Origin of the sequence: Stenotrophomonas sp. YIM B13575 (genome assembly GCF_042787595.1) — a bacterium.
GTDB classification, from domain to species: Bacteria; Pseudomonadota; Gammaproteobacteria; order Xanthomonadales; family Xanthomonadaceae; genus Stenotrophomonas; species Stenotrophomonas lactitubi_B.
In genome coordinates this window covers 1-48,745 of sequence record NZ_JBHZOP010000056.1, presented here as the reverse complement: position 1 = coordinate 48,745, position 48,745 = coordinate 1, and the positions used below count along the sequence as shown (strand labels likewise).

General features: G+C 66.6%; 46 protein-coding genes, 1 other RNA gene and 1 riboswitch. Of the genes, 27 read left to right on the top strand and 20 right to left on the bottom strand.

Features of this window, described 5'->3' with window-relative positions; genetic code table 11:
• Window positions 1–94: 94 nt before the first annotated feature.
• Complete coding sequence (locus ACFX4F_RS10745) at window positions 95–1,672, bottom strand: BCCT family transporter (protein WP_380655012.1); 1,578 nt, start codon at window positions 1,670–1,672, stop codon at window positions 95–97.
• Between the two features lie 266 nt (window positions 1,673–1,938).
• Window positions 1,939–2,040, top strand: a riboswitch (TPP riboswitch).
• Between the two features lie 93 nt (window positions 2,041–2,133).
• Between ACFX4F_RS10745 and thiC the strand changes: the two genes are divergently transcribed.
• The 5 genes from thiC (at window position 2,134) to ACFX4F_RS10720 (ending at window position 11,287) form a co-directional block, all read left to right on the top strand.
• Window positions 2,134–3,978 carry a phosphomethylpyrimidine synthase ThiC gene (gene thiC / locus ACFX4F_RS10740; RefSeq protein ID WP_380655009.1) on the top strand — a complete coding sequence of 615 codons (1,845 nt, stop codon included), beginning with the start codon at window positions 2,134–2,136 and terminating at the stop codon, window positions 3,976–3,978.
• A gap of 100 nt (window positions 3,979–4,078) precedes the next feature.
• Window positions 4,079–4,750, top strand: coding sequence for an ion channel (locus ACFX4F_RS10735; protein WP_099821631.1), 672 nt, complete (start codon window positions 4,079–4,081; stop codon window positions 4,748–4,750).
• 259 nt (window positions 4,751–5,009) lie between these two features.
• Window positions 5,010–7,334 carry a winged helix-turn-helix domain-containing protein gene (locus ACFX4F_RS10730; RefSeq protein WP_380655005.1) on the top strand — a complete coding sequence of 775 codons (2,325 nt, stop codon included), beginning with the start codon at window positions 5,010–5,012 and terminating at the stop codon, window positions 7,332–7,334.
• Window positions 7,335–7,449: 115 nt separating this feature from the next.
• On the top strand, window positions 7,450–8,349 hold the full coding sequence (locus ACFX4F_RS10725) for a helix-turn-helix transcriptional regulator (protein ID WP_380655002.1): 900 nt from the start codon (window positions 7,450–7,452) through the stop codon (window positions 8,347–8,349).
• 49 nt (window positions 8,350–8,398) lie between these two features.
• Window positions 8,399–11,287 carry a TonB-dependent receptor gene (locus tag ACFX4F_RS10720; RefSeq protein ID WP_380654999.1) on the top strand — a complete coding sequence of 963 codons (2,889 nt, stop codon included), beginning with the start codon at window positions 8,399–8,401 and terminating at the stop codon, window positions 11,285–11,287.
• Window positions 11,288–11,586: 299 nt separating this feature from the next.
• On the opposite strand, the gene ACFX4F_RS10715 is transcribed toward ACFX4F_RS10720, so the two are convergent.
• Together ACFX4F_RS10715 and ppa are read right to left on the bottom strand one after the other, a co-directional pair.
• Window positions 11,587–12,708: an HDOD domain-containing protein gene (locus tag ACFX4F_RS10715; RefSeq protein WP_099821627.1), complete on the bottom strand. Its 1,122-nt coding sequence runs from the start codon at window positions 12,706–12,708 to the stop codon at window positions 11,587–11,589.
• A 151-nt stretch (window positions 12,709–12,859) separates the two neighbouring features.
• Window positions 12,860–13,396: an inorganic diphosphatase gene (ppa, locus tag ACFX4F_RS10710; protein ID WP_025874161.1), complete on the bottom strand. Its 537-nt coding sequence runs from the start codon at window positions 13,394–13,396 to the stop codon at window positions 12,860–12,862.
• Between the two features lie 183 nt (window positions 13,397–13,579).
• On the opposite strand from ppa, the gene ACFX4F_RS10705 reads away from it, so the two are divergent.
• From ACFX4F_RS10705 to ACFX4F_RS10690, 4 genes are all read left to right on the top strand, one after another.
• Window positions 13,580–14,053, top strand: coding sequence for a hypothetical protein (locus tag ACFX4F_RS10705; protein WP_380654995.1), 474 nt, complete (start codon window positions 13,580–13,582; stop codon window positions 14,051–14,053).
• Between the two features lie 72 nt (window positions 14,054–14,125).
• The gene (locus ACFX4F_RS10700; protein ID WP_099821625.1) at window positions 14,126–14,626 is read left to right on the top strand and encodes an RNA polymerase sigma factor; all 501 of its coding nucleotides are present in this window, start codon (window positions 14,126–14,128) and stop codon (window positions 14,624–14,626) included.
• Between the two features lie 104 nt (window positions 14,627–14,730).
• Window positions 14,731–15,663, top strand: a complete 933-nt coding sequence (locus tag ACFX4F_RS10695) for a FecR family protein (RefSeq protein ID WP_380654992.1) — start codon at window positions 14,731–14,733, stop codon at window positions 15,661–15,663.
• 280 nt (window positions 15,664–15,943) lie between these two features.
• A complete protein-coding gene (locus ACFX4F_RS10690; protein WP_380654989.1) occupies window positions 15,944–18,862 on the top strand; it encodes a TonB-dependent receptor domain-containing protein in 2,919 nt (972 codons plus the stop codon).
• A gap of 240 nt (window positions 18,863–19,102) precedes the next feature.
• Here the strand turns inward: ACFX4F_RS10690 and ACFX4F_RS10685 are convergent, their stop codons facing one another.
• Window positions 19,103–19,360 carry a DUF2789 domain-containing protein gene (locus ACFX4F_RS10685; protein WP_380654986.1) on the bottom strand — a complete coding sequence of 86 codons (258 nt, stop codon included), beginning with the start codon at window positions 19,358–19,360 and terminating at the stop codon, window positions 19,103–19,105.
• Window positions 19,361–19,468: 108 nt separating this feature from the next.
• Here ACFX4F_RS10685 and ACFX4F_RS10680 point away from each other — a divergent pair, with 108 nt between their 5' ends.
• The 5 genes from ACFX4F_RS10680 to ACFX4F_RS10660 are packed head-to-tail and all read left to right on the top strand — an operon-like array spanning window position 19,469 to window position 22,421.
• Window positions 19,469–20,056, top strand: coding sequence for a biliverdin-producing heme oxygenase (locus ACFX4F_RS10680; RefSeq protein ID WP_380654983.1), 588 nt, complete (start codon window positions 19,469–19,471; stop codon window positions 20,054–20,056).
• 31 nt (window positions 20,057–20,087) lie between these two features.
• Window positions 20,088–20,555, top strand: a complete 468-nt coding sequence (locus ACFX4F_RS10675) for a YbaN family protein (RefSeq protein WP_099821621.1) — start codon at window positions 20,088–20,090, stop codon at window positions 20,553–20,555.
• Window positions 20,542–21,270: a tonB-system energizer ExbB gene (exbB, locus tag ACFX4F_RS10670; protein ID WP_380654979.1), complete on the top strand. Its 729-nt coding sequence runs from the start codon at window positions 20,542–20,544 to the stop codon at window positions 21,268–21,270. Before ACFX4F_RS10675 ends, exbB begins: the two co-directional genes overlap by 14 nt.
• A gap of 9 nt (window positions 21,271–21,279) precedes the next feature.
• A complete protein-coding gene (gene exbD / locus ACFX4F_RS10665) occupies window positions 21,280–21,705 on the top strand; it encodes a TonB system transport protein ExbD (protein WP_099821619.1) in 426 nt (141 codons plus the stop codon).
• A complete protein-coding gene (locus tag ACFX4F_RS10660; protein WP_380654976.1) occupies window positions 21,702–22,421 on the top strand; it encodes an energy transducer TonB in 720 nt (239 codons plus the stop codon). The genes exbD and ACFX4F_RS10660 overlap by 4 nt, the downstream gene beginning before the upstream one ends.
• 133 nt (window positions 22,422–22,554) lie before the next feature.
• Here ACFX4F_RS10660 and ACFX4F_RS10655 read toward each other — a convergent pair whose 3' ends face one another.
• The gene (locus tag ACFX4F_RS10655) at window positions 22,555–24,582 is read right to left on the bottom strand and encodes a sodium-translocating pyrophosphatase (protein ID WP_099821617.1); all 2,028 of its coding nucleotides are present in this window, start codon (window positions 24,580–24,582) and stop codon (window positions 22,555–22,557) included.
• Window positions 24,583–24,888: 306 nt separating this feature from the next.
• Between ACFX4F_RS10655 and ACFX4F_RS10650 the strand changes: the two genes are divergently transcribed.
• The gene (locus tag ACFX4F_RS10650; protein WP_099821616.1) at window positions 24,889–25,392 is read left to right on the top strand and encodes a hypothetical protein; all 504 of its coding nucleotides are present in this window, start codon (window positions 24,889–24,891) and stop codon (window positions 25,390–25,392) included.
• Window positions 25,393–25,487: 95 nt separating this feature from the next.
• Here ACFX4F_RS10650 and ACFX4F_RS10645 read toward each other — a convergent pair whose 3' ends face one another.
• Window positions 25,488–26,744: a 6-phosphofructokinase gene (locus ACFX4F_RS10645; protein WP_099821615.1), complete on the bottom strand. Its 1,257-nt coding sequence runs from the start codon at window positions 26,742–26,744 to the stop codon at window positions 25,488–25,490.
• A 136-nt stretch (window positions 26,745–26,880) separates the two neighbouring features.
• Here ACFX4F_RS10645 and ACFX4F_RS10640 point away from each other — a divergent pair, with 136 nt between their 5' ends.
• The 3 genes from ACFX4F_RS10640 to ACFX4F_RS10630 all read left to right on the top strand — a co-directional run bounded on the left by ACFX4F_RS10640 (window position 26,881) and on the right by ACFX4F_RS10630 (window position 29,711).
• Entirely contained in the window at window positions 26,881–27,444 is a 564-nt protein-coding gene (locus ACFX4F_RS10640; RefSeq protein ID WP_025874177.1) for an adenylate kinase, read from the top strand.
• A 327-nt stretch (window positions 27,445–27,771) separates the two neighbouring features.
• Window positions 27,772–29,136 carry a UDP-N-acetylmuramate:L-alanyl-gamma-D-glutamyl-meso-diaminopimelate ligase gene (gene mpl, locus ACFX4F_RS10635; RefSeq protein WP_380654971.1) on the top strand — a complete coding sequence of 455 codons (1,365 nt, stop codon included), beginning with the start codon at window positions 27,772–27,774 and terminating at the stop codon, window positions 29,134–29,136.
• On the top strand, window positions 29,133–29,711 hold the full coding sequence (locus tag ACFX4F_RS10630; RefSeq protein WP_099821613.1) for an LON peptidase substrate-binding domain-containing protein: 579 nt from the start codon (window positions 29,133–29,135) through the stop codon (window positions 29,709–29,711). Before mpl ends, ACFX4F_RS10630 begins: the two co-directional genes overlap by 4 nt.
• Window positions 29,712–29,933: 222 nt before the next feature.
• Here the strand turns inward: ACFX4F_RS10630 and ACFX4F_RS10625 are convergent, their stop codons facing one another.
• Entirely contained in the window at window positions 29,934–31,931 is a 1,998-nt protein-coding gene (locus tag ACFX4F_RS10625) for a VTT domain-containing protein (protein WP_380654967.1), read from the bottom strand.
• A gap of 85 nt (window positions 31,932–32,016) precedes the next feature.
• Here ACFX4F_RS10625 and ACFX4F_RS10620 point away from each other — a divergent pair, with 85 nt between their 5' ends.
• Together ACFX4F_RS10620 and ACFX4F_RS10615 are read left to right on the top strand one after the other, a co-directional pair.
• Window positions 32,017–32,679, top strand: a complete 663-nt coding sequence (locus ACFX4F_RS10620; RefSeq protein ID WP_380654964.1) for a serine/threonine-protein kinase — start codon at window positions 32,017–32,019, stop codon at window positions 32,677–32,679.
• On the top strand, window positions 32,676–33,164 hold the full coding sequence (locus ACFX4F_RS10615) for a DUF2867 domain-containing protein (protein WP_380654961.1): 489 nt from the start codon (window positions 32,676–32,678) through the stop codon (window positions 33,162–33,164). Before ACFX4F_RS10620 ends, ACFX4F_RS10615 begins: the two co-directional genes overlap by 4 nt.
• A gap of 47 nt (window positions 33,165–33,211) precedes the next feature.
• Here ACFX4F_RS10615 and ACFX4F_RS10610 read toward each other — a convergent pair whose 3' ends face one another.
• Window positions 33,212–33,895 carry a hypothetical protein gene (locus tag ACFX4F_RS10610; protein ID WP_380654958.1) on the bottom strand — a complete coding sequence of 228 codons (684 nt, stop codon included), beginning with the start codon at window positions 33,893–33,895 and terminating at the stop codon, window positions 33,212–33,214.
• A gap of 107 nt (window positions 33,896–34,002) precedes the next feature.
• Here ACFX4F_RS10610 and ACFX4F_RS10605 point away from each other — a divergent pair, with 107 nt between their 5' ends.
• Window positions 34,003–34,821: an SDR family oxidoreductase gene (locus tag ACFX4F_RS10605; RefSeq protein ID WP_380654955.1), complete on the top strand. Its 819-nt coding sequence runs from the start codon at window positions 34,003–34,005 to the stop codon at window positions 34,819–34,821.
• A 93-nt stretch (window positions 34,822–34,914) separates the two neighbouring features.
• Window positions 34,915–35,907, top strand: coding sequence for a YiiG family protein (locus ACFX4F_RS10600; protein WP_380654952.1), 993 nt, complete (start codon window positions 34,915–34,917; stop codon window positions 35,905–35,907).
• Between the two features lie 256 nt (window positions 35,908–36,163).
• Here the strand turns inward: ACFX4F_RS10600 and ACFX4F_RS10595 are convergent, their stop codons facing one another.
• Window positions 36,164–37,036, bottom strand: a complete 873-nt coding sequence (locus ACFX4F_RS10595; RefSeq protein WP_380654949.1) for an ion transporter — start codon at window positions 37,034–37,036, stop codon at window positions 36,164–36,166.
• Window positions 37,037–37,099: 63 nt separating this feature from the next.
• Here ACFX4F_RS10595 and ACFX4F_RS10590 point away from each other — a divergent pair, with 63 nt between their 5' ends.
• Complete coding sequence (locus ACFX4F_RS10590; protein WP_380654946.1) at window positions 37,100–38,326, top strand: acetylornithine transaminase; 1,227 nt, start codon at window positions 37,100–37,102, stop codon at window positions 38,324–38,326.
• Between the two features lie 108 nt (window positions 38,327–38,434).
• Here ACFX4F_RS10590 and ACFX4F_RS10585 read toward each other — a convergent pair whose 3' ends face one another.
• Window positions 38,435–39,037, bottom strand: a complete 603-nt coding sequence (locus ACFX4F_RS10585; RefSeq protein WP_380654943.1) for an HAD-IA family hydrolase — start codon at window positions 39,035–39,037, stop codon at window positions 38,435–38,437.
• A 122-nt stretch (window positions 39,038–39,159) separates the two neighbouring features.
• Between ACFX4F_RS10585 and azu the strand changes: the two genes are divergently transcribed.
• Entirely contained in the window at window positions 39,160–39,609 is a 450-nt protein-coding gene (azu, locus tag ACFX4F_RS10580) for an azurin (RefSeq protein ID WP_380654940.1), read from the top strand.
• Between the two features lie 172 nt (window positions 39,610–39,781).
• Here the strand turns inward: azu and hemL are convergent, their stop codons facing one another.
• Together hemL and thiE are read right to left on the bottom strand one after the other, a co-directional pair.
• Entirely contained in the window at window positions 39,782–41,071 is a 1,290-nt protein-coding gene (hemL, locus tag ACFX4F_RS10575; RefSeq protein WP_380654937.1) for a glutamate-1-semialdehyde 2,1-aminomutase, read from the bottom strand.
• 15 nt (window positions 41,072–41,086) lie between these two features.
• Window positions 41,087–41,722 carry a thiamine phosphate synthase gene (gene thiE / locus ACFX4F_RS10570; protein ID WP_099820802.1) on the bottom strand — a complete coding sequence of 212 codons (636 nt, stop codon included), beginning with the start codon at window positions 41,720–41,722 and terminating at the stop codon, window positions 41,087–41,089.
• 34 nt (window positions 41,723–41,756) lie between these two features.
• Here thiE and ACFX4F_RS10565 point away from each other — a divergent pair, with 34 nt between their 5' ends.
• On the top strand, window positions 41,757–41,981 hold the full coding sequence (locus ACFX4F_RS10565) for a rubredoxin (protein WP_025874193.1): 225 nt from the start codon (window positions 41,757–41,759) through the stop codon (window positions 41,979–41,981).
• Window positions 41,982–42,044: 63 nt separating this feature from the next.
• Here the strand turns inward: ACFX4F_RS10565 and ACFX4F_RS10560 are convergent, their stop codons facing one another.
• The 8 genes from ACFX4F_RS10560 to ACFX4F_RS10525 form a co-directional block, all read right to left on the bottom strand.
• Window positions 42,045–42,890, bottom strand: a complete 846-nt coding sequence (locus ACFX4F_RS10560) for a SirB1 family protein (RefSeq protein WP_380654932.1) — start codon at window positions 42,888–42,890, stop codon at window positions 42,045–42,047.
• Window positions 42,891–43,207: 317 nt separating this feature from the next.
• A complete protein-coding gene (locus ACFX4F_RS10555; RefSeq protein ID WP_099820805.1) occupies window positions 43,208–43,654 on the bottom strand; it encodes a DUF192 domain-containing protein in 447 nt (148 codons plus the stop codon).
• A 20-nt stretch (window positions 43,655–43,674) separates the two neighbouring features.
• Window positions 43,675–44,322 carry a ribose-5-phosphate isomerase RpiA gene (gene rpiA / locus ACFX4F_RS10550; protein ID WP_380654927.1) on the bottom strand — a complete coding sequence of 216 codons (648 nt, stop codon included), beginning with the start codon at window positions 44,320–44,322 and terminating at the stop codon, window positions 43,675–43,677.
• Window positions 44,323–44,346: 24 nt separating this feature from the next.
• Window positions 44,347–44,826, bottom strand: coding sequence for an EVE domain-containing protein (locus ACFX4F_RS10545; protein ID WP_089236678.1), 480 nt, complete (start codon window positions 44,824–44,826; stop codon window positions 44,347–44,349).
• Window positions 44,823–45,416, bottom strand: coding sequence for a 5-formyltetrahydrofolate cyclo-ligase (locus ACFX4F_RS10540; protein ID WP_380654923.1), 594 nt, complete (start codon window positions 45,414–45,416; stop codon window positions 44,823–44,825). Before ACFX4F_RS10540 ends, ACFX4F_RS10545 begins: the two co-directional genes overlap by 4 nt.
• An 83-nt stretch (window positions 45,417–45,499) precedes the next feature.
• Window positions 45,500–45,685: non-coding RNA, 6S RNA (gene ssrS, locus ACFX4F_RS10535), on the bottom strand.
• 97 nt (window positions 45,686–45,782) lie between these two features.
• The gene (locus ACFX4F_RS10530; protein WP_025874199.1) at window positions 45,783–46,079 is read right to left on the bottom strand and encodes a cell division protein ZapA; all 297 of its coding nucleotides are present in this window, start codon (window positions 46,077–46,079) and stop codon (window positions 45,783–45,785) included.
• A complete protein-coding gene (locus ACFX4F_RS10525; RefSeq protein ID WP_025874200.1) occupies window positions 46,076–46,297 on the bottom strand; it encodes a TIGR02449 family protein in 222 nt (73 codons plus the stop codon). The genes ACFX4F_RS10530 and ACFX4F_RS10525 overlap by 4 nt, the downstream gene beginning before the upstream one ends.
• Window positions 46,298–46,450: 153 nt before the next feature.
• Here ACFX4F_RS10525 and ACFX4F_RS10520 point away from each other — a divergent pair, with 153 nt between their 5' ends.
• Window positions 46,451–46,999, top strand: a complete 549-nt coding sequence (locus tag ACFX4F_RS10520; RefSeq protein ID WP_089236676.1) for a YecA family protein — start codon at window positions 46,451–46,453, stop codon at window positions 46,997–46,999.
• Window positions 46,999–48,327, top strand: coding sequence for an aminopeptidase P N-terminal domain-containing protein (locus tag ACFX4F_RS10515; protein WP_380654918.1), 1,329 nt, complete (start codon window positions 46,999–47,001; stop codon window positions 48,325–48,327). The genes ACFX4F_RS10520 and ACFX4F_RS10515 overlap by 1 nt, the downstream gene beginning before the upstream one ends.
• Window positions 48,328–48,745 lie beyond the last annotated feature (418 nt).

Sequence of the window (48,745 nt, the reverse complement as noted above, 5' to 3'; positions counted from 1 at the left end):
CCTCGCCCAGCCAGCAGTAACCCAGAGCCGCTTTTGAATTTGAACTTGGCTCTTGCTTGAAAAAAGCAGTGCAGCCGCAGGCTGCAAAACACCCTCAATCCGAATCCTGCGCGCACACCGCCTCCGCCTGGGTCTCTTCCTGCGCCGCCATCTCACGCGCGATCCACGCATCGATCATGCGTCGCTGGCGTTGCGCCTGCCGCCGCTCGCGCGTGTACTCTTGGTCCAGCACCCGGTACAGCGACACCATCACCAGCACCATCAACAGCGCGAACGGCAACGCGGCGATCGTGATCATGCCCTGCAGCGCCTCCAGACCACCGGCCAGCAGCAACGCGCCCGCGATCAGTGCGATGCCCACGCCCCACGCAATCTTGTGCCTGCGCGATGGCTCGCCCGCATCGTCGGTGGACATCGTGGCCAGTACCAGCACCGCCGAATCGGCCGAGGTCACGAAGAAGATCATCAACAGCACCAAGGCGATGCTCGACAGCAGCAACGGCAGTGGCAGGCTGTCGAACAGGGTGAACAGCACTGTTTCATAGCCGTTGCCCAGCGCCTGCACCAGGTCGGCGTGGCCGAAGATCTGCGACCAGATCGCGGTGCCACCGAAGACCGAGAACCAGAAGAAACCGAGCAGGGTGGGCGCAAGCACCACGCCCACCACGAACTCGCGGACACTGCGGCCGCGCGAGATGCGCGCGATGAAGGAACCGACGAACGGCGCCCACGAAATCCACCATGCCCAATAGAAGATCGTCCAGTCCGCCACCCAGGTGCTGGACGAGAACGGCGACATGCGCAGGCTCATGGTCACCAACTGGTTGAGGTAGGAACCCAGCGTGGTGGTGAATGTGTTGAAGATGGCGCCAGTCGGGCCGAGCACCAGCACCAAGGCCAGCAGCAATGCCGCCAGCGCCAGATTGACGTTGGACAGCCACTTCATGCCACGCCCCACGCCGCTCAGCGAGGAGGCCATGTACAGCACGAACGCGACCGCAATGATGGTCAGCTGCAGCGGTATGCCTGCGTGCAGCCCGAACACCCGTTCCACGCCGGCGGCGATCTGCACCGTGCCGAAACCCAGTGCCGTGGCCACGCCCACTGCGGTGGCGACCACGGCGGAGATGTTGACCACCTTGCCTATCCAGCCGCGATGGTGTCGGCCGATGATCGGCTGCAGCATGTCGCTGATCTGGCCACCACCGTTGCGGTTGAACTGGAACCAGGCCATCGCCAGGCCGATCAGCGCATAGATGGCCCACGGGTGCAGGCCCCAGTGGAAGAACACGTAGCGCATGGCGGCGCGTGCGGCGTCCATGCTCTGCGGTTCAATGCCTTCCGGTGGCTTGGTGAAGTGCGAAATCGGCTCGGCCGCTCCCCAGAACACCAGGCCGATGCCCATGCCGGCAGCGAACAGCATCGACATCCAGCTGGCGCGCGAGAACTCGGGCTCGGCGTCTTCGCCACCGATGCGCAGGTTGCCGAAGCGGCCGAACGCCAGGTACATCAGGAACACCAGTGCCAGGAATACCACCAGCAGGTACAGCCAGCCGACGCTGCGGATGACATCGCCCAGCGCCGCCTGCACGACGGTATTGAAGGGGCCGGGCGCGAGGCCGGCCAGCAGCACCAGGGCAAACACCAGTGCGATGGAAATGCGAAACACCATGAAGGAGCTTCTCCGATCAAGGGATTGAGGGGAGCGAGCGAAAGCTTGCAGGGAGTGGTCCAGCGACAGCGTGCGCACACCGGACAGGCGCCGCGATGGCGGCAGGGAATGCACCGCTTGCGACGGTGCGGTGCGCGTGCACGTTACTGAATGCGACGTCACGGTTCTGTTAACGAATGGCGATTGGGGTCAGATCCGTTTTCCGCAGGAAACGGATCTGACCCCGGAGGCAACCCCGGAGGCAGGCGGTCTATGCTCTAATGCGCACCAAGAAGCGGGGGTACCGCGGCCTTGTGGCCACGGTTGAGATAGTCCCTTGGAACCTGATCCGGCTCATACCGGCGTAGGGAAGCTTTGCAATGCAGCCGTGCCCCGACCCCGCCCAAGGACCGCCTTGGTGCTGTCCGGGCGCGGGCGCAGTGCGCCGCCGCTTCGTCCCTGACCTTCCTGGACGATGCCCGATGAACGCACAGCTCTCTGCCCTGCAGCAACAGGCCCAGCAACTCTCCGAATCCGTGACCCGGCCCATACCCGGCTCGCGCAAGATCCACGTGCCCGGCTCGCGCCCGGACCTGCAGGTGCCGATGCGCGAGATCGCGCTGACCCGCACGCCCACCGTGTTCGGTGGCGAAGAGAACGCACCGGTCACCGTCTACGACACCTCCGGCCCGTACACCGATCCGCAGGTCCCTATCGATCTTTCCGCAGGCCTGCCCGCATTGCGTCGTGCGTGGGTGGAGGAGCGCAACGACACCGAACAGCTTGATGGCCTCAGCTCCTCGTTCGGCCGCGCGCGTGAGCACGATCCCAGGCTGGATCCGGTGCGTTTCCCCGCGCGCAGCCTGCCGCGCCGCGCGCAGGCCGGTGCGAACGTCACCCAGATGCACTACGCGCGCCGCGGCATCATCACCCCGGAAATGGAATTCGTCGCCATCCGCGAGAACCAGCGGCTGGAGGCGATCCGTGATGCCGCGCTGCTGCAGCAGCATCCCGGTGAATCCTTCGGTGCATCGATCCAGCACATCATCACCCCGGAATTCGTGCGCGATGAAATCGCCCGCGGCCGTGCGGTGCTGCCCAACAACATCAATCACCCTGAAAGCGAGCCGATGATCATCGGCCGCAACTTCCTCACCAAGATCAACGCCAACATCGGCAACAGCGCGGTGTCCTCGGGTATTGCCGAGGAAGTGGAAAAGCTGGTGTGGGCGATCCGCTGGGGCGGTGACACGGTGATGGACCTGTCCACCGGCAAGCACATCCACGAAACGCGCGAGTGGATCATCCGCAACTCGCCGGTGGCGATCGGTACGGTGCCGATCTACCAGGCGCTGGAGAAGGTCGACGGCCGCGCCGAAGCGCTGACCTGGGAGATCTTCCGCGACACCCTTATCGAGCAGGCAGAGCAGGGCGTGGACTACTTCACCATCCATGCGGGCGTGCTGCTGCGCTACGTGCCACTCACCGCCAAGCGCGTTACCGGCATCGTCAGCCGCGGCGGTTCGATCATGGCCAAGTGGTGCCTGGCCCACCACAAGGAAAACTTCCTTTACACGCATTTCGAAGACATCTGCGAAATCATGAAGGCCTACGACGTGACCTTCTCGCTGGGCGATGGCCTGCGCCCGGGCTGCATTGCCGATGCCAACGATGCGGCGCAGTTCGGCGAGCTGGAAACGCTGGGTGAGTTGACGAAGATCGCCTGGAAGCACGACGTGCAGACCATGATCGAAGGCCCCGGCCATGTGCCGATGCAGCTGATCAAGGAGAACATGGGCAAGCAGCTGCGCGAGTGCGGCGAGGCACCGTTCTACACGCTCGGCCCGCTGACCACCGACATCGCGCCGGGCTATGACCACATCACCAGTGCCATCGGCGCGGCCATGATCGGTTGGTTCGGTACCGCCATGCTCTGCTATGTCACGCCGAAGGAGCATCTGGGCCTGCCCAACCGCCAGGACGTCCGCGACGGCATCATGGCCTATCGCATCGCCGCGCACGCGGCCGATCTCGCCAAGGGCCACCCCGGTGCGCAGGTGCGCGACAACGCATTGAGCAAGGCGCGATTCGAGTTCCGCTGGGACGACCAGTTCCACCTCGGCCTGGATCCGGAGAAGGCCAAGGAATTCCACGACGAGACGCTGCCCAAGGACGCGCACAAGCTGGCCCATTTCTGTTCGATGTGCGGCCCGCACTTCTGCTCGATGAAGATCACCCAGGACGTGCGCGAATACGCCGAGAAGGGCATGCAGGAGAAGTCCGAGCAGTTCCGTGCAGCCGGCGCCGAGGTGTACCAGCAGGGCTGATCGCAGAGGGCGGCGCCGGGCCACGCCCGGCGTCATTCCATCACCCATCTCACCGACATGCCGCTATCCTCGGCCCATCGTTCCCTGGGGATAAGGAACCATGCCCATTGCCGTGACCACCCGCTGGCTGGCCATCGCCCGCCGTCATCCCTCTGCCTGGCTGCTCGGGGCTCAGCTGCTGTCGGTACTGCTGTACCCGGCGCTGGACGAAACCGCTGCCGGGCGCGCGGCAGTAGGCGTGTTCGGCATGGCCGTGCTCGGCCTGGCCCTGTGGGTGGTGCAGCGCAGCCCGCTGGGCACCTGGCTGGCGTTGGTGCTGGCCATTCCGGCGGTGGTGTTTTCCCTCTCTGCGGCACTGCTCGACCGGCCGGCACTGGGCATCACCGCACAGCTGCTGGAAAGCCTGCTGTATTTCTACACCGCGGGTGCGCTGATTGCCTACATGCTGCAGGACCACAAGGTGACCCGCGACGAACTGTTCGCCGCCGGCGCCACGTTCACGTTGTTGGCATGGGCATTCGCTTTTACCTTTGCGGTATGTCAGCAGTGGTATCCGGGCAGTTTCCAGGGCGCCAGTGGTGGGCCGCAGCGCACGTGGATGGAGCTGCTTTATCTGAGCTTCAGCTTATTGTCAGGCGTTGGGCTGAGTGATGTCGTGCCACTGCATCCGCAGGCCCGCGCGCTGGTCATGCTGGAGCAGTTTTCCGGCGTCATGTATGTCGCGCTGGTGGTTTCGCGGCTGGTCGGCCTGACCATGCTGAAACGCTTCTGAAAATGAACGCCAGATAAAAATATCGCGCCCGAAAGGGCGCGAATGATGATGCTTATTATGTGAATGCGTCGGCGAGAGAGAGCCTGATGTCGACCACGCGATAGGCGAGGTAACTCGCATAGGCTAATATCCGGAGGCTTCGTTTTTTTTGCGGTATGCGCCGATGCTTTGTGCGGAATCTGGCTTCTTGCTGTGCCAAGGATGGGAAGGGATCGATGGTGAACAGTGTTTGCGGCCTGTTTCAACCCCATAGCAACGAATGATCAACAGCGAAATCCAGTCGCCTGAATCCGACCGCGTCCGCGTCGGCGAGTGCATCGTTACTTTGTCCTCGCGTGAGGTCGAAGTCGCCGGTGCCCGCCGTACACGACGTTTGACGCCCAAGTCGCTGGGCGTGCTGCGCATGTTGATGCGGCAGCCCGGGCGGGTGGTGACCCGTGACGAACTGTTCGCCGAAGTGTGGCCGGACACGCTGCCGACCAACGACGTGCTGACCCAGGCGGTTACCCAACTGCGCAAGGCGTTCAGCGTCGACGACGACAATGGCCAGGCGTACATCGAGACCATCGCCAAGACCGGCTACCGCTTGCTGGTACCGGTGCAGCCGCTGGCGGACCACGAGACCGATGCGATCGCTGCGGCAGAGGAGTCGGCGGCATCGCAGCCGACTGCACCGGATGCCGTCGCCCCCGCCGGCGCGGCCGTGGTTGAACGTGGCAGCCGTCGCTGGCGACGCCTGCGCCGTCGCCTGCTGCTGGCGCTGGGCGTGGTGATGCTGCTTGCGCTGGTGGTGTTGAGCGTACTGCTGCTGCGCCGCCCGGCGCCGGTGAATTCTCCGGTGGACGCCGCCGTGGAGAACGGCACGCGGGTGATCGGAAGCCCTGAACGGCCATATCGGTTGATCACCGCGACAGCCGGTTTTGAGACCTATCCCACACTTTCGCCTGACGGATCGCAGGTTGCCTACGAAGGCGCCAACGACGACGGCAAGGGTGGCAACGCCATCAAGGTGCAGACCTCCGGCAATGCGCCCGCACGTCAGCTGCTTTCGCCGCCGGCAGGTGCCAGCGACCGCTTCCCGAACTGGTCGCCGGATGGCCGCGAAATCGCCTTCGCCCGCTTTGGCGCCGATGACAGCTGCCAGGTGCTGATCGCCAGCGCCACCGGCGGCGCCGTGCGCCAGGCCACACGCTGCGACGGCACCGAACTGCTCAGTTTCGACTGGACGCCCGATGGCCGCGGCCTGGTCTTCGGCAGCATGGTCGGTCGCTATGCCCATCGCGGTATCCGCGTGCTCGATCTGGCCAGTGGCCAATGGCGGGCGCTGGACTACGCGGTCGACGAGGATGATTTCGACTACGCCCCGCGCTATTCGCCGGATGGCAAATGGCTGGTGTTTGTCCGCAACCCTCAGCTGGGCGACCTGTGGCGGATGCCTGCCAGCGGCGGCACACCGGAGGAGTTGACGACCGAATCGGCCGAGCTGCGCGGTTGGGCATGGCTGGGCGACGGTCGACATATCGTGTTCGGTCGTCGCGTGGACAGCGAGGCACGCCTGTACTACCTCGACGTCGAGCGCCGCACGCTGCGCGACGCCGGGCTCGACGATGCGCAGTGGCCGGCCGTCTCGCGGCGCGGCGACATGCTGGCATTCGTGCATCGGCGCGCGCAGTTCGGTGTGTTCAGGATGCCCGCGCAGGGCGGTGCCGGCGAGCGTCTGTTCGCCTCCAGCGGCCGCGACGGGCAACCGATGGTGGCGCCGGATGGACGGCAACTGGTGTTCAGTTCCGATCGTTCCGGCAGCTTTGCGCTGTGGTGGGCCGACATGCAGCGGCCGGAGTCGTTGCGGCCGATCGAAGGGCTGAAGCCGGAAGCGCGGCAGGCACCGGACTGGTCGGCCGACAGCCGGCATCTGCTGGTGGTGGGCCGCGATGAGCATGGCGAAGCGGTTGTCTACGAGATCGCCCCGCGCGACGAACAGCTGCATCGCCTTCCGGTGCCCGCCGAGCAACCGTTGCAGGCGTTGTACGGCGCAGACGCGGAGCAGCTGCTGGTGGTTGAACGGGATGCCGACCAGCACACCCGGTTGAGCCTGTTCGACCGCAGTGCGCAGCCATGGCGGCGGTTGGCCAGTCTGGAAGGCGTGTCGCAGGCGCGTTTCGACCGCAGTACCGGGCGGGTGCTGTTCACCCGGCTGGCAGCCGGCGGGCTGTGGTCGGTGGACGCGGCGTTGACCCCGGCCAGCGTGCAGCAGGTCAGCGAGGACCGGCCGAGCCGCTGGCGCTACCGGACCTGGACCGTGGCCGGCAACGGCAGCATCGACTACCTCGGCAGCAGTGCCGACTGCGGCACCACGCTGGTCCGTATCCAGTCCGGCCGCGAAGAAGCGGAGCGCTGCCTGGACGCGCAGCGCCTGAGCGCGGGCAATGGACTCAGCGCCAGCGCCGACGGAAGCAGCCTGTACCTGGCCCTGGCGATCAGCGATGGAGCCGACATCGGTGTGATGCGCCTGCCCGAGCAACCACCCGCGCTGTTCCCGGCGTTCTCCAAGCTGTTGATCTTGAACGAGAAAGGGCCTTCGTAATTTCTTCGTGACGATCTCGCCGCGATTTCGTGGCGATCTCGGCCGTCTTTCCTGACGCGCTGCCACCTGATTTGGCAAAACGGAGGCCTGTACTTGGCAAATCCGTGGTGCCCTCATGCGTCAACTCTCGCTGGCTGATCGTGGCCAAACCGTATCCCTGGACAAGGCGATCGACGATATCGCGCCGACCTGCATGGGCGTTGCCCGCCTCGGCAGCCTGCAGGCCGCCGGCACCAGTTTCAGCGTGTGGATGCAGGTGCGCGGCACCTCATGGGTGGAAGCCAAGGAAGGACGGTTCCGGCTCCGGCAGGGCGAGTGGATCGCGTTCGAGAAGGAGTCCAGGCCGCTGGTCCAGGCCGGACGCAACGGCTTGTGCGTCGGTATGAACCTGAATGTCGAAGCGCTGCGCGTGCTGACCGAGATGGCCGACTGCGGCCTGTATGCCGGCCGCGGTCTGATGAACCGTGCCGATGCACGCGTGGCATTGCGCCTGTGGCGTGACGCCCTCGCCAGCGGGCAGCCGGCGCAGGCGCTGCGTCCGTTGCTGTTGCATCTGGCCGGTCTGCAGCGCAGCCTGGCCGACAACGTACAGCGTTGCCCGGGCCGCTCGCGCAGCCGCAAGCGCCAGGTGTTCGGTCGCATGCAGCGCGCGCGCCTGTACCTGGAAGGCAACAGCCACCGTGTGGTGCGCATCGGCGAACTGGCCGAGCTGACCAACTTCTCCAGCTGGTATCTCTCCAAGACGTTCCAGAGCCTGTACGAGGAAAGCCCGCAGTCGCTTTCGGCACGGTTGCGCCTTGAGCGCGCGGCTGATCTGCTGCGCGACACCGACATGATGGTCGGCGAAGTCGCTGCCGCCAGCGGTTTCGACAACTGCTGCAGCTTCGCGCGCGCCTTCCGCGCCCGCTATGGGCAGTCCGCTTCGCGCTTCCGCGAGAACGACGGGCAGCTTCCGCCACACTCCGCAAAGTCTCCGGTTGTGTCGCGCAAATACAGCGCTGCAACGCAATCGTAACGTGCTACGGCGTTTTAACACGCTACTAACACGTACCTTGGAGAGATTGATGAACGTTCGTATTCCCGCAGTGCGGCTCGGCTTGCTGCCGGCCGGCATTGCGCTTGCCTTGGCACCGTCCTTCGCTTCGGCGCAGGACGCAGCTGCCGGCGGCACGACCGACCTGGACCGCATTTCGGTCACCGGTTCGCGCATCCGCCAGGCGAGCATGGAAACCGCGCAGCCGGTGATCGCGCTGCAGCGCGCCGACATTGAAAAGCAGGGCTTCACCAGCGTTGCCGACATCGTGCAGAACCTGTCGGCGACCGGTTCGCCGGCGATCAGCCGCGCCGATGCCCTGAGCTCGGGCGAAGAAGTCGGCGGCCAGTACGTCGACCTGCGCAACCTCGGCCCGGAGCGCACCCTGGTGCTGCTGGACGGCAAGCGCATGGGCACCAGCACCGGCGGCTACACCGATCTGGCCTCGATCCCGACCTCGGTCGTGGAACGCATCGAAGTGCTGACCGACGGTGCATCGGCCATCTATGGTTCCGACGCCATCGCCGGCGTGGTCAACATCATCACCCGCAAGAACTTCGACGGCCTGGAAGCCAGCGTCTACGGTGGCCAGTACGGCCAGGGCGACGGCCAGAAGCAGGTCTACAACTTCGTTTACGGCCAGACCGGTGAGCGCGGTTCGATCACCTTCGGCGCCGAGTACAGCAAGGAAGACGAGGTCCAGGCCAAGGATCGCTCCTTCAGCCGCTACCCGAACGGTCGCTTCCATCCGAACCCGACCGCCGACGATGCCAATGGCTGGTCGCCGGCATCCAACCAGGGCGTGCTGATCGATGACATGGGCACCCCGAAGGATGCCGACGATGACATCTGGTACACCCGCGCCAATACCGGTGCCGGCAACGGCATCGGCGACTTCCGCGAGTTCGGCACCGGTGATTACACCAATGCCAGCCGTGAAATGTGGCTGCAGAACAAGCTGACCCGTCGCTCGGTGTTCGCCAACGGCAACTACGACCTGACCGACAACATCCGCGCCACCGCGAACGTGCTGTACACCAAGCGCACCGCGACCTCGCAGATTGCCGGCTACCCGTACCAGTCCGAGGTCTACGGCACCCCGCTGTCGGCCGACAGCATCTACAACCCGCTGGGCAAGGACGCGAACTTCATCCGTCGCACCTCCGAGTTCCCGCGCCAGACCGAATCCGAGCAGGAAACCTTCCGCTTCTCGGCCGGCCTGGAAGGTTCGTTCGAGTTCGCTGACAAGTTCTGGGATTGGGACGTGGGTTACGTCTACAACCAGAACAAGGGCGTCAAGACCGGTACCGGCAACCTGTTCATCCCGAATGTGCAGAACGCCGTCGGCCCGTCCTTCATGGACGGCGACGTCGCCCGTTGCGGCACCCCGGGCAAGGTGATCGCCGGTTGCACCCCGTGGAACCCGTTGGCACCGTACGGCTCCACCGGCAATGGTTCGCTGGCTGACCCGGCACTGCAGGCCTACCTGTTCCTGCCGAGCCACGACACCTACACCAACACCACCAAGGCCTACAGTGCCAACATCTCCGGTTCGCTGTTCACGCTGCCGGCCGGTGACCTGGCCATCGCTGCTGGTTACGAGCACCGTCAGGAAAGCGGCGAGTACAACCCGGATGCACTGCTGCAGTCGGGCCTGAGCACCGACCTGGCCGGCGCGCCGACCAAGGGCAGCTACAAGCTCGACGAGTTCTACGTCGAACTGAACGTGCCGGTGCTGGCTGACATGCCGTTCGCCAAGGAACTGTCGCTCGACATGGCCGGTCGCTATTCGGACTACAACACCTTCGGCGACACCATCAACAGCAAGTTCGGCCTGAAGTGGAAGCCGATCGACGACCTGCTGGTGCGTGCGACCTATTCGACGGGCTTCCGCGCGCCGAACATCGCCAACATGTACGGCGGCACCTCGCAGACCTTCGACGCCTACACCGATCCGTGCGACAGCAGCTTCGGTTCGGCCTCGCGCAACCCGTCGGTTGCCGCGGCCTGCGGTGCACGTGGCGTTCCGGCGAACTTCCGCCAGATCACCTCCGGTGGCGCACAGTCGACCGGCCCGGGCACCCAGTCCTACAGCGCCTTCGAGTCCGGTTCCAACCCGGAACTGCAGCCGGAAACCTCCAAGACCTGGACGGCTGGCCTGGTCTACAGCCCGAACTTCGTGCAGGGCCTGGACGTCAGCCTGGACTGGTGGAAGATCCGCATCAACAACGTGATCGCCGCCGAGTCGGTGACCTCGATCCTCAACCAGTGCTACGTGCTGGGCGTTGCGTCGGCGTGTGACCGCTTCAGCCGCGGTACCGAAGGCCGCACCGTCAACCAGGTGGTCGACGTTACCCGTACCCTGATCAACGGTGGTTACCAGGAAACCGCAGGTTACGACCTGGGCATCAAGTACCGCCTGCCGGAGTTCTCCTTCGGCAAGATCGTGGTTGACTGGAAGACCACCTACGTCGATTACCTCGAGTACAAGCGCGACAACGAAGCCGAGACTCCGGTCGAGCAGCACACCAGCTGGGCAACCGGCGACTGGGGTGCGAACTTCCGCGTCCGTTCGAACCTGAATGTCGATTGGAGCCTGGGCAACCTGGGCGTCAACTGGGCCGTGCGTTACTACTCGAGCATGAAGGAGCCGTGCTCCTACGACACCGAGTGCAACCTGCCTGACTTCAACTCGGCCTACACCCTGGGTCAGCCGACCCGCAAGGTCGGTTCGAACACCTTCCACGATGTGCAGGTGCGTTACACCCTGCCGTGGCAGGCCACGGTCTCGGTCGGTGCCAACAACGTGTTCAACCACGAAGGCCCGGTCATGTACAGCCAGCCGAACTCGAGCTTCTCGTACTACGGTGGCTTCGACATCGGTCGCTACTACTACATGAAGTACACCCAGCGCTTCTGATCCATCGAAGCGTGACAGCAGAAAGAGGAGGGCGGGCCGCAAGGTCCGCCCTTCTTGTTTGCGCGATCGGGCAACGCGGATACCCACGCCGCGCGCCGAACTGTCGGTCACCCGCGACTGCCCGACACCGCGCGCGGACGAACCTCCGCTCATCAACGGCTGATCCACGCCACGCGGACGAACTTCCGGATACTTCCAGTAGATCCACGCCATGCGTGGATGGATCTTCCGGCACAACTAAAAAAGGCAGGCCTCCTGGCCTGCCTTTCGTCCCATTCCCACTTGCCTGCCGCTACGCCTCAGGCGTCGCTCGGCACCAGCCCCATCAGGCTGTTGGCGTGCTCGCGCCACTGCGGCAGCTTGTTCAGCACACCGGCGCGCTGCAGATACTCTTCATCCACCGGATCACCGTTGACCAGCGCCAGTGCCACGTGCACCGCACCGGTCACCCAGAAGCTGCGGGTATTGGCGCGCTGCGGCTGCAGATGGAACGCCACTGCCTCGATGATCGGCATCGGCAGGCCCCACAGGCCCAGCAGATAGGCGCCGGCTTCGGCATGGCCGGGGCGATCGTCGTCCGCCGGCTCGGCTTCGCTGCGCTCGTTGCGCACGCCCGGCAGCAGCAGGCCGATGTCGGCCAGCAGTGCGGCGGTGGCACCGAGTTCGGCGCTGGAGTCGGGCAGCAGGCGTGCGGCCAATCGCGAGGCCATCAAGGCGCGCTGCTGCAGCGAGTTGCGTTCGGCACCGGACAAGGTCGGCGCGGAAAACACTTCGCTGGCCAGCACCAGGTCACGCAGCGTCGCCAGGCCCAGCCGGGTCACGGCCGTGCGCAGGTCGGCGATGGTGCGGCCCTGGCTGAAGAACGCCGAATTGGAAAGCTGCAGCACCTTGGCCGCGATCGCCGGGTCGGCGGCGACCAGCTTGGCAACGTCGGCGCTGTCGGCGTCGTCGTCATGTTCCAGTGCCTGGGTCAGGCTCAGGTACAGGTGCGGCGGCGAGGGCAGCTTCTCGATGCGGCCGATGGCATCGCGCAGGCGCGGGCTGTCCAGCACGTCGCGCAGCTCTTCCAGGCTGGTCAATGCTTCCAGCAGCACTTCCGGCGCCAACGGCAAGGGCAGGAAGCGATGGGCGACACCGATCAGGCGTGCCGGCGGCGGCCGGTTGCCATGCTGCGCGTCGACCAGTGCGATGCGGATGGTCTCCGGGCGCAAGGTGCGGATCTGTCCCAGCAACGTGGTTGCGTTGAGATCGGGCAGCTGCGGGCAGACGATCACCGCGTCCACGCCCTGGGTGGCGACCGCGGTCATCGCGGTATGCCCATCGGTGGCGGTCAGCGGCTGCCAGTCTTCCCCAAGATCGGCAATGAATTCGGTCAGCTCAGCCGGCAGGCTGGCTGTATCCCCAACAAGCAGAATACGCACGACACATTCCCCTGGCTGTCTCGACGGTCGATGTCGACGACGTGTGAAGTGACGCAATTTACCTAATACGGCGGCAAAGGTGATGTGCCGCCGTCATGAAACGTGACCCGCATCGCTCCGACGCCGTGCGCCGGAGCAATGCTGTTCAGTCTCAGGCCTTGCTGTCGAGGTGGCGCTGGTGCGCCTCGATCAGGATCTGCTTGGCCTCAGCCGCGCCGCCCCAACCGTCCAGCTTGACCCACTTGCCCTTCTCCAGGTCCTTGTAGTGCTCGAAGAAGTGACCGATGCGCTCCAGCCAGTGGCTGGACACCTGCTCGATGTCTTCCACGTGGGCGTAGCCGCCGAACACCTTGGTGACCGGCACGGCCAGGATCTTCTCGTCGCTGCCTGCCTCATCGCTCATCTTCAGCACGCCGACCGGACGGCAGCGCACCACCGAACCCGGAACCAGCGGCAGCGGCAGCACCACCAGCACGTCGGCCGGATCGCCGTCCCCGCACAGGGTGCTCGGCACGTAGCCGTAGTTGCAGGGGTAGCGCATCGGGGTGGAGAGGATGCGGTCGACGAAGATCGCACCGGTTTCCTTGTCCACTTCGTACTTCACCGGCTCGGAATCCTTCGGGATCTCGATGATGACGTTGATTTCTTCCGGCGGGTTCTTGCCGGGCGAGACGAGTTCCAGACCCATGGTGTGCTCCAGGTGGGGGTGTAGACGGATAGCTCTCCATTTTATGCCTTTGCCGGTCGCTGTGCAGAGTGGGGGGGCTGACGGCACCGCGCGGCGGGGGCCCACGCCGGCGGCCGGGGTTCACCGATGGGGGCGGCGCGGCCGGGCCGGCAGGCTGGACGCACCTTCCCGAGGAGTTGCCGCATGAACGTGTCCGCCCTGCCATTTGGCCTGTTCTGTGCGTTGCTGGCCGCGCCTTCGGCCCACGCCTTCCCCTACGTCGATCTGATCCACTACCCGCACCAGGAAGCCAACTGGGACCGCTTCTTTGCCCTGGAGGGGCGCCTGCAGCATGGCTTCGACGCGATCTGCGGCGACACCTTCTGCGAAGGCGAGTACAGCGATATCCATGCCCTGCGCCTGCGCTGTTCGGTGGATGCGGTACGCGGCACCGTTCGCGAGTGCCTGTGGGCGTTTGCCGCCAGCGATCTCGAAGTCTCCCGCAACGACGGCACAGTGGTGGCCCGGCAGCCGACCTGGCTGTGCCGCCTGCCGCTGCAGCCGGGTACTCCGGTGGAGGCCTTCCACACCGCACTCGCCGCCCGCGACCCGCTGCATGACCCGCTGCCCGGCACCGCGCAGAGCATCTACGACGCCCTGACCGACTGCATCCATTGATGAGAACGTGACTGATTCGCATTAACGGAGTAGCATCCGCGGCGCCTTCCGTCTGTCGTCCCGGTTCCGCGCATGTCCTCCAATGTCGCCGCCCTCACCGAACTGCTGATTCGCGAGCGGCCTGCGCTGCTGCGCCGGGTGCAGCGCATCCTCGGCGGCGAGAATGGTGCCGAGGATGTGATCCAGGCGGTGTGGTTCAAGGCCCGCGGGGTGGACGACAGCCAGGCCATCGACAACCCGCGCGCCTACCTGTTCCGGCTGGCCACCAATCTGGCCACGGACCATGGCCGCGAATCGACCCGGCGCAACCGCCTGCTGGCCGACCACTACCTGTGGGGGCCGGACGAGGTGATTTCGACCGAGGAACAGGTGATGGCACAGGACGAGCTGCAGCGCGTGCTTGACGCGGCGGGGCACCTGCCGGAGCCGACCCGCACCATCTTCCGGCTCAATCGCCTGCAGGGCCTGACCCAGGCCGAGATCGCCCGGCGTCTTGGTGTATCGGTGACCACGGTCGAGAACCATGTGCGTACCGCGCTGCAACGCCTGGCTTGGGCGCGCAACGGTCGATGATCGTCCGGACTTGGGGATGAGCTTCGCTGAAACGTCTTGATTACTGGACCGTGGATGCGGTCTAGTTCCCCCGCCCGCGCTTGAATGCGCCTGTCTGCCAGCCGATGAGCCCGCCGAACATGCTGCCCGCCGCCAATGACGATGCCCTGGCCGAACAGGCCCAGGGCTGGATCGCGTGGCTGGCATCCGGTGATATCTGCGATGCGCGCATGCACGAGTTCGAGCGCTGGCTGCAACAGCCGGGACACCGCCGGGCCTTCGAGCACGAGCGCGCGCTGTGGCGCAGTGTGGGCCCACGCCCGCAGGCTGCGCCCGTCGAGCGGCGCAGGCCGAATCGCCTGCGCTGGGCAATGGCGGCCACGGCCGCGCTGGTGATGCTGGTGGCATGGCCGGAAGCCTGGTTGCGCCTGCAGGCCGATCACCGCAGCACGCATGTCGTGCAGAGCGTGCAGCTGCCTGATGGCAGCCGTGCCGTGTTGGATGCGGACAGTGCAATCGCCGTGCGCTTCGATGCGGACGCACGCCAGATCGAGCTGCTGCGCGGGCGTGCCTGGTTCCAGGTCAGTCCGGATGCGCAGCGGCGCTTCAGCGTGCACGCGGGCAATGGCGTGATCGAGGACATCTCGACCGCGTTCACCGTCGCGCGCGGCGATGACCGGGTGGAGACCCAGGTCGGGCAGGGCAGGGTGCGCGTGGCCAGCCCGGCCGACGGCGGCTGGACATACCTGCAGGTGGGCCAGCGTGCGGCCTATGGCGAACACAGCGGGGTGATGCGTCTGCAGGATGTGCCGGCCGACAGCGTGGGCGCATGGCGGCAGGGCGAACTGCTGCTGGACCAGGCCAGCGTCGCCGATGCCGTGCGATGGGTGGGGCGCTATCGCGCCGGCCCGACCTTCGTGCGTGGCGATCTGTCGCGGCTGCCGGCGGTGAGCGCGGCGCTGCGCATCGATCGCCCGGAGCAGGCGCTGGACGCGCTGGCCGCAACTGCAGGGCTGCAGGTCACCCGTCTTCCGTTCGGCGTCGCCATCGTTCAGTAGATCCACGCCATGCGTGGATGATCATCGCGAATCATCCCAGTGTGCCGACCAACGGTCGGCACCCACCGCTGCGACCAGCCGACCAACGGTCGGCACCCACCGCTGCAACCAGCCGACCAACGGTCGGCACCCACTGCGACCGCAAATCCCTCTTGGGGTTGCCGCGCGCCCATCCGTCTTACCCCGCGAACGTACCCGCCGCCGCCACGTACGTCGCCGTGTCCACGTCCGCCGTGGATGACGCCGCATTCGCGGCACCGATTACCTGACAGGTTCCCCCATGTTCGACTCCCACCGCCCGCGCCGCATGCTGCGCCCGTCCCGACTGTGCATCGCATTGCTGGCTGCCGGTCTTGCCAGTGCCGCACCCTCCGTACTGGCGCAGAGCGCCAGCGGCGACCACGCTGCCGTGCAGCGCTTCGACATCCCGGCGCAGCCCCTGGACGAAGCGTTGCGCAGCTACATGCGCCAGTCCGGCGTGCAGGTGGTGTATCCCGCATCGCTGGCGCAGGGTGCAACCTCGCGCGCGGTCAGTGGCAGCCTGTCGGCCAGCGAGGCGCTGCAGCACCTGCTGCAGGGCACGGGCGTGGCAACGCGCAGGGTCAGCGCCGATGCGGTCACCCTGGAAGCGGCACCGCCAGTGCAGGCCGGCAGCGGTGTCATCGTCACCGACACGCTGAGCGTGGCCGGCGACGTTGTCGACAGTGGCGCCACCAGTGATGAAGCGCGCCTGCTCGACAGCTATCGCAGTGTCGGTTCCACCACCACGCTCAACCGCACGCACCTGGAGCGCTTCCGCGGCACCTCCAACGGCGACATCGTCAAGGGTGTGGCCGGCGTCACTGCGGGAGACCCGCGCGTGGGCAACGGCTTCGACGTCAACATCCGCGGCATCCAGGGCCAAGGCCGCGTACCGGTGATCATCGACGGCGGCCAGTCCAGCATGGACACCTATCGGGGCTATGCCGGGCAGTCGCAGCGCACCTATCTCGACCCGGACCTGATCTCCAGCCTGACCATCACCAAGGGCCCGAGCCTGCAGGCCAATGCCTCCGGTGGCATCGGTGGCGTGGTCGAAATGGAGACGCTGAAAATCGGCGACGTGCTGCGCGAGGGCCGCGACGTCGGCGTGCGCGTGCGTGGCGGCCTGGCCAACGCCAGTGCCAACAACCTGCCGGCCTACAGTGCCACGCCGCGTACCGATCGCAACGCCACCGGCAGCCAGTTCTTCAACGTGGCTGCGGCAGGTCACTGGGACCGTTTCGATCTGGTCGCTGCCTACGCGTACCGCGACAACGGCAACTACTTCTCCGGCAAGCATGGCTACGACGACTTCCCGCAGACCCGGCGCACGCTGGCGCCGCTGAATCCGCCGCGTACCGAGGTATTTAATACGTCTGCACGCTCGAAGTCGGCGCTGCTCAAGGGCACCTGGCGCATCGACGACGCGCAGACGCTGGAAGCCGGCTATCGCCGCTACGAAGGCACCGCCGGCGAGATCATGGCCTCGCAGATCATCCGCGTCGACCGTGACCGCATCCCGCAGTGGGATCCGGGCCATGTCGACATGGACAGTTACAGCCTGCGCTACCGCTTCAACCCGGACAGCGACCTGATCGATCTGCGCGTGAACGCTTCGTACACCGACACCGACAGCGTGATGTACAACAGCCTGACCGGCATCACCCCGTGGTACTTCGACCGCCGCACCGAGTGGTACGACGCGCCGAGCTTCAGTGGTGACCCCGGCTACAAAGATGCCTATCGCAATCCATTGCGGCAGAAGCGCTTCGGCCTGGATGCCAGCAACACTTCGACGTTCGATACCCGCGCCGGTGCATTCACGCTCGACTACGGCCTGTCCTACAGTGACGAAGACATCGCCCCGGGTAGCTCGGGACCGGTCATGCACGACGATCTGGTCAACAACCGTTTCCTGCGCAATGCCGAGCGCAAGGAATACAGTGCCGTGGCGTCGCTGAAGTGGCAGCCCGACGAACACTGGGAGCTGTTGGCCGGTGGTCGATGGAACCGGGTGGATGTGCATGACCGCAACCGCCTGGCCACGCCCGATGCGTACGAGGTGCAGGGCCAGTACCGCTACACCGAGTTGCTCAACGGCAACCCCAAGCTGCCGTCATGGCGCGCAAAGCGCATCGCGCTGCTGAACTGGTATCCGGATGCGAACGGCAATTTCACCCAGGAATCGCTGCTGGCCTCGCCGTACAAGAAGGGCACGGTCGGCGACATCGCTGGCTGGAACTTCTACGATGCCGGCAAGGCGCAGGATCTGGAAGTGCCGGTCAGCTGGACCTGGTCGCAGCCGATCCGCCGTCGCGACACCGCGTTCTCGCCGACCGCCAGCGTGGCCTACCGCTTCAGCGAAGACACCATGGTCTATGTGAAGTATGCCGAAGGCACCAAGCTGCCGAGCCTGTTCGAGACCACGCTGGGCCTGTTCACCGCCGCCAAGCCGGTGGGCGAGTTGAAGCCGGAGCGTGCGCGCAGCTGGGAAATCGGCGCCAGCACCATCCGCTACGACCTGTTCACTGCCGGCGACCGCCTGGCGCTGAAGCTGGCGTACTTCGATACCCGCATCGACGACCTGATCACCCGTGACTACCGCACGCTGTCGGCCGGCCTGATCCGCAACGTCGACCAGTTCAAGGTCTCGGGCATGGAGTTCCAGTCCAGCTATGACAGCGGCAAGGCGTTCGCCGATCTGTCCGCGCACTACTACTTCAAGGCCAAGACCTGCGCGCCGGACATCGCCGCCGAGCGTCGTGCCTACGGCGCACAGCGCAAGAATGACGAGCTGGCCAATACGCCCAACTGTGTGGACGGTGGCTTCGAGGGTTCGTACACCAACACGCAGAACCCGCCGCGCTACATGGTCAACCTGACCCTGGGCTCGCGCCTGTTCGACGAGCGGCTGACGTTTGGAACCCGCGTGGTCCACAATGCCGGCCCGATCAGCAAGCTGGACAAGGACTGGAACGTAGGTCTGTCGGCGATCCAGCAGCTGTATCGGCCGACCACCCTGGTCGACCTGTTCGGCAGCTGGAGCTTCAACGACCAGTTGTCGGTGGAAGCGGGCGTGGACAACCTCACCGACCGCTACTACCTGGACCCGCTGGCCCTGGGCGTGATGCCGGCACCAGGCCGCACCGCGCGCCTGGCGTTGACCTGGAAGTACTGATCGGCGGGGTCGGCCATCCACGCATGGCGTGGATCTACCGAACAACCGGTAGCGCCGGGCCATGCCCGGCGGATCGCGCAGATGAAACGGTAGCGCCGGGCCATGCCCGGCGAATCGCGCAGATGAAACGGTAGCGCCGGGCCATGCCCGGCGAATCGCGCAGATGAAACGGTAGCGCCGGGCCATGCCCGGCGGATCGCGCAGATGAAACGGTAGCGCCGGGCCATGCCCGGCGAATGCTTACAGCCCGGTCGCTGCCTTCACCGCCTCTTCGTGCAGCGCTTCGTTCAGTTCGTCGACCACAGTGGTCCACGCCGCATCGGCCTGCAGCGATTCGCTCAGGAACTGGCGCTGGGCATCGTTCCAGTAGGTCGCCTCGACCACTTCAACGTCGGTGGCCAGCTGGTGCTCGCGGATGAAACGGGCGATGCCCTCGGCGCTGGCATCCAGGCCCAGCTGCAGGAACAGGTTGGTCATGCGCGGTTCGGTGGTGATCATCGTCGGTTCCGGGTGGAAGAAGGGAATGGCCCATTATCGGCGCACACGGGCTTGGGGAAAGCCCCGCAGCAGACGTCTACAGCACGACGACCCTCCTGGCATTCCCCCATGAACGCACACATCGCTCCCGAAGACAGCCGCAGCGTGCGGCTCAAGGCCGCCACCCGCGACAGCCACGGCGCGCTGGACAAGCGCATCATGGCCGGCGACATATTCGCCGACCGCCGCAACTTCGCCCGCTTCCTGCGCGTGCAGTACCGCTTTCACCGCAGCATCGATGCGCTGTATGGCAACCCCGCGCTGGACGCACTGCTGCCTGATCTCGGTGAACGCCGCCGGCTGACACAGGTCGCACGCGACCTGCAGGACCTTGAACAGACCCTGCCGGGCGCCGACATCCCCGCATTGCCGTTGCACCTGGCGCTGCCCGCAGCGCTGGGCTGGCTGTACGTGGCCGAAGGCTCCAACCTGGGCGGCACCGTGCTGTACAAAATGGCGGCCAGGCTCGGCCTGGACCGCGACTTCGGTGCCCGCCACCTGGCCGCGCATCCGGATGGTGCCGCCCGCCACTGGCGTGCGTTCACCGCGGCGCTGGACGCGGTACCGCTGAGTGCCGAGCAGGAGCAGCAGGTGATCGATGCGGCCGATGCTGCGTTCCGCAGCGTGCACGGCCACGTCGAAGTGGAATTCGCCTGATGAACGCCGACCGCGCGCAGGCGCAGGGTTGATGCGCTGGCTCTGGTTCGCGCTGGGCTGGGTGATGGTCGGCCTCGGCGTGATCGGTGCGTTGCTGCCGGTAATGCCGACCACCATTTTCCTGATCCTGGCGGTGGGGTGCTTCGCGCGCAGCTCGCCGAAGTTCGAGCAGCGCCTGCTGGCGCATCCGCGCTACGGCCCGTCGTTGCGGTTGTGGCGTGAGCAGGGCGCGGTGTCGCGCAAGGGCAAAGCGTTCGCCAGCGCCGGCATGGCGGTGGGGTTCGCGATGTTCTGCTGGGGCGCACACCCGTCCTGGCGCCTGCTGCTGGGCGTGGGCCTGTTCTTCGCGGTCAGCGCCGGCTATGTGCTAAGTCGACCAGCACCCCGAGTGGAGCCCACGCCACTGGTGGAAGTGGACGACGCCCATGATCCGCGCACGGCCCGTCGCCGTGCCGCGTCCCCTGATTCTGATGGAACCCGAGACGATGCTGCCTGCTGACCTGGCCCCCGTGGCCGCCCCTGCACTGACTCCGTGGGGCATGTACCTGGCCGCCGACGTGGTGGTGAAAGGGGTGATGATCGCCCTGGCAGTGGCCTCGCTGGCTACCTGGACCGTGTTGTTGGCCAAGGGCTGGGAGTTGGCCCGGCAGGCGCGGCAGCTGCGCGCGGCGCGCGCGCTGCTGCTGCAGGCAGCGAGCCTGCCCAACGAACACGCGGATGCCTGCATGCAACAGGGCACCGCGCTGGCAATGCTGGACGCCGCACGCACCGAACTGCACCTGTCGCGGGATCTGGACGGCCGCGACGGCATCAGGGAGCGCGTTGCCTCACGTCTGGACCGCATCGAACTGGAAGCCGCGCGCGTGCAGCGGCGCGGCATCGGCGTACTCGCCAGCATCGGTGCGGTGGCGCCCTTCGTCGGTCTGTTCGGCACGGTGTGGGGCATCATGAACAGTTTCATCGGCATCGCCCACAGCAACACCACCAATCTGGCGGTGGTTGCGCCGGGCATCGCCGAGGCGCTGCTGGCAACCGCGCTCGGCCTGGTCGCGGCGATTCCCGCAGTACTGGTCTACAACCACTTCAGCCGCGTGCTGGCCGGCCTGCGCGGCCTGCTCGGCGATCTGTCGGCGGCGGTGCAGCAACTGGTCTCGCGTGATCTCGACCGCGCCGCGCCGCGCACCGCAGCCACGTCGCTGCGCGCGGTGCACTGAGGCGCGACGATGGCGATCAGGACCGCGTCCGACCGCGACGACACACCGGAAGAAGCCCACGAGATCAACGTCACGCCGTTCATTGACGTGATGCTGGTGCTGTTGATCATTTTCATGGTGGCAGCGCCGCTGGCGACCGTGTCGGTGCCGGTGCAGCTGCCGGCCAGCAGTGCCAGTGCCACGCCGTCGGAACAGGCGCCGGTGTACGTGACCGTGCAGGCCGATCTGTCACTGCGCGTCGGCGAGCAGGCGGTAGCGCGTGATGGGCTGGCCGCGGCACTGCAGACGGCAACCCACGGTGACACCGCGCAGCGCCTGTTCCTGCGTGCCGATACCCGCGTGCCCTACGGCGAACTGATGGCGACGTTGGATGCGCTGCGTGCCGCGGGCTATCTGAAGGTGGCGCTGGTTGGCCTGGAGCAGGGTGCGCGATGAAAGGACTGCGACGCTGGGCGACCAGCCTGGCGATCGTGCTGCTGGTACATGCGCTGCTGATCGGCACGGCCTGCTGGTGGGCGGCACGTGCGCGGGCGCTGGCGGCCACTGCACCGCCCGCAGCGCTGATGCTGGAACTGGCACCGATGGCACAGTCGCCGCCGGTGCCACCCCGCGAGGTCGCCAGCGGGCCACTGCAGCAGCAACAGCAGCGGCAGGCGCCGAAGCCGGCGCTGCGTGAGCAACCGAAGGCGCCCGTGCAACCACAGGGTGAGCTGCCGCCGCCGCGCACGCCTTCGCCGATGCCTTCGCCGGATACCGCCGAGGCCAATGTCGCCCAGACCAATGCACCGCCGCAGGTCGCCGCCGATGCCGCCGCACGCTACACCGCACCGCAGACCACGGCCGGTGAACGCAGCCATGCGGAGGCAAGCTGGGAAGGGCGCCTGCTCGGGCACCTGCAGAAGCATCGGCGCTATCCGCGCCAGGCCGAACGGCTGCGCCAGCAGGGGGTGGTCCATGTGCGTTTCGCGGTGGCCCGTGATGGGACAGTTTCCGGCGTGCGGCTGGGCCGCAGCAGCGGCTTCGCACTGCTCGACCAGGAGACGCTGGATACCGTGCAGCGCGCCAGCCCGGTACCGGTGCCGCCGGCCGACGTGGCCGGCGACCCGGTGGACGTGATGGTGCCGGTGTCGTTCTTCCTGCGCGGGCGCTGAACGGCATCGGGGGCTGCCATCCACGCATGGCGTGGATCTACCCGAACGCCGCTGAACGGCATCGGGGTCGGATCCCTTTCCGCAGGAAAGGGCTCTGACCCCAGTGGCGCCGTTATCCACGCATGGCGTGGATCTACAGCAATGGCACCAGCAGCAACGCCACGATGTTGATGATCTTGATCAGCGGATTGATCGCCGGGCCGGCGGTGTCCTTGTACGGATCACCCACGGTGTCGCCGGTCACCGCCGCCTTGTGTGCCTCACTGCCCTTGCCGCCGAAGTGACCATCCTCGATGTACTTCTTGGCGTTGTCCCAGGCGCCGCCGCCGGTGGTCATCGAAATGGCCACGAACAGGCCAGTGACGATCGTGCCGATCAGCAGTCCGCCCAGCGCGCGTGGCCCCAGCAGCAGGCCGACCACCACCGGCACCGCTACCGGCAGCAGCGACGGCACGATCATTTCGCGGATCGCCGAGCGGGTCAGCATGTCCACTGCGCGGTCGTACTGCGGCTTGGCGGTGCCCTGCATGATGCCGGGGATCTCGCGGAACTGCCGCCGCACTTCCTCCACCACCGCGCCGGCCGCGCGACCGACCGCTTCCATCGCCATCGCGCCGAACAGGTAGGGAATCAGGCCACCGATCAGCAAGCCGATGATCACCGTGTGGTCGCTGAGGTCGAAGCGGAACTCCTGGCCGGGATTGGCCGCCTGCAGGTTGTGCGTGTAGTCGGCGAACAACACCAGCGCGGCCAGTGCCGCCGAACCGATGGCATAGCCCTTCGTCACCGCCTTGGTGGTGTTGCCCACCGCATCCAGCGGATCGGTGATGTCGCGGATCTCCGAGGGCAGTTCGGCCATCTCGGCGATGCCACCGGCATTGTCGGTGATCGGCCCGTAGGCATCGAGCGCGACGATCATGCCCGCCATCGACAGCATGGCAGTGGCGGCGATGGCAATGCCGTACAACCCGGCGAGCGCGTGCGCGCCCCAGATCGCCGCGCACACGGCGATCACCGGCAGCGCAGTGGACTTCATCGAGATGCCGAGGCCGGCGATGATGTTGGTGCCGTGGCCGGTGGTCGAGGCCTGCGCCACGTGCTGCACCGGCTTGTACTGGGTACCGGTGTAGTACTCGGTGATCCACACGATCAGTCCGGTCAGCACCAGGCCGATCAATGCACAGCCGTAGAGGGCGAGAGGGCCATGCACGTTGTCGGCCATCAGTCCGGTGGTGATCGGATAGAACGCGATCGCGGCCAGCACGCCGGAGACGATCACGCCCTTGTACAGCGCGCCCATGATCGAGCCGCCGGGCTTCACCTTCACAAACAGCGCGCCGATGATCGAAGCGATGATCGAAACACCGCCCAGCACCAGCGGATACAGCACCGCATTGGCACCGGCCTCGGCCAGCATCAGGCTGCCCAGCAGCATGGTGGCGATCACGGTGACCGCGTAGGTTTCAAACAGATCGGCGGCCATGCCGGCGCAGTCGCCCACGTTGTCACCGACATTGTCGGCAATCACCGCCGGATTGCGCGGGTCGTCTTCGGGAATGCCCGCTTCGACCTTGCCGACCAGATCGGCACCGACATCGGCGCCCTTGGTGAAGATGCCGCCGCCCAGGCGCGCGAAGATCGAGATCAGCGATGAGCCGAAGGCGAGGCCGACCAGCGCATGCAGCGCCTGTTCCATCGGCAGGCCCATGCGCAGCAGCAGCGCGTAGTAACCCGCCACGCCGAGCAGGCCCAGGCCGACCACCAGCATGCCGGTGATCGCACCGCCGCGGAACGCAACGTCCATCGCCGCACTGATGCCGCGGCGCGCGGCCTCTGCGGTGCGTACGTTGGCGCGCACCGACACGTTCATGCCGATGTAGCCCGCTGCACCGGACAGCACCGCACCGACCGCGAAGCCGATCGCGGTGTACCAGCTCAGGAAGATGCCGACCAGCACGAACAGCACCACGCCGGCGATGCCGATGGTCAGGTACTGGCGGTTGAGGTAGGCGCGCGCGCCTTCCTGGATGGCCGTGGCGATGGCGACCATGCGTTCATTGCCGGTGGGTTGGCGCAGGATCCAGCGCGCCGAGACGATTCCGTACAGGATCGCGAGAATGGCGCAGCCCAGCGCCAATGACAGCCCGTGACGTTCCAGCATTAGACCCCTCCGCAGAATGGATGGACAAGCATCCAGTGGCGATGAACTGCACCACGAGGGGGACGACGGGCTGCAGCCTGGAACCAACCCGTACCGACCTTGGTGGTCGTCCGACGTATGGCGGTGTTCAGCATTCCCTGGTGTCCGCAGTATGCGTGCACCCGCGCCCGGATGGTAGCGCCGGGCCGTGCCCGGCGAGCGCAGCGGTTGCTGCACCGACGCCATATCCGTCGTCTCCATCACCACCTTTGCACCCCGTTAAGCCAACCTCTGCAAGCCTGCGCGCAGTCCTGTCGGAGAATCCCCATGCGCCTGTCCCTGTTGATGCTTGCCGTCCTGGCCCCGGCCCTGCCTGCCTTCGCGGCGGAAGCACCCGAACTGCAGCGCGCTGTCGGTGCACCGCAGGCGGTCGGTGCAGTGCATACGCTGCGGCAGATTCCCGAAGCCTGTGCGCGCCTGGAAGGCGCGTTCACCGGCCAGGCCGCAGAGCCCTATCGTTTCTCGGCGGTGCGCACCAGCGAGCAGTGCCAGCCGCGCGCCCGCTTTGTCGACTACGCCAAGGCACAGCCGAGCGCCGACAAGGGCTGGAAGCTCAATGACGTGATCCGTGTGCCGAATGCGGCGTGCCCCGCGCAGCAGGCGGTGGTGCGCGTGTGGCGTCTGCCGGTGAACAACGCGCAGGCGCTGGATGGGCAGGGCCAGTCGCGCATCTATCTGGAAGAAGCCAAGAAGCAGGCCGCCGCCGGCAAGATCCCGCAGGTGACGATGTTCGCCGCGCAGCTGCAGATGGAAGGCAAGGCCTGCAACTGAGGCCTTGCATCCACGCATGACGTGCATCTACGGGACGGGAGACCCGGGGGTTGCCGGCCGCTGACCGGCAACCCCGTGATCAATCCCTTTGTGGGTCAGCCTTCGAACGCTGGCAGCTTCTGCTTCACCGCGACGTTCTTCAGCGTCACGTACTTCGGCAGGCCATCGCTACCGTAGGGCAACGGTGCTTCGCCCTTGATCAACGGCTGCAGGTAGGCACGCGCCTTGGCCGTGATGCCGAATCCATCGCGGCGGATGAAGCTGGCCGGCATCTTCTTCTCATGGTTGGCGATCTTCGACAGCGGTGCGGCTTCGATCTTCCAGCGATACGGCGCATCGCTGCTGCGCACGATCACCGGCATCACCCCGTTCTGGCCCTTCAGCGCCAGCTGCACGGCGGCCTTGCCCACCGCCTGGGCCTGTTCCCAGTCGGTCCTGCTGGCTAGGTGGCGGGCCGATCGCTGCAGGTAGTCGGGCAGGGCCCAGTGCACCTTCAGCCCCAGCTGGTCCTTGACCCGACCGGCCAGGTGCGCGGCCACGCCGCCCAGCTGCGAATGACCGAAGGAGTCCTTGCCACCGCCGGCGTCGGCGACGAAGCGGCCATCGGCGGTGGCGATGCCTTCCGACGCCACCACCACGCAGTAGCCCACGCGTGCGACCACAGCCTTGACCTTGGCCAGGAACGCGGCCTCGTCATAGGCGCGCTCGGGCAGCAGGATGATGTGCGGGGCATCGTCCTCGCCGGTGCCGGCCAGGCCGGCGGCCGCGGCCAGCCAGCCGGCGTGGCGGCCCATCGCCTCGTAGATGAAGACGCGGGTGGAGGTCTCGGCCATGGCCGCCACGTCCAACGCCGCTTCGCGCACGGACACGGCCGTGTACTTGGCCGCCGAGCCGAAGCCGGGGCAGGTGTCGGTCACCGCCAGATCGTTGTCGATGGTCTTGGGCACGCCGATGCAGGTCAGGTCGTAGCCGGAGCTTTTCGCCAGCTGCGACACCTTCAGTGCGGTATCTGCCGAGTCGTTGCCGCCGTTGTAGAGGAACCAGCGCACGTCGTGGGCGCGCAGGACCTCCAGCAGGCGGTCGTAACGGGCACGGTCGGCCTCCAGCGATTTCAGCTTGACCCGGCACGAGCCGAATGCGCCGCCGGGGGTGTGGGCCAGGGCGCGGATGGCCGCAGCACTCTCCTTGCTGGTGTCGATCAGCTCCTCGCGCAGGGCGCCGAGAATACCGTTGCGCGCGGCCAGGACCTTGATTCCCTTGGCGCGGGCCTGTTCGATCACCGCCGCGGCAGTGGCGTTGATGACGGCGGTGACGCCGCCGGACTGGGCGTAAAGGAGGGTGCCATTGCGCATGCTTCTACCTGCTCAGGGGAGGGGACATTGCAGGGACATTACCCGGATGCGCTAAAGTGGCGCTATTGCGGTGCAGCGATACCGGACCGTCCGGGACGCGAACCTTCTTTATTTTCAACACGTTGGAGTCAGGTCAATGCGATTGGTTCTGTTGGGACCGCCCGGTTCGGGCAAGGGGACACAGGCGACGCGCCTGAAGGAAAAGCTCGAGATCGCCCACATTTCCACCGGCGACATGCTGCGCGCGGAAATCGCCGCCGGCTCCGAGCTGGGCAAGCAGGCCAAGTCGGTGATGGATGCCGGCAACCTGGTGTCCGATGAGATCCTGCTGGGCATGCTGAAGTCGCGCCTGGCCCAGGCCGATGTCGCCAAGGGCTTCATCCTTGACGGCTATCCGCGCAATGTGGCCCAGGCCAACGCGCTGGACGGCATGCTGGCCGAGATCGGCCAGCCGCTGGATGCCGTGGTGCAGCTGGATGTGGCCACCGAACTGCTGGTCGAGCGTATCGCTGGCCGTGCGCAGGAACAGGGCCGCGCCGACGACAATCCGGAATCGGTGCGCAAGCGCCTGCAGGTCTACACCGAGCAGACCGCTCCGGTGGTCGACTTCTACGCTGGCCGTGGCACCCTGGCCCGCGTCGATGGCGTCGGCGAACTGGACGAGATCGAAGCCCGCATCCTGGCGGCGATCAAGCGCTGAGCCGTTCGGGCGGTCGATGCCGGCTGCCGCAGGCGCAAAAAAACAGGCCTGATCCGCGAGGATCAGGCCTGTTTCATTTCATAGGTGCCAGCAAAGGGCTTGCTCAGGGCCCCCACAGCATGAGCTCCCTTGGGGATGGCCTCTTGGGGAGTAGGACCGGTTCGGGTACTGCGGCTGGCATCCTGAATTGTGTCCGGGTTCACAGAACATCGCTATCGGGAATTCCCTGACATGCGATTGGAGTTTTCTCACAGTGACTGTAGGGGTTCTCTTACCCTGTTGCCGACAATGGCCCTATACAGCCGTGATCGGTCACAATCCCCGGTCATGAGCAGCGTACATATCCTTGCAATCGCCGGCACCTTCATGGGTGGCGTGGCCGCCCTGGCGCGGGAACTGGGCCACACGGTCAGCGGCAGCGACCAGGCCATCTATCCGCCGATGTCGACCCAGCTCGAGCAGCTGGGCATCACCCTGGACCAGGGCTACCGCGCCGACAGCGTGCCGGAAGGCACCGCGCAGGTGGTGATCGGCAACGCGCTGTCGCGCGGCAACCCGGCGGTGGAAGCCGTCCTGGATGCCGGCCAGCGCTACATTTCCGGCGCCCAGTGGCTGTCCGAGCAGGTCCTGCCGGGCCGCGACACCCTGGCCGTGGCCGGCACCCATGGCAAGACCACCACCACCACCATCCTGACCTGGCTGCTGGAGAACGCCGGTCGCTCCCCCGGCTTCCTGATCGGCGGCGTCGCCGAGGACTTCGGCGTGTCCGCCCGGTTGGGCCAGGGCCGCGAGTTCGTCGTCGAAGCCGATGAGTACGACACCGCGTTCTTCGACAAGCGCAGCAAGTTCGTGCACTACCGGCCGCTGGTGGCGATCCTCAACAACCTTGAGTACGACCACGCCGACATCTTCCCCGACGTGGCGGCGATCCAGCGCCAGTTCCACCACCTGGTGCGTACCGTGCCGGCGCGCGGCCGCCTGATCGTCAACGGCGAAGACGCGCATCTGGCTGAAGTGCTGGCGATGGGCTGCTGGACCCCGGTCGAACGTTTCGGTTTCGATCCGTCGCTGGAATGGCACGCCGAGCTGCTGGCCGCCGATGGCAGCGCGTTCCGCGTCCATCATCGCGGGCAGGCACTGGGCGATGTGCACTGGTCGCTGCTGGGCCGCCACAACGTGCTCAATGGCCTGGCTGCACTGGCCGCTGCACACGCCGTGGGTGTCGCGCCGGCCGAGGTGATCCCGGCGCTGGCGCGCTTCCGCAGCGTCAAGCGGCGCATGGAAGTGATCGGCAACCACGATGGCATCACCGTCTACGACGACTTCGCCCATCACCCGACCGCGATTGCGACCACCCTCGAAGGCCTGCGTGCCAGGGTCGGTGATGCGCGCATCGTGGTGGCGATGGAACCGCGCAGCAATTCGATGCGGTTGGGCGCCCACGCCCAGGCGCTGGCACCGTCGTTGGCACTCGCCGATGAGGTGGTGTTCCTGCACCGCCCGGAGCTGGCCTGGGATGCGGCCGCAGTGATCGCCGCGGTGCGCGGTGAGGCTCACGCGGTGGCCGACACCGATGCGCTGTTGGCGCAGCTGCAGTCCGACGTGCGCAGCGGCGACCATGTGGTGTTCATGTCCAACGGCGGCTTCGACGGTGCGCCGCGCCGCTTCCTGGCAGGACTGCAGGCACGATGAGCGGCGAGGGTTCGCTTCCGCTGTTCCCGCTGCATACGACGCTGCTTCCGGGAGCGGCGATCGGCCTGCGTGTGTTCGAGCCACGCTACCTGGATCTGGTCCGCGAAACCGGCCGCAGCGGCGAAGGTTTCGGTGTCTGCCTGATCCTGGAAGGGCACGAGGTGGGTGCGCCGGCAACGCCGGCCGCCTTCGGCGTGCAGGTGAAGATCGAGGATTTCGATGTCGGCGCCGACGGCGTACTGCAGCTGCGATTGCGCGGCACCCGCCGTTTCCATGTTGAGCGCACGCGCGTGCGCGACAACGGGCTGGTGGTTGCCGATGTGCGCTGGTGCGATGAGGATCCCGATGACGAACTGCGTCCGCAGCATGCGCTGCTGGCGACGGTACTGGACCACATCATCGAGCAGGCGGGGACGGCGTTCGCACCGGCCACGCCAGCATTGATGGACCAGGCCAGCTGGGTCAGCTGGCGGCTGGCCGAGCTGCTGCCGCTGAGCGAACAGCAGCGCCTGCAGCTGCTGCAGCTGGACGACCCGCACCAGCGCCTGCAGCAGCTGCTGGGCTGGATGCCGTAAGAAAGCGGCCGCAGCGCTCGCCGGACATGGCCCGGCGGCGGTAGAGGCCAACCTTGGTTGGCAGCCTTTGCCCGCAAGCGCCAACCAAGGTTGGCGACTACCAGAGCGGAGCAGAACCGGTAGATGCCAACCTTGGTTGGCAGCCTTTGCCCGAAAGCGCCAACCAAGGTTGGCGACTACCAGGACAGAGGCGGTAGCGCCGGGCCATGCCCGGCGGATCCATCAGGGCGCGGTGGTCTTCAACCGCAGTACCGGCAGCCCGGTCTCCGGGTGCACGGCTTCCTGCTGAGGCAGCGTCTGCACCGCTTCCTTCACCGCGTTCAACGCCGGATCGATCCCGCGCACCGGGTGCCACATGCCGATCCACTGGAAGTGACGCTCGTAGCGCAGGGTCTGCGCGCTGCCCAGCCACAACGGGGTGTCGCCCGGTTGCAGCTGCGCTGGCGCCTGCCACAGGCGCAGTACGTAGCGCTCATCGGCCTGTGCGCCCTGGCGCACCATCAGCAGCGCTTCGACGCGCGTATCCAAGGTCGCCGGCAGCACCGGCAGTTCATCGGCGCCGGTGTTCTTGTCCAGCATCAGCAGCGCTTCCTGCCAGCCGGCCTGCGCCTGCACCTGCCAGCCGCGCGCTTCCAGCTGCGCCTGCAGCTGCGCCAACGGACCGGCCACCTGCACATCCAGCGGCCAGCGCTGGTCATCGTCGAACTCGTTGCGACGCGCCGGCAGCTTCGCCCAGTCGTGCTGCCACCAGGCCTGCGCGTCCATCGCCAGCGGTGCCGGCAAGGTCGGCTCGAAGCGTTCCAGCTTGATGGCGATGTTGCGCGGTGCGTACCACATCGCCGCCACCGCGAAGACGCCGTAGAACAGCCATGCCACCGGCTTCACCCAGAACGAGCGGTTGAAGCGGCGGCGATAGGCGATGCCCAGCACCAGCAGCCAGAACGTGCCGAACAACATGCCGCCGATGACGTCGCTCAGCCAGTGCGCGCCCAGGTACAAGCGCGAGAAGCCGATCAGGCTGACCACGATGCCCGATACCAGGTACGGCCAGACGCGGGTGCGGCCGGGCATTTCGCGGGCGATCAGCACCGCGAAGAAGCCGAAGGTGATGGTGGCCATGGTCACTGACACCGACGGGAAGCCGAAGCCGCTGCTGGCATCGATCGGGCGCACCACGTCGACGGTGGCGCCGAGCAGTTTGGTCAGGGCCAGGCCGAAGGCCAATGCGGCCAGCCAATGGGCGGCCGCCATCCAGCGCCGGCGCCAGACCAGGTAGCCCATTGCCGCAGCGGTTGCCGGCAGCAGCACCTGCCATGCGCCCAACGAGGCCAGGGCGGCCATCGGGTAGTCGGCCAGCGGATTGCGCAGGGCCAGCATCGCCTGGTGCACCAGCAGATCCACCGCCAGGGGCTCGCCGTGGGCGACTACCACGGTCAACAGGGCGAACCAGCCCCAGCCCAACAGCAGCAGCATCAGCGCCAGCATCGCCAGCGGCACCGATTCGCGGCGCTTGGGGTCGAGTACGCCGACGGTGTAGCGGCCCAGTGTCGGGTGCCGGTTGGACCAGTCGAGCAGGCGGGCCAGCCAGTTGTCCATGCGCGCGGCCGACCAGCGATAGCCGTACAGCACGATGGCCCAGACCAGGCTGAGGATCACCGCCAGCAGGCCGGCCACCACGACCAGCCGGCCGGCAACCGCAGCGACGGCGTCATAGGCTTCGCCGAGGATCCAGCCCGGGGCCAGGAACAGCACGGCCCAGGAGATGCTGGCGATGCCACTGGCCTGCACGTAACGGCTGGCAGGCATCTTCATCATGCCGGCGATGGCGGGCACGAATGGGCGGATGGCACCGACATAGCGGGCGATCAGGATGCTCTTGAACGCATTGCGGCGGAACAGGTTCTCGCCCCGGTCGAGCAGCTGCGGGTAGCGGCTGAACGGCCAGACGCCGCGCAGGCGGTCGCCCCAGCGCCGCCCTATCCAGTAGCTGATGCCATCACCGGCGAACGCACCCAGCGCCGCAGCCGCAACTGCATACGGCCCGGAGATCTGGCCCAGGCCGATGAACACGCCGACGGCGAACAGCAACGGCAGCGCTGGCACGATGGCGCCAAGAATGATGACCGCATCGCAGAAGGCGATCAGAAAGATGACCGCACCCGCCAACACGGGATGAGCGGCAATCCACGCGAGGGTGGCGTCGATCCATGAAGAGTCCATTTCCCGATTATAGAGGCGTGAAGGTGACTGGTTCCCAGCCGCTTGGTGACCGTTTGCAACCATCGCCATCGCCTAGAATGTCGCCATGCCTGTATCCAACAACGCGCCAACGCATGCACTGAAGGCCGACAGCTTTGGCCGGATCCTCCTCGTGCAGGAGCCGGAAGGCCCCTTCGTGCGCCGTGATCTGGGCGCCACGCCGCTGTGGCTGCGGCTGCCTGCGTGGTGGCTGGCGCGGCGCGAAGCGCGTGCGCTGAAGCACATCCACGGCATGGCCGACGTGCCGCAACTGCTGGACTGGAATGGCCGCCATCTCGACAGGAGCTTCATGGCCGGCGATGCGATGTACCAGCGCCCGCCGCGCGGTGATGTGGCCTGGTTCCGCGCCGCGCGTCGCCTGCTGCAACAGCTGCATCGACGCGGTGTGGCCCACAACGACCTGGCCAAGGAAGCCAACTGGCTGGTGACCGAGGACGGCCGCCCGGCGCTGATCGACTTCCAGCTGGCGGTGATCGGCGACCCGCGCTCGCGCTGGATGCGCTTGCTGGCGCGCGAAGACCTGCGCCACCTGCTCAAGCACAAGCGCATGTACTGCCGCGCGTCGCTGACACCGGTGGAGAAGCGCGTGCTCAAGCGCACGTCGTGGGTGCGCGACCTATGGTTCGCCACCGGCAAGCCGGTCTACCGCTTCGTCACCCGCCGCATCCTGCATTGGGAAGACAACGAAGGGCAGGGACCCAAGCCGTGAGCACGCTGCTGAGCGAAGGCAGTGTGCTGCGTTCGCAACTGCCGGGTGCCGATTTCGTCCACGCCTGCCAAGAGGCGGCGCCGCGCAACGGGCGTTCGGCGCTGCAGGCCTACCGCGATATGGCAGCGGCGGTGCCGGGCTGGTTCGACGGGCTGATGGGCCTGCGCAACCGTGGCATGCGGCTGCTGCGCATGAAGGATCTCGGCTCGCTGCGCGCGGTGCAGCAGACCGTCGATCCACAGCCTGGGCAACGCCTTGGCATCTTCACCCTGCAGGCGCTGGATGAAGATGCCATCGTGCTGGAAGACGACGACCGCCATCTGCGCGTGCAGCTGGCGCTGCAGTGGCACGGCGATGCGCTGGAAGTGGCGACGGTGGTGCACACCCGCAACGCGTTCGGTCGCCTGTACATGCTGCCGGTTGCGCCGGTGCATCGCTGGATCGCGCCGCACCTGCTGAACAAGCAGGTGCGCGGGTATCGGTAGATCCGCGCCCTGCGTGGATGCGCTTTGCCGAATGGCGCGGCGGCCTGCTACGGCGTCACCGGCACCACCTGCTGGCCGATGAAGTTGCGCTTGCCATCGAAGTCATAGCCGATCTGCAGCTGCCCCACATCCGGGCACGCATGGCAATCGCGCAGCGGCGTGCGGTACAGCAGGCGGATGCCACCGCCATCCAGCGCTGCGGTACCGGCGGCCTGGGCCGGCGCGAACGGCGTGGCCTGCGGGTTCGCCTTCAGCACCTCCTGCACGCCGGGATCGGCGCGCAGCGTGTCGTCCAGCTGTACTGCATCCACGTCGATACGCTTGCCTGCGGCATCGACCAGGCGGGTGCCTTCATTGGTGTTGGCGCGGAACGGGTATTCGACGGTGGCCACGCCCAGGCCGTCATGTTCATGCCAGGCGGTCACGTAGGCCAGTTCGCCACCGGTGGAGAGCTGTTCGGCGGCGGTGACTGCATCGGCACTGGCCCCACCGGCACGCATCGCATCACGCAGGCAATCGCGTGTGGCCGCGCTGTCGCGTTGGCGGCAGGCATTGAGGTCACCATCCCAGACAACGGCCTCGCTCCAGCGCAGCTTGCCATCACCGGCCGCCTTGTCGACGCTGGCGGCGTCATCCTTGGCCGGCGCGCTGCCGGGTTCAGGCGAACGGCCCTGGCAGGCAGTGAGCAGGGCCAGGCCCAGGGCAGGCAACAACAGGCGGGAACAGCGCATGGCATGGACCTCGTGCAGTGACCGGGCCGCCAGTATCGTCAACGTGCAGTGAACTCCGCGTCGGCGCGGCATACTAGCGGCTCATTGCATACGCTGGAGTGTGGAACGTGGGCAGTCTGCAGGGCAAAACCCTTTTCATCACCGGTGCCTCGCGCGGCATCGGCCTGGCCATTGCGTTGCGCGCCGCGCGCGACGGCGCCAACGTCGCCATTGCTGCCAAGTCGTCGGTGCCCAATCCGAAGCTGCCGGGCACCATCCACAGTGCCGCCGAGGCCGTCACCGCAGCCGGTGGCCAGGGCCTGGCGCTGAAGTGCGACATCCGTGAAGAAGACCAGGTGCAGGCAGCGGTTGCCGCCACCGTGGACACCTTCGGTGGCATCGACATCCTGGTCAACAACGCCAGCGCCATCTGGTTGCGCGGCACCCTGGACACGCCGATGAAGCGCTTCGACCTGATGCAGCAGGTCAATTCGCGCGGCAGTTTCCTCTGCGCACAGGCCTGCCTGCCGTACCTGCTGCAGGCGCCGAACCCGCACATCCTGACCCTCGCACCGCCGCCGAGCCTCGATCCAAAGTGGTGGGGCGCGCACACTGGCTACACGCTGGCGAAGATGGGCATGAGCTTCGTCACTCTCGGCCTGGCCGCCGAGTTCGGCCCGCAGGGCGTGGCGGTCAATGCGTTGTGGCCGCGCACGGTCATTGCGACCGATGCGATCAACATGATTCCCGGTGTGGACATCGGCGGCTGCCGCACGCCGCAGATCATGGCCGATGCTGCGCACGCGGTGCTGGTGCGCGAGGCGGCCGGCTTCCATGGCCGTTTCCTGATCGATGACGAGGTGCTGGCGGAAGTCGGCGTGACCGATCTTTCCGGGTACGCGGTGGATGCGTCGCGTCCGTTGCTGCCGGATCTGTTCCTGGATTGATCTTGGTTTACGGGAGCGGGGTGGGCGCTGTCAGCCTCGGCCCGCTGCGCTAGAATGCGCGGCTGTAATCGTTTCCAACAGGGATGTGAGCCCATGTCACGTACTCTTTCCATTGCGGCGCTGGCCGCTTCGTTGTCGTTGATCCTGGCCGCCTGTGGCGACAAGACGCCCACAGCCGCCGGCGGCGCGGGTTCTTCCGCAAAGCAGGAGGCCAGCGCGGCGCCGGCCGACGCCCAGCAGCAGTTGACCGCGAAGCTCAACGCCTACATCGGCTGCTTCAACGCGCTTGATTCGAAAACGCACGGCAGCATCCAGTCCTATACGCGCTGGATCAAGGACGTGGACGCCGGCCCGAGCGGTCGCGAGACGAACGTGTACGGACCGTTCGAGATCAGCGATTACGACATGAAGCAATGCGACGCCCCCGTGTCCGAAGCGATCGCCGCCAAGCCGGCGCTTGCCGATCTTGATGCCGCTGCAGGTCAGTACCAGCAGGCGCTGAAGGCACTGGTGCCGATCAGCAAGGAAGCCCACGACTACTACGAGCGTCAGGACTACGAAGACGACAGGTTTGCCAAGGGCAAGCAGCTGCATGCGCCATTGATGACCGCCTTCAAGGATTTCGTGGTTGCCAGTGAAACGTTCAACGCCGAACTGGAGCGCCAGAACGACGCTGCCCAGCGCGAACAGCTCAAAGCGCTGGAACAGGCCGAAGGGCGCACGCGCGAGTACTACCGTCTGGCGATGATGCTGGAAGCCAAGACCATCGTGGAGCTGATGACCGGGGACGACTTCGATCAGGCCAAGGCGCGCGAACGCCTGGATGCCTTCAACCGCATTTCCGATGAAGCGCATGCCAAGGTCGCCGACCAGGAGCCGGGCAAGCTGGACTGGAACAGCTTCGAACGCGAGGCCGAGAACTTCCGCCGTGAAGGCAAGGAGCGGCTGCAGCGCGTCAGCGCCAACACGCCCTACACCGACTTCGAACGACGCATGCTTGATTCGCCCTCGATGGCGCCGCGTGGTTCTGCCGGCAAGCTGATGCAGGAATACAACTCGCTCGTTTTCCAGAGCAACCGCCAGTAACCGGCACGCCAGCGCCTCTCCAGCCCTGCACGAACTGGATGAGGCGCCCCGGGGCCGCGCACTTTGAGGGATACCGTCGAGGGTGGTCGCGGCCTGCAACGATCTGCTGCCCACCAGCAACCTGCTGACCACCTGCAACGGCATGGATTGCGCCGGTGGATCGACCCCATGCGTGGATGCAGCACGTTGCATCCACGCATGGCGTGGACCTACTGTCGCAGGCATTGGTAGTGCCGGCCGCTGACCGGCATCCGCGTCAGTGGCTGAACGTATCCGGCAACGGTCCGCCGCACTTGCGGCAGTACCGCGCATCCGGTTCGTGGCCTTCCAGGCCGCAGTGCGGGCAGCCACGGGCATCGCGACGCGCGGCCAGTTCGGCATCGCGCATAGTGCTGGCCAGCTCGGCGGTGTAGATGCCGGTGGGCACGGCGATGATGCTGTAACCGATCAGGATCAGCACCGAGGTGACGAAGCGGCCGAGCACGGTCTGCGGCACGATGTCGCCGAAGCCGACCGTGGCCATCGTCACCACCGCCCAGTACATGCTGCTGGGGATGCTGGTGAAGCCATGGTTCGGGCCCTCGATCACGTACATCAGGGTGCCGGCAATGATCGTGATGGTGACCACCGTGAACAGGAACAGCAGGATCTTGCGCCGGCTGCGCCACAGCGACTGCATCAGCACGCCGCTTTCTTCGATGTAGCGGGTCAGCTTGAGGATGCGGAACACACGCAGGATGCGCAGTGCGCGCACCACCAGCAGGCTCTGCGCACCGGGAATGAACAGCGACAGGTAGGTCGGCAGGATCGAGGCCAGGTCGATGATGCCCCAGATGCTCACCGCATAGCGCAGCGGTCGCTTCACTACCGCCAGGCGCAGCACGTATTCGGCGGTGAACAGGATGGTGAAGCCCCATTCCAGCACGTACAGCCAGTCGGCGTGGGCGATGTGGAAACGCTGCACGCTGTCGAACATCACCACCAGCACGCTGGCGATGATCGCGTACACCAGCAGCAGGTCGAAATTGCGCGAGGGCCGGCTGTCGTGGCGATAGATGATGTCGAACCATCGGCGGCGCCAGCCGGTCTCGGTGGCGGGGTTCAGCTGGGGGGCGGAAAACGGTCGCATGCGCGCATTGTGCCGCACCGGTTCCGGCGCGAGAATGGGCGTTCCTGAACCCTGCCGACTGCCATGACCGCCGCTACCGATCCGCTGATCTCCCTGTCGCACTACTACCTGCCGGTGTACAAGCCCCGCCAGGTGGTGCTGGAGCGAGGCCAGGGCGCCCGCGTGTGGGACAGCCAGGGCCGTGAGTTCATCGACCTGGCCGCCGGCATCGCCGTGTGCGGCCTGGGCCACAACGATCCGGACCTGGTCGCCGCACTGGTCGAACAGGCCGGCAAGCTGTGGCACACCAGCAACGTGTTCTACAGCGCGCCGCCGCTGCACCTTGCCGAGGAACTGGTGAAGGCCAGCCGCTTCGCCGAGCGTGTGTTCCTGTGCAACTCCGGCGCCGAAGCCAATGAAGTGGCGATCAAGATGGTCCGCAAGTGGGCCTCCAGCCAGGGCCGTCCGGCCGACAAGCGCGTGATCATCACCTTCCGTGGCAGCTTCCATGGCCGCACCATGGGCGCGGTGACCGCCACCGCGCAGCCGAAGTACCAGGAAGGCTACGAGCCGCTGCCCGGGGGCTTCCGCTACATCGACTTCAATGATGAGGTGCAGCTGGAAACGGCGATGGCCGCCGGTGACGTGGCGGCGGTGATGCTGGAGCCGATCCAGGGCGAGGGCGGGGTGATGCCGGCCAAGTCCGGTTTCCTCAAGCGCGTGCGCGAGCTGTGCGACCAGCACAACGCACTGCTGGTGCTGGACGAGATCCAGGCTGGCATGGGCCGTACCGGTACGCTGTTCGCGCACTGGCAGGACGACGTGGTGCCGGACATGGTGACCCTGGCCAAGGCGCTCGGTGGCGGCTTCCCGATCGGTGCGATGCTGGCCGGCCCGAAGGTGGCCGAGACCATGCAGTTCGGTGCCCACGGCACCACCTTCGGTGGCAATCCGTTGGCCGCGGCCGTCGCCCGCGTGGCGCTGCGCAAGCTGGCCTCGGCGGAAATCGCCGCCAATGTCAGCCGCCAGTCGAAGGCGCTGCGTGATGGCTTCGCCCGCATCAACGACGAGTTCAAGGTGTTCAGCGAAGTGCGCGGCCGCGGCCTGATGCTGGGCGCGGTGCTGAGCAAGGACTTTGCTGGCCAGGCCGGGGTGATCCTCGACCACGCCGCCGAGCAGGGCCTGCTGACCCTGCAGGCCGGTCCGGACGTGCTGCGCTTCGTGCCGTCGCTGAACATCACCGACGAGGAAGTGGCCGAAGGCCTCAAGCGCCTGCGCGCGGCGATTGCCGCGTTCGTCGCCGCACGCTGAAGCCCTGACGTCGGGGTCGGAACCTCCGTAGAGCCGAGCCCATGCTCGGCTCATCGCGATGTCAGGCAACAGCAGCCGAGCATGGGCTCGGCTCTACAGAATTGCGGATCACCGCACCGCGTAGCGCTTCAGAACCTTGCCCAGTCCGCGTCCGTCCTGCACGGTTTCCGCGTGCAGGCCCGCCGCGCGCGCGCCGCGCACGTTGGCGAACAGGTCATCGACGAACAGCGTGTGCGCCGGTGCCACGCCGAGGGCTGCGAGCGTGCGCAGGAACACCTCCGGCGCAGGTTTGCGCAGGCCGAAATCCGCGCTGCAGAACACGCGATCCTGCAATGCAGGAAACAGCTGCGGCAGCAGCGTCGGCAGCGCCTGTGCCATCAACGCACCGTTGTTGGTCAGCACCGCGATCGGCACCTGCAGTGCCTGCAGCCGTTGCAGTACCGGCAGTTGCGGGTGGCTGGCCACCTGCCGTGCGGCGATCCAGGTTGGCAGCGTTACCGTTGTGCCGAGCAGTTCGCCAAGCCGGGCCAGATAGCGCGCGCCATCCAGCGTGCCGCTGTCGTGTGCCGCTTCCAGTCCGCTGTCGTACAGCGCGGCCTGCACGTGCGCGGTCGGCACGTCCAGCGCCTGCGCCAGATGCAGCACGCGCTGCGCGCGCTGGTAGTGCACCAGCACGCCATCGACATCGAGCAGGAGAAGGTCGATCCGCATCCGTCGAGCATGCCATTGCCGTATCCCCACGCAAACCCTGGACCCCGACTGCGACACACGGTCGCAGCCGGGCGCGCAGGCCGCTGCCTAGAATGGCCATCGAACCTGCAGGAGACGCGATGATGAAGGCTTGGATGGTAGCGGTGGGACTGGGCGCGTTGATGCTGGCGCCGTCGGCGATGGCGCGCGTGTGTGCGGTGAGCATCGACAGCACCGACCAGATGAGTTTCAGCAGCCGCGAGATCAAGGTGGCCGCCGATTGCAGCGAAGTGGACCTGACCCTGCGCCACACCGGCAAGCTGGCCGCCACCGCGATGGGCCACAACTGGGTGCTGACCCGCAGCGCTGACTACCAGCCGGTGGCGATGGCGGGCATGCGCATGACCCTGGCCGACAGCTACCTGCCGAAGGCCGACAAGCGTGTTCTGGCCCACACCAAGGTGATCGGTGGTGGCGAGACCACCCGCGTGCGTTTTTCCACGAAGGGCCTGCAGAAGGGCGGTGATTACACCTTCTTCTGCTCGTTCCCCGGCCACTTCGCAATGATGAAGGGCAAGTTCGTCTTCGGTTGATGCCGTCTGTAGAGTCGAGCCATGCTCGACTGCTCTCCGCGCTCCGCGCGGTAAGCCGAGCACGGCTCGGCTCTACAGGTGGAACGCCGCACGCAGCCTGGTAGATCCACGCCATGCGTGGATACGGTGCAAGGCCATGCCGACCAAGGTCGGCACCTGCCGGGGCCCGATCTCAGCCCTTGGCCGCCTTGAACGCCACGCGCGCCGCTGCCAGCGTCGCTTCGATCACCGCATCATCGTGGGCGCTGGACAGGAAGCCGGCTTCGTACGCCGACGGTGCCAGGAACACGCCCTGGTCCAGCATCGCGTGGAAGAAGCGGTTGAACGCCGGGATGTCGCAGGCCGTGGCCTGGGCATAGGTCTCCACCTTTTCGCTGGTGAAGAACAGCCCGAACATCGCGCCCACCTGGGTGGTGGTCACCGCCACGCCGGCATCGGCGGCGGCCGCTTCCAGGCCCGCGCACAGGCGTGCGGCGCGCGCGCTCAGATCGTCGTGGAAACCCGGCTGCTGGATCAGCTCCAGCATGGCCAGGCCGGCGGCCATCGCCACCGGATTGCCGCTGAGCGTACCGGCCTGGTAGATCGGGCCGGCCGGGGCGATCTGCTGCATCAGCTCACGACGGCCGCCGTAGGCACCCACCGGCATGCCGCCACCGATGATCTTGCCGAAGGTGGTCAGGTCTGGGGTGATGCCGTAGTGCGCCTGCGCACCACCCAGGGCAACGCGGAAACCGGTCATCACTTCGTCGAAGATCAGCAGGGCGCCGTACTGCGTGCACAGCGCGCGCAGGTGCTGCAGGTAGCCTTCGCGCGGCGGAATGCAGTTGGCGTTGCCGACCACCGGTTCGATGATCAGGCCGGCGACCTCGCTGCCGCGGGCCTCGAACAAGGCGGTGGCCGCCTCGAAGTCGTTGTAGGGCAAGGTCAGGGTCAGTTCGCTCAGGCCGGCCGGCACGCCGGGCGAGGTCGGCACGCCCAGGGTCAGCATGCCGCTGCCGGCCTTGACCAGGAACGAGTCGCCGTGGCCGTGATAGCAGCCTTCGAACTTGACGATGCAGTTGCGGCCGGTGGCACCGCGCGCCAGGCGGATCGCCGACAGGGTGGCTTCGGTGCCGGAATTCACCATGCGCACCATCTCGCACGACGGCACCAGGCGGGTGATGGTCTCGGCCATGGTCACTTCCGCTGCGCACGGCGCACCGAACGACAGGCCGTTGTCGATTGCCTTCTTCACCGCCTGGCGTACGGTGGTGTGGTTGTGGCCGACGATCATCGGGCCCCACGAACCCACGTAGTCGATGTAGCGGTTGCCGTCGACGTCGTACAGGTAGGCGCCGTCGGCGCGCTCGACGAAGAAGGGTTCGCCGCCGACCGACTTGAACGCGCGCACCGGTGAGTTGACGCCGCCAGGCAGCAATGCCTGGGCGCGGGAGAACAGGGCGTGGGACTGGTCGTGGTTCATGGGGTTTCCTGGGTATTACTGCGGCGTATCGAAACGGGCGAGGTAGGCGCGCTGGGTCGCGACCGGGTCCTGCGCGGCGTAGATGCCGCTGACCACGGCCAGCAGATCGGCGCCGGCATCGATGATGGGACCGACATTGTCCGGGCTGAGGCCGCCAATCGCCACCCGCGGCACGCCCAGTGCGGCGCTTTGCCGCAGCAGGTCGGTGTGGGCGCGGCTGCTGGTGACCTTGGTGGTGGTGGGGAAGAACGCGCCGAAGGCCACGTAGCTGGCGCCGGCAGCCACGGCGCGCTCGGCGTTGGCGAGCTGGTCGTAGCAGGAGGCACCGATGATGGCGTCGGGGCCGAGCAGGCTGCGGGCGGCGGAGATGTCGCCGTCGGTGCCGCCCAGGTGCACGCCGGCCGCGCCGATGGCCTGGGCCAGCGCCGGGTCGTCGTTGACGATCAGCGGCACGCCATGGGCGGCGCACAAGGCCTGCAGGGCCGTGGCCTGTTCCCGCCGCAGGGCATCGCTGGCGGTCTTGTTGCGGTACTGCAGCCAGGTGGCACCGGCAGCCAGCAGCGGCGCGGTGCGCGCCAGCAGGCGAGCGGTATCGGGTTCATCCGGGGTGATCAGGTAGACGCCGCGGGGCGTCGGGGAAGCAGAAGTCATCGATGGCTACCGGTGAGTGGACCGCGATGGGACAATGGCGGCCCGTGAATCCAGCCCTGATTATCCGATGAGCGAAGCCACCCCCACCACCCTGCGTACCTGGATGTGCGTGGTCTGCGGATTCCTGTACCGCGAAGCGGATGGGCTGCCGGAGGAGGGCATTGCCCCGGGCACGCGCTGGGAAGACATTCCCGAGACCTGGACGTGCCCGGATTGCGGCGTGACCAAGGACGATTTCGAGATGGTCGAGATCGATTGAGGGAGGTGCCGCCAGGCCCTCCTGTGGGTGTGGACCGTTGGTCCACACACCCGACAACCTCACTCAATGCAGCCGCGGTGCCGGCCCGCCGAGGCCGATCAGCTTCTCGCGCAGCCATTGCGCGTCGCTGGCCTCGGGATTGCGCTTCAGGTACAGGCCCAGGTCGTTGCGGGCGCCGGCCAGGTAGTCCAGCTGCAGATAGGCCAGGCCGCGGTCACGCAGGGCATCGTCCTGTTCGGGGGCGAGCTTGAGCAGGCGGTCGGCACTGCGCGCAGCACGATCCCACTCGCTGGCCTCGGCATAGACCCCATGCAGGTTGCGCAGCATGCGGATCAGGATCGCGCGGCTCGGTGCAGGATCGAGGATCTGCGCCAGCACCTGGTCGTCGGGCATCTGCCCGCCCAGGTGCGACTTGGCGCGTTCGCGCAGTTCGTCCACGTCCAGCGGGCGGCCACCGTTGAACGGGTCCATCACCAGCACGCCATCGTCGACCGGCAGGCGCACCAGGAAATGACCGGGGAATGACACGCCGTCCAGTGGAATGCCCAGCCGTCGCGCCACTTCCATCTGCACCAGCGCCAGCGAGATCGGATTGCCCAGACGGCGCTCGAACACCTGGTTGAGGTAGCTGTTGCGCGGGTCGTAATACTCCTGGTGGTCGCCGCTGTAGCCCAGCTCATCGAACAGATGCCGGTTGATGGCCGCCATCTTCAGCGGGCTGTGCTCGATGCTGTCCACCTCGGCGCGCAGGTGCTCGACGTGGCTCTGCACCAGCGCATCGTAGGTCGACGGCTGCAGATCGGGATATTCATCGCGCGCGATCAGCAGCGCGGTCGGCAGCAGTGGCAGCGCCTCGTCGTCGAAGGCGGCCAGTGCATCCCAGTCGGGGAGTGTGATCCGGTCCTGCATGTCCACAGACTGGCGGCAATCGCAGGCGGTTTCAAGCAGTGCTGCGTGAATTCATCACGTCATCGTCCTTCCATCCACGCATGGCGTGGATCTACCGTGTCGACCCAGGTCGACACCCACCAACAGCAGCGGGAAACTGTCAGAGGTGGGGCGGTGTGGGCTTGCAGGACCGCAGGCGCCATGGATGGCGCCTACGAGCCCCCAGGGATGGGTTTACGGCGTGTCCTGCAAGCCCACATCGCCCCGCCATCCCTCGGTCGCCCAGATGTTGCACTTGATGTCGATTCGGCGGGTGCCGGGCGCAGCCCGGCCGACCCCTACTTCTCGATGCCCGGGCCGAAGATCAGCTCGGTCCCATCCTTCAGCTTGAGCTTCTCCGCCTGGCCGGCATTGAGCTCCAGCACGAAGCGCGCCGGACCGCCGCTGGGGTAGGGCGGGCACATGTCGCCGGCCGAGCACGGCGGCACGTCGCGCTGCTGGCTCACCAGCTTGCGCTCGCTGTCGAAGTACAGGATGTCCAGCGCGATCTTGGTGTTCTTCATCCAGTACGCCTGCATTTCCTCGCGGTCATGCACGAACAGCATGCCGTGGTCCTCGGCCATCTGGTCGCGGAACATCAACCCACGCGCACGGGTTTCATCGTTGGTGGCCAGTTCAACGTCATAGCGTGCGCCGCCCAGTTCCACCCAGTGGCGGGCGGCATCGGTGGCGCAGCCGGTCAGGGCCAGCAGCGGAAGCATCAACAGGGAGCGCAGCAACGACATCGTAGGGTCCTTCGAAAGGGTCAGAGCACGATCGGCGGCTCGCCGCCGACGATCACCACATCGGCACGGCGGCGCGCGAACAGGCCGACACAGACCACGCCCGGCAGCTGGTTGAGCTCGCGCTCCAGCTTTTCCGGGTCGGTGATCTGCAGGTTGTGGATGTCCAGGATCTGGTTGCCGTTGTCGGTCACCACGCCTTCGCGCCAGGTCGGCTGGCCGCCGGTCATGTCGCGGATCTGGCGGGCGACCAGGCTGCGTGCCATCGGGATCACTTCCACCGGCAGCGGGAACTTGCCCAGCACCGGCACCTGCTTGCTCGGGTCGACGATGCAGACGAAGCGCTCGCTGGCCTCGGCGATGATCTTCTCGCGCGTGAGTGCAGCGCCACCGCCCTTGATCAGGCACTTGTTGGCATCGCACTCGTCGGCGCCATCCACGTACAGCGACAGGGTGCCGGTATGGTTCAGCTCGATCACCTCGATGCCATGCTGCTTCAGGCGCGCAGTGCTCTGCTCGGAACTGGATACCGCACCCTTGATGCGATGCTGGATGCGGGCCAGTGCATCGATGAAATAGGCGACGGTGGAACCGGTACCGACACCGACGATCATGCCGTCTTCGACGTACTCGATGGCCTTTTCGGCGGCCAGGCGCTTGGCTTCAGACATTGCGGGGAGCTCTCAGGCAGGGAATCAGGATTTCTTTTCCAGCGACAGCAGCAGCTTCCACTGCGTGGCGGTCACCGGGAACACCGACAGGCGGTTGCCCTTGGCAACCAGCGGGAAGCCTTCGCCGAGTTCCTCGGCATGCAGCTTGATCTCGTCCAGCGCGATCACCTGCTTCAGCTTGCGGTCGAAGGCCACGTCCACCAGCATCCAGCGCGGGTTCTCGCGCGTGCTCTTGGGGTCGTGGTAGTCGGATTTCGGATCGAACTGGGTGTCATCCGGGTAGGCCGCGCTGGCCACCGTGGCCAGGCCGACGATGCCGGGCACCTTGGTATTGGAGTGGTAGAACAGGATGCCGTCGCCGACCTGCATGCCATCGCGCATGAAATTGCGCGCCTGGTAGTTGCGCACGCCGTTCCAGGGTTCAACCTTGACCTTGGCCAGGTCATCGATGGAAAAGGCGTCCGGTTCGGACTTCATCAGCCAGTAGCGCTTGCGGGCGGTCATGCGTTCACGGGGGCAGCGGAAGGGAGCAGGGTGCCGGCTTCAGTGCAGATCGCATCCACCGCCACGTCCCAGGACGCAACCGGCAAGGACTCGACCTGCTGCACCGAGAATGCCGCGCCGACCAGCCAGGGTGGCGCCGGCCGATCATGGCGGAAGGCGAAGCTGCGATCATACCAGCCGCCTCCCATGCCCAGCCGCCGGCACTGTGCGTCGAAGCCCACCAGCGGCGTCACCACCAGTTCCATCTGCGCTGGTTCCAGGGTGTCTTCGATGGCGATGTCCGGTTCGGGGATGCCGTAACGGTTGCTGGTCAACGGCTGGCCGGGGCGCCAGGGCGCGAAGCGCAGCACGTCGCCGTGCAGCACGGGCAGGCAGTAGCGCAGCGTGTCGGGCAGTTGCAGCTGCCAGCGGTGCAGGGCAATTTCGCCATCCAGCGCCCAGTAGCCGGCCACGGCGCCTTCGCGCGGGGCGAACGGCAGCGCGAGCAGCGCATCGGCCAGCGATTCGGCAGCGGCGATACGGGCGGGGGCGGAAAGGTCGCGGCGGCGTTGCCGCAGGTTGTGGCGCAGGGCCTGTCGCGGGTCGGTCATGGCAGCGTGCGGCAAGGATCAGCCGTCATTGTGCCGGAAAGAACAAGGGCGACGCCCGAAGACGCCGCCCTTGCTGGAATATTGCATTCTCCGCAATGTCGATGCATGCGAAACGACCTTGAACCCGGGGGCTCAAGTGGGAACGCTGGAGAACCATCGGGCTTCCCGCTACGAGGCGGACCTGCACTCCCGGCGCTGTCGCGCTCCCGGTGTCGTTCTTAAGGGACAAGGCGAATGTTTGCACATGCCGTCGAGTACCGCAGAGAACGCGTGGCCATTATAGCTACCGCGGGTGATCTGGATAGGCCGTTCGTCGGCAACAGTGCGTGCCAATTCAGAAAAGAGAAGGCGCAATACGCGCCTTTCTCACGTGCTGCTGTCGATTGCCCGGTCCAGACGCCGGTTCAGGTCGGCCAGGGTCTGTTGCAGGGCAACCGCCTGGCGGGCGTTCTCGTCGCGCAGCAGCTGCAGCTCGTGCGCCAGATTGAGCGCTGCCAGCACCGCGATGCGGTCGACCGCGGCCATCCGGTTGCTGCCACGGATCTCGCGCATGCGCGCATCCAGCAGGCGGGCGGCCGCCATCAGGCTGTCGCGTTCATCACCACCGACGCCGACCGTGTATTCACGGTCGAGGATACGGACGCTGACCGGTTCGGCACTCATGTGTGCTGCTCCAGGGACTTGAGCCGGGTGATCATCGCTTCCACCCGCGACCGCGCCTGTTCGTTCTTGGCCAGCAGCGTCGAGCGCTCGGCCACCAGCTGTTCCTGCTGGTGGCGCAGGCTGCGGTTCTCCTCGGCCAGCCGCTGGTTGCGGTCGAGCAACGCCTCCACACGGGCGGCGAAGGCCTGCAACTGGGCAAGGGGATCGGCGGGTTCCATGCCCGCACGATAGGCAAGCCGGGTCAGGGCGGTCAAGCACTGTCGCAGCAGGGCCTGACGGCCACGAAGCGCAGGCGGACAGATTGCTACACTACCCGGCTCACGGGCGCGCGCGTGCGCGCTCCGCAGTTTCCCTTCCGAACGAGCCGCACGATGACCGAACTTCCCTCCGTCGACGACGTTACCCGCGCCAGCCAGGAACTGGGCCTGGGCGCCACTGCTGCCGAGCTGCATGGCGGGCTGTGCGGCTGGCTGGCCGCCGGCGGTGCCCCCGGCAACGACTGGCCGGCGCGCGTGCTGGCCGACGACAATCTGCCGCAGGTGGCTGCCGACAGTGCGCTGGCGCAGTTGCTGGAGGCCACCATCAAGCAGCTGGAAGACCGTGACTTCGCCTTCGAGCTGCTGTTGACCGACAGCAGTGACGTGGCCGCGCAGGCGGACGCCATGTTCAGCTGGACCCGTTCCTTCCTGGGCGGCTTCGGCCTTGGCAGCGGCGGCCACCGGCCGACCCTGTCCGAAGAAGGCGAGGAGGCGCTGAACGACCTGGCCAGCCTGGCCCGCGCCTCGAGCGAGGACTTCGAAGCCGGCGGTGATGATGACGACGAAGCCCTGTCGGAGATCGAAGAATTCATCCGCGTGGCGGTGCTGCTGCTGCACGGTGACGTGGTGCTGGCCGCGCGCCATCGGCAGCGCCTGAACTGATGGATATCAAGCAGCGCACCGGCATCGCTGCCGGCGAGTACAAGCGTCGCCGCCGGCAACTGATGGACATGGCGGGCGAAGACGCGATCCTGGTGCTGCCGGCGGCATCGGAGAAGGTGCGCAGCCTCGATACCCATTATCCGTACCGCCAGGATTCGGATTTCCAGTACCTGACCGGCTTCCCGGAGCCGGAAGCGGTGCTGGTGCTGATTCCCGGCCGCCGCCACGGCGAAGCCATCCTGTTCTGCCGCGAGCGTGATCCCGAGCGCGAAGCCTGGGATGGGGGGCGCGCCGGCCAGGACGGCGCCGTGGCCCAGTTCGCGATGGACGATGCCTACCCGATTACCGATCTGGACGACATCCTGCCGGGCCTGCTGGAAGGGCGGTCGCGGGTGTACTACCACTTCGGCCGCGATGCGGATTTCGACCTGAAGCTGATCGGCTGGGTGAACCGCGTACGTTCGCAGGTGCGCCACGGTGCGCAGCCGCCGCATGAGTTCCTGGAACTGGGCCATCTGCTGCACGAGCAGCGGTTGTTCAAGTCCGGTGCCGAGGTGGCGTTGATGCAGCGCGCGGCCGACATCAGCGTGCTGTCGCACCGTGCCGCCATGCAGGCCGCGAAGGCCGGCATTCACGAGTACGAACTGCAGGCCGAGCTGGAGCGGGTGTTCCGCGCCAACGACGCGGTGCCTGCGTACTGCAGCATCGTCGGTGCCGGCCGCAACGCCTGCATCCTGCATTACCGCGACAACAACGCACGCTCGCGCGACGGCGAACTGGTGTTGATCGATGCCGGTGCCGAGTATCGCGGCTATGCCAGCGACATCACCCGCACGTTCCCGGTCAACGGTCGTTTCAGCGCCGAGCAGCGCGCGCTGCATGATCTGGTGGGCGCGGCGCAGGCGGCGGCACTGGCCCAGGCCAAGCCCGGCGTGGCGTACGAAATGGGCCATCTGGCGGCGGTGCAGACTCTTACCGAGGGGCTGCTGCAACTGGGCCTGTTGAAGGGCACATTGGAAAAGAATCTCACCGAAGGCTTGTACCAGCGTTTCTACCGGCACAAGACCGGTCACTGGATCGGACTGGATGTGCACGACGTAGGCGACTACCGCCTGGCCGGCGATTCGCGCCTGCTGGAGCCGGGCATGGCCTTCACCATCGAGCCGGGGCTGTACATCGGCGTGGACGACACGACGGTGGAACCGCGCTGGCGCGGCATCGGCATCCGTACCGAAGATGACGTGCTGATCACCGACGACGGACATCGGGTGTTGACCGAAGGCCTGGAACGCAGCGCCGACGAGATCGAAGCGTTGATGGCGGGGTAAGGGTTTTCGGCAGGGCTTGCAGCCCTGCACCTGCAGAGGCAACAGCCGAAGCAACAGCAACAGCAACAGCAACAGCGGCATTCCGTGGGATGGCGGGGTACTGTGGGTTTGCGGGGACGCCGCAAGTACGTCCTTGTAGGCTTGGTCGCCGCATCCATGCGGCTCACACCCCGCAAACCCACAGTACCCCGCCTTCGACAGTTTCCCGCGACCTGCGGCGTGGATGACGCGCTTCTGTAGAGCCGAGCCATGCTCGGCTGTCGCGCGAAGCGCGGGGGTTTTCAGGCGAAAAGCAGCCGAGCATGGCTCGGCTCTACAAAGGCGCGGAAGACGCGAGCGAGCGACCCGCTTTTGCTTTTCTTTCTTTCTTCCGTGGCTGGCCGCGCGCAGGAAACTGTCAGAGGCGGGGCGGGTGGGC

What these genes read in the sequence shown, in the direction of transcription:
- ACFX4F_RS10745 (WP_380655012.1), bottom strand. Translation starts at nt 1,672, where the DNA reads ATGGTGTTTCGCATTTCCATCGCACTGGTGTTTGCCCTGGTGCTGCTG.
- thiC (WP_380655009.1), top strand. Translation starts at nt 2,134, where the DNA reads ATGAACGCACAGCTCTCTGCCCTGCAGCAACAGGCCCAGCAACTCTCC.
- ACFX4F_RS10735 (WP_099821631.1), top strand. Translation starts at nt 4,079, where the DNA reads ATGCCCATTGCCGTGACCACCCGCTGGCTGGCCATCGCCCGCCGTCAT.
- ACFX4F_RS10730 (WP_380655005.1), top strand. Translation starts at nt 5,010, where the DNA reads ATGATCAACAGCGAAATCCAGTCGCCTGAATCCGACCGCGTCCGCGTC.
- ACFX4F_RS10725 (WP_380655002.1), top strand. Translation starts at nt 7,450, where the DNA reads ATGCGTCAACTCTCGCTGGCTGATCGTGGCCAAACCGTATCCCTGGAC.
- ACFX4F_RS10720 (WP_380654999.1), top strand. Translation starts at nt 8,399, where the DNA reads ATGAACGTTCGTATTCCCGCAGTGCGGCTCGGCTTGCTGCCGGCCGGC.
- ppa (WP_025874161.1), bottom strand. Translation starts at nt 13,396, where the DNA reads ATGGGTCTGGAACTCGTCTCGCCCGGCAAGAACCCGCCGGAAGAAATC.
- ACFX4F_RS10705 (WP_380654995.1), top strand. Translation starts at nt 13,580, where the DNA reads ATGAACGTGTCCGCCCTGCCATTTGGCCTGTTCTGTGCGTTGCTGGCC.
- ACFX4F_RS10700 (WP_099821625.1), top strand. Translation starts at nt 14,126, where the DNA reads ATGTCCTCCAATGTCGCCGCCCTCACCGAACTGCTGATTCGCGAGCGG.
- ACFX4F_RS10695 (WP_380654992.1), top strand. Translation starts at nt 14,731, where the DNA reads ATGAGCCCGCCGAACATGCTGCCCGCCGCCAATGACGATGCCCTGGCC.
- ACFX4F_RS10690 (WP_380654989.1), top strand. Translation starts at nt 15,944, where the DNA reads ATGTTCGACTCCCACCGCCCGCGCCGCATGCTGCGCCCGTCCCGACTG.
- ACFX4F_RS10685 (WP_380654986.1), bottom strand. Translation starts at nt 19,360, where the DNA reads ATGATCACCACCGAACCGCGCATGACCAACCTGTTCCTGCAGCTGGGC.
- ACFX4F_RS10680 (WP_380654983.1), top strand. Translation starts at nt 19,469, where the DNA reads ATGAACGCACACATCGCTCCCGAAGACAGCCGCAGCGTGCGGCTCAAG.
- ACFX4F_RS10675 (WP_099821621.1), top strand. Translation starts at nt 20,088, where the DNA reads ATGCGCTGGCTCTGGTTCGCGCTGGGCTGGGTGATGGTCGGCCTCGGC.
- exbB (WP_380654979.1), top strand. Translation starts at nt 20,542, where the DNA reads ATGCTGCCTGCTGACCTGGCCCCCGTGGCCGCCCCTGCACTGACTCCG.
- exbD (WP_099821619.1), top strand. Translation starts at nt 21,280, where the DNA reads ATGGCGATCAGGACCGCGTCCGACCGCGACGACACACCGGAAGAAGCC.
- ACFX4F_RS10660 (WP_380654976.1), top strand. Translation starts at nt 21,702, where the DNA reads ATGAAAGGACTGCGACGCTGGGCGACCAGCCTGGCGATCGTGCTGCTG.
- ACFX4F_RS10655 (WP_099821617.1), bottom strand. Translation starts at nt 24,582, where the DNA reads ATGCTGGAACGTCACGGGCTGTCATTGGCGCTGGGCTGCGCCATTCTC.
- ACFX4F_RS10650 (WP_099821616.1), top strand. Translation starts at nt 24,889, where the DNA reads ATGCGCCTGTCCCTGTTGATGCTTGCCGTCCTGGCCCCGGCCCTGCCT.
- ACFX4F_RS10645 (WP_099821615.1), bottom strand. Translation starts at nt 26,744, where the DNA reads ATGCGCAATGGCACCCTCCTTTACGCCCAGTCCGGCGGCGTCACCGCC.
- ACFX4F_RS10640 (WP_025874177.1), top strand. Translation starts at nt 26,881, where the DNA reads ATGCGATTGGTTCTGTTGGGACCGCCCGGTTCGGGCAAGGGGACACAG.
- mpl (WP_380654971.1), top strand. Translation starts at nt 27,772, where the DNA reads ATGAGCAGCGTACATATCCTTGCAATCGCCGGCACCTTCATGGGTGGC.
- ACFX4F_RS10630 (WP_099821613.1), top strand. Translation starts at nt 29,133, where the DNA reads ATGAGCGGCGAGGGTTCGCTTCCGCTGTTCCCGCTGCATACGACGCTG.
- ACFX4F_RS10625 (WP_380654967.1), bottom strand. Translation starts at nt 31,931, where the DNA reads ATGGACTCTTCATGGATCGACGCCACCCTCGCGTGGATTGCCGCTCAT.
- ACFX4F_RS10620 (WP_380654964.1), top strand. Translation starts at nt 32,017, where the DNA reads ATGCCTGTATCCAACAACGCGCCAACGCATGCACTGAAGGCCGACAGC.
- ACFX4F_RS10610 (WP_380654958.1), bottom strand. Translation starts at nt 33,895, where the DNA reads ATGCGCTGTTCCCGCCTGTTGTTGCCTGCCCTGGGCCTGGCCCTGCTC.
- ACFX4F_RS10600 (WP_380654952.1), top strand. Translation starts at nt 34,915, where the DNA reads ATGTCACGTACTCTTTCCATTGCGGCGCTGGCCGCTTCGTTGTCGTTG.
- ACFX4F_RS10595 (WP_380654949.1), bottom strand. Translation starts at nt 37,036, where the DNA reads ATGCGACCGTTTTCCGCCCCCCAGCTGAACCCCGCCACCGAGACCGGC.
- ACFX4F_RS10590 (WP_380654946.1), top strand. Translation starts at nt 37,100, where the DNA reads ATGACCGCCGCTACCGATCCGCTGATCTCCCTGTCGCACTACTACCTG.
- ACFX4F_RS10585 (WP_380654943.1), bottom strand. Translation starts at nt 39,037, where the DNA reads ATGCGGATCGACCTTCTCCTGCTCGATGTCGATGGCGTGCTGGTGCAC.
- azu (WP_380654940.1), top strand. Translation starts at nt 39,160, where the DNA reads ATGAAGGCTTGGATGGTAGCGGTGGGACTGGGCGCGTTGATGCTGGCG.
- hemL (WP_380654937.1), bottom strand. Translation starts at nt 41,071, where the DNA reads ATGAACCACGACCAGTCCCACGCCCTGTTCTCCCGCGCCCAGGCATTG.
- thiE (WP_099820802.1), bottom strand. Translation starts at nt 41,722, where the DNA reads ATGACTTCTGCTTCCCCGACGCCCCGCGGCGTCTACCTGATCACCCCG.
- ACFX4F_RS10565 (WP_025874193.1), top strand. Translation starts at nt 41,757, where the DNA reads ATGGCGGCCCGTGAATCCAGCCCTGATTATCCGATGAGCGAAGCCACC.
- ACFX4F_RS10560 (WP_380654932.1), bottom strand. Translation starts at nt 42,890, where the DNA reads ATGCAGGACCGGATCACACTCCCCGACTGGGATGCACTGGCCGCCTTC.
- ACFX4F_RS10555 (WP_099820805.1), bottom strand. Translation starts at nt 43,654, where the DNA reads ATGTCGTTGCTGCGCTCCCTGTTGATGCTTCCGCTGCTGGCCCTGACC.
- rpiA (WP_380654927.1), bottom strand. Translation starts at nt 44,322, where the DNA reads ATGTCTGAAGCCAAGCGCCTGGCCGCCGAAAAGGCCATCGAGTACGTC.
- ACFX4F_RS10545 (WP_089236678.1), bottom strand. Translation starts at nt 44,826, where the DNA reads ATGACCGCCCGCAAGCGCTACTGGCTGATGAAGTCCGAACCGGACGCC.
- ACFX4F_RS10540 (WP_380654923.1), bottom strand. Translation starts at nt 45,416, where the DNA reads ATGACCGACCCGCGACAGGCCCTGCGCCACAACCTGCGGCAACGCCGC.
- ACFX4F_RS10530 (WP_025874199.1), bottom strand. Translation starts at nt 46,079, where the DNA reads ATGAGTGCCGAACCGGTCAGCGTCCGTATCCTCGACCGTGAATACACG.
- ACFX4F_RS10525 (WP_025874200.1), bottom strand. Translation starts at nt 46,297, where the DNA reads ATGGAACCCGCCGATCCCCTTGCCCAGTTGCAGGCCTTCGCCGCCCGT.
- ACFX4F_RS10520 (WP_089236676.1), top strand. Translation starts at nt 46,451, where the DNA reads ATGACCGAACTTCCCTCCGTCGACGACGTTACCCGCGCCAGCCAGGAA.
- ACFX4F_RS10515 (WP_380654918.1), top strand. Translation starts at nt 46,999, where the DNA reads ATGGATATCAAGCAGCGCACCGGCATCGCTGCCGGCGAGTACAAGCGT.